Origin of the sequence: Sphingomonas montana, assembly GCF_001956315.1 — a bacterium.
GTDB lineage: Bacteria > Pseudomonadota > Alphaproteobacteria > Sphingomonadales > Sphingomonadaceae > Sphingomonas_R > Sphingomonas_R montana.
Genome location: NZ_MOLY01000037.1, coordinates 113,760 through 163,730 on the forward strand (window position 1 = coordinate 113,760; position 49,971 = coordinate 163,730).

The 49,971-nt window shown below is 68.0% G+C and carries 47 protein-coding genes (1 of these 47 cut by a window edge); 27 read left to right on the top strand and 20 right to left on the bottom strand.

Annotated features, from left to right (window positions below; all coding sequences use genetic code 11):
* Positions 1 to 268, top strand: the 3' end of a protein-coding gene (locus BKY59_RS17735; protein WP_076071444.1) for a hypothetical protein. It extends 638 nt beyond the left edge of the window; 268 of the gene's 906 nt are visible here — the last part of the coding sequence; the start codon falls outside the window, past its left edge; its stop codon occupies positions 266 to 268.
* Between the two features lie 350 nt (positions 269 to 618).
* On the opposite strand, the gene BKY59_RS10985 is transcribed toward BKY59_RS17735, so the two are convergent.
* Positions 619 to 1,203, bottom strand: a complete 585-nt coding sequence (locus BKY59_RS10985) for a hypothetical protein (protein WP_076071446.1) — start codon at positions 1,201 to 1,203, stop codon at positions 619 to 621.
* Positions 1,204 to 1,375: 172 nt separating this feature from the next.
* On the opposite strand from BKY59_RS10985, the gene serS reads away from it, so the two are divergent.
* The 9 genes from serS to BKY59_RS11030 all read left to right on the top strand — a co-directional run bounded on the left by serS (position 1,376) and on the right by BKY59_RS11030 (position 10,320).
* Positions 1,376 to 2,650, top strand: coding sequence for a serine--tRNA ligase (gene serS / locus BKY59_RS10990; protein ID WP_076071448.1), 1,275 nt, complete (start codon positions 1,376 to 1,378; stop codon positions 2,648 to 2,650).
* On the top strand, positions 2,650 to 3,411 hold the full coding sequence (gene surE, locus BKY59_RS10995) for a 5'/3'-nucleotidase SurE (RefSeq protein WP_076071450.1): 762 nt from the start codon (positions 2,650 to 2,652) through the stop codon (positions 3,409 to 3,411). Before serS ends, surE begins: the two co-directional genes overlap by 1 nt.
* Before the next feature lie 194 nt (positions 3,412 to 3,605).
* Positions 3,606 to 4,715 carry a M23 family metallopeptidase gene (locus BKY59_RS11000; RefSeq protein WP_076071451.1) on the top strand — a complete coding sequence of 370 codons (1,110 nt, stop codon included), beginning with the start codon at positions 3,606 to 3,608 and terminating at the stop codon, positions 4,713 to 4,715.
* 4 nt (positions 4,716 to 4,719) lie between these two features.
* A complete protein-coding gene (locus BKY59_RS11005) occupies positions 4,720 to 5,748 on the top strand; it encodes a potassium channel family protein (RefSeq protein ID WP_420822092.1) in 1,029 nt (342 codons plus the stop codon).
* A gap of 48 nt (positions 5,749 to 5,796) precedes the next feature.
* The gene (locus BKY59_RS11010; RefSeq protein ID WP_076071453.1) at positions 5,797 to 6,474 is read left to right on the top strand and encodes a hypothetical protein; all 678 of its coding nucleotides are present in this window, start codon (positions 5,797 to 5,799) and stop codon (positions 6,472 to 6,474) included.
* 23 nt (positions 6,475 to 6,497) lie between these two features.
* Positions 6,498 to 6,944 carry a DUF4952 domain-containing protein gene (locus BKY59_RS11015; protein WP_165374836.1) on the top strand — a complete coding sequence of 149 codons (447 nt, stop codon included), beginning with the start codon at positions 6,498 to 6,500 and terminating at the stop codon, positions 6,942 to 6,944.
* A 79-nt stretch (positions 6,945 to 7,023) separates the two neighbouring features.
* Positions 7,024 to 8,358 carry a 30S ribosomal protein S12 methylthiotransferase RimO gene (gene rimO, locus BKY59_RS11020; RefSeq protein ID WP_076071455.1) on the top strand — a complete coding sequence of 445 codons (1,335 nt, stop codon included), beginning with the start codon at positions 7,024 to 7,026 and terminating at the stop codon, positions 8,356 to 8,358.
* A gap of 248 nt (positions 8,359 to 8,606) precedes the next feature.
* Positions 8,607 to 9,317, top strand: coding sequence for an SDR family NAD(P)-dependent oxidoreductase (locus BKY59_RS11025; protein WP_076071456.1), 711 nt, complete (start codon positions 8,607 to 8,609; stop codon positions 9,315 to 9,317).
* Positions 9,307 to 10,320, top strand: coding sequence for a 50S ribosomal protein L11 methyltransferase (locus BKY59_RS11030; RefSeq protein WP_076071458.1), 1,014 nt, complete (start codon positions 9,307 to 9,309; stop codon positions 10,318 to 10,320). Before BKY59_RS11025 ends, BKY59_RS11030 begins: the two co-directional genes overlap by 11 nt.
* A gap of 79 nt (positions 10,321 to 10,399) precedes the next feature.
* Here BKY59_RS11030 and phhA read toward each other — a convergent pair whose 3' ends face one another.
* Complete coding sequence (gene phhA, locus BKY59_RS11035) at positions 10,400 to 11,251, bottom strand: phenylalanine 4-monooxygenase (RefSeq protein ID WP_076071460.1); 852 nt, start codon at positions 11,249 to 11,251, stop codon at positions 10,400 to 10,402.
* 150 nt (positions 11,252 to 11,401) lie between these two features.
* Positions 11,402 to 13,516, bottom strand: a complete 2,115-nt coding sequence (gene ligA / locus BKY59_RS11040) for an NAD-dependent DNA ligase LigA (RefSeq protein ID WP_076071461.1) — start codon at positions 13,514 to 13,516, stop codon at positions 11,402 to 11,404.
* Positions 13,517 to 13,648: 132 nt separating this feature from the next.
* Between ligA and BKY59_RS11045 the strand changes: the two genes are divergently transcribed.
* Both BKY59_RS11045 and BKY59_RS11050 read left to right on the top strand, forming a co-directional pair.
* A complete protein-coding gene (locus BKY59_RS11045) occupies positions 13,649 to 14,308 on the top strand; it encodes an RBBP9/YdeN family alpha/beta hydrolase (protein WP_076071463.1) in 660 nt (219 codons plus the stop codon).
* A gap of 76 nt (positions 14,309 to 14,384) precedes the next feature.
* A complete protein-coding gene (locus BKY59_RS11050) occupies positions 14,385 to 14,933 on the top strand; it encodes a glutathione peroxidase (RefSeq protein ID WP_076071464.1) in 549 nt (182 codons plus the stop codon).
* Positions 14,934 to 15,250: 317 nt separating this feature from the next.
* On the opposite strand, the gene leuB is transcribed toward BKY59_RS11050, so the two are convergent.
* Both leuB and recO read right to left on the bottom strand, forming a co-directional pair.
* Positions 15,251 to 16,294 carry a 3-isopropylmalate dehydrogenase gene (leuB, locus tag BKY59_RS11055; protein WP_076071550.1) on the bottom strand — a complete coding sequence of 348 codons (1,044 nt, stop codon included), beginning with the start codon at positions 16,292 to 16,294 and terminating at the stop codon, positions 15,251 to 15,253.
* Between the two features lie 42 nt (positions 16,295 to 16,336).
* Entirely contained in the window at positions 16,337 to 17,068 is a 732-nt protein-coding gene (gene recO / locus BKY59_RS11060) for a DNA repair protein RecO (protein WP_076071466.1), read from the bottom strand.
* Between the two features lie 142 nt (positions 17,069 to 17,210).
* On the opposite strand from recO, the gene BKY59_RS11065 reads away from it, so the two are divergent.
* Together BKY59_RS11065 and ubiB are read left to right on the top strand one after the other, a co-directional pair.
* Positions 17,211 to 17,939 carry a class I SAM-dependent methyltransferase gene (locus BKY59_RS11065; protein WP_076071467.1) on the top strand — a complete coding sequence of 243 codons (729 nt, stop codon included), beginning with the start codon at positions 17,211 to 17,213 and terminating at the stop codon, positions 17,937 to 17,939.
* Positions 17,940 to 18,012: 73 nt separating this feature from the next.
* Complete coding sequence (gene ubiB / locus BKY59_RS11070) at positions 18,013 to 19,545, top strand: 2-polyprenylphenol 6-hydroxylase (RefSeq protein ID WP_076071469.1); 1,533 nt, start codon at positions 18,013 to 18,015, stop codon at positions 19,543 to 19,545.
* Between the two features lie 272 nt (positions 19,546 to 19,817).
* On the opposite strand, the gene BKY59_RS11075 is transcribed toward ubiB, so the two are convergent.
* The 4 genes from BKY59_RS11075 to BKY59_RS11090 form a co-directional block, all read right to left on the bottom strand.
* A complete protein-coding gene (locus tag BKY59_RS11075) occupies positions 19,818 to 21,101 on the bottom strand; it encodes an MFS transporter (RefSeq protein WP_076071470.1) in 1,284 nt (427 codons plus the stop codon).
* A 25-nt stretch (positions 21,102 to 21,126) separates the two neighbouring features.
* A complete protein-coding gene (locus tag BKY59_RS11080; RefSeq protein WP_076071472.1) occupies positions 21,127 to 21,960 on the bottom strand; it encodes a 2-keto-4-pentenoate hydratase in 834 nt (277 codons plus the stop codon).
* Between the two features lie 70 nt (positions 21,961 to 22,030).
* A complete protein-coding gene (locus BKY59_RS11085; protein WP_076071473.1) occupies positions 22,031 to 23,479 on the bottom strand; it encodes a mannitol dehydrogenase family protein in 1,449 nt (482 codons plus the stop codon).
* Entirely contained in the window at positions 23,476 to 24,990 is a 1,515-nt protein-coding gene (locus BKY59_RS11090) for a UxaA family hydrolase (RefSeq protein WP_076071475.1), read from the bottom strand. The genes BKY59_RS11085 and BKY59_RS11090 overlap by 4 nt, the downstream gene beginning before the upstream one ends.
* 86 nt (positions 24,991 to 25,076) lie before the next feature.
* Between BKY59_RS11090 and BKY59_RS11095 the strand changes: the two genes are divergently transcribed.
* The 6 genes from BKY59_RS11095 to BKY59_RS11120 all read left to right on the top strand — a co-directional run bounded on the left by BKY59_RS11095 (position 25,077) and on the right by BKY59_RS11120 (position 32,134).
* The gene (locus tag BKY59_RS11095; RefSeq protein ID WP_076071476.1) at positions 25,077 to 26,141 is read left to right on the top strand and encodes a LacI family DNA-binding transcriptional regulator; all 1,065 of its coding nucleotides are present in this window, start codon (positions 25,077 to 25,079) and stop codon (positions 26,139 to 26,141) included.
* A gap of 49 nt (positions 26,142 to 26,190) precedes the next feature.
* Complete coding sequence (gene uxaC, locus BKY59_RS11100; RefSeq protein ID WP_076071478.1) at positions 26,191 to 27,654, top strand: glucuronate isomerase; 1,464 nt, start codon at positions 26,191 to 26,193, stop codon at positions 27,652 to 27,654.
* An 11-nt stretch (positions 27,655 to 27,665) separates the two neighbouring features.
* Complete coding sequence (kduI, locus tag BKY59_RS11105) at positions 27,666 to 28,505, top strand: 5-dehydro-4-deoxy-D-glucuronate isomerase (protein ID WP_076071480.1); 840 nt, start codon at positions 27,666 to 27,668, stop codon at positions 28,503 to 28,505.
* Between the two features lie 139 nt (positions 28,506 to 28,644).
* Positions 28,645 to 29,400, top strand: a complete 756-nt coding sequence (gene kduD, locus BKY59_RS11110; protein WP_076071482.1) for a 2-dehydro-3-deoxy-D-gluconate 5-dehydrogenase KduD — start codon at positions 28,645 to 28,647, stop codon at positions 29,398 to 29,400.
* Positions 29,397 to 30,422 carry a sugar kinase gene (locus tag BKY59_RS11115; RefSeq protein WP_076071483.1) on the top strand — a complete coding sequence of 342 codons (1,026 nt, stop codon included), beginning with the start codon at positions 29,397 to 29,399 and terminating at the stop codon, positions 30,420 to 30,422. The genes kduD and BKY59_RS11115 overlap by 4 nt, the downstream gene beginning before the upstream one ends.
* A 167-nt stretch (positions 30,423 to 30,589) precedes the next feature.
* Positions 30,590 to 32,134 (top strand): carboxylesterase/lipase family protein, encoded by a 1,545-nt coding sequence (locus BKY59_RS11120; RefSeq protein WP_076071485.1) that lies wholly within the window; start codon positions 30,590 to 30,592, stop codon positions 32,132 to 32,134.
* A gap of 90 nt (positions 32,135 to 32,224) precedes the next feature.
* Here BKY59_RS11120 and BKY59_RS11125 read toward each other — a convergent pair whose 3' ends face one another.
* The 3 genes from BKY59_RS11125 to BKY59_RS11135 all read right to left on the bottom strand — a co-directional run bounded on the left by BKY59_RS11125 (position 32,225) and on the right by BKY59_RS11135 (position 34,864).
* Positions 32,225 to 33,532, bottom strand: a complete 1,308-nt coding sequence (locus BKY59_RS11125; RefSeq protein ID WP_083672072.1) for a sensor histidine kinase — start codon at positions 33,530 to 33,532, stop codon at positions 32,225 to 32,227.
* A gap of 133 nt (positions 33,533 to 33,665) precedes the next feature.
* On the bottom strand, positions 33,666 to 34,331 hold the full coding sequence (locus BKY59_RS11130; protein ID WP_076071487.1) for a response regulator transcription factor: 666 nt from the start codon (positions 34,329 to 34,331) through the stop codon (positions 33,666 to 33,668).
* A gap of 230 nt (positions 34,332 to 34,561) precedes the next feature.
* Positions 34,562 to 34,864 carry a hypothetical protein gene (locus tag BKY59_RS11135; protein ID WP_240500069.1) on the bottom strand — a complete coding sequence of 101 codons (303 nt, stop codon included), beginning with the start codon at positions 34,862 to 34,864 and terminating at the stop codon, positions 34,562 to 34,564.
* Between the two features lie 85 nt (positions 34,865 to 34,949).
* On the opposite strand from BKY59_RS11135, the gene BKY59_RS11140 reads away from it, so the two are divergent.
* On the top strand, positions 34,950 to 36,731 hold the full coding sequence (locus BKY59_RS11140) for an ABC-F family ATP-binding cassette domain-containing protein (protein ID WP_076071490.1): 1,782 nt from the start codon (positions 34,950 to 34,952) through the stop codon (positions 36,729 to 36,731).
* 86 nt (positions 36,732 to 36,817) lie between these two features.
* Here the strand turns inward: BKY59_RS11140 and BKY59_RS11145 are convergent, their stop codons facing one another.
* Entirely contained in the window at positions 36,818 to 37,411 is a 594-nt protein-coding gene (locus tag BKY59_RS11145) for a glutathione S-transferase N-terminal domain-containing protein (protein WP_076071492.1), read from the bottom strand.
* Between the two features lie 255 nt (positions 37,412 to 37,666).
* Complete coding sequence (locus BKY59_RS11150) at positions 37,667 to 38,488, bottom strand: ATP-binding protein (protein WP_076071494.1); 822 nt, start codon at positions 38,486 to 38,488, stop codon at positions 37,667 to 37,669.
* A 126-nt stretch (positions 38,489 to 38,614) separates the two neighbouring features.
* On the opposite strand from BKY59_RS11150, the gene BKY59_RS11155 reads away from it, so the two are divergent.
* From BKY59_RS11155 to BKY59_RS11165, 3 genes are read left to right on the top strand one after another with little or no spacing between them, the layout of a single operon-like run.
* Positions 38,615 to 38,914, top strand: a complete 300-nt coding sequence (locus BKY59_RS11155; RefSeq protein ID WP_076071496.1) for an SCP2 sterol-binding domain-containing protein — start codon at positions 38,615 to 38,617, stop codon at positions 38,912 to 38,914.
* Positions 38,915 to 38,919: 5 nt separating this feature from the next.
* Positions 38,920 to 39,372 (top strand): PaaI family thioesterase, encoded by a 453-nt coding sequence (locus tag BKY59_RS11160; RefSeq protein ID WP_076071498.1) that lies wholly within the window; start codon positions 38,920 to 38,922, stop codon positions 39,370 to 39,372.
* Positions 39,369 to 39,755 (top strand): PaaI family thioesterase, encoded by a 387-nt coding sequence (locus BKY59_RS11165; protein WP_240500070.1) that lies wholly within the window; start codon positions 39,369 to 39,371, stop codon positions 39,753 to 39,755. Before BKY59_RS11160 ends, BKY59_RS11165 begins: the two co-directional genes overlap by 4 nt.
* A 112-nt stretch (positions 39,756 to 39,867) precedes the next feature.
* Here BKY59_RS11165 and BKY59_RS11170 read toward each other — a convergent pair whose 3' ends face one another.
* From BKY59_RS11170 to typA, 5 genes are all read right to left on the bottom strand, one after another.
* Entirely contained in the window at positions 39,868 to 41,001 is a 1,134-nt protein-coding gene (locus BKY59_RS11170; RefSeq protein ID WP_076071500.1) for an acyl-CoA dehydrogenase family protein, read from the bottom strand.
* Between the two features lie 37 nt (positions 41,002 to 41,038).
* Positions 41,039 to 42,196: an acyl-CoA dehydrogenase family protein gene (locus tag BKY59_RS11175; RefSeq protein WP_076071502.1), complete on the bottom strand. Its 1,158-nt coding sequence runs from the start codon at positions 42,194 to 42,196 to the stop codon at positions 41,039 to 41,041.
* 130 nt (positions 42,197 to 42,326) lie between these two features.
* On the bottom strand, positions 42,327 to 43,412 hold the full coding sequence (locus BKY59_RS17415; RefSeq protein WP_129586356.1) for a hypothetical protein: 1,086 nt from the start codon (positions 43,410 to 43,412) through the stop codon (positions 42,327 to 42,329).
* 15 nt (positions 43,413 to 43,427) lie between these two features.
* A complete protein-coding gene (locus BKY59_RS11185) occupies positions 43,428 to 43,961 on the bottom strand; it encodes a GNAT family N-acetyltransferase (protein WP_240500071.1) in 534 nt (177 codons plus the stop codon).
* 71 nt (positions 43,962 to 44,032) lie between these two features.
* The gene (typA, locus tag BKY59_RS11190) at positions 44,033 to 45,874 is read right to left on the bottom strand and encodes a translational GTPase TypA (protein ID WP_076071505.1); all 1,842 of its coding nucleotides are present in this window, start codon (positions 45,872 to 45,874) and stop codon (positions 44,033 to 44,035) included.
* Positions 45,875 to 46,293: 419 nt separating this feature from the next.
* Here typA and BKY59_RS11195 point away from each other — a divergent pair, with 419 nt between their 5' ends.
* From BKY59_RS11195 to BKY59_RS11205, 3 genes are all read left to right on the top strand, one after another.
* Positions 46,294 to 47,508: a toxic anion resistance protein gene (locus BKY59_RS11195; protein ID WP_076071507.1), complete on the top strand. Its 1,215-nt coding sequence runs from the start codon at positions 46,294 to 46,296 to the stop codon at positions 47,506 to 47,508.
* A gap of 1 nt (position 47,509) precedes the next feature.
* Positions 47,510 to 48,214 carry an HAD family hydrolase gene (locus tag BKY59_RS11200; protein ID WP_076071509.1) on the top strand — a complete coding sequence of 235 codons (705 nt, stop codon included), beginning with the start codon at positions 47,510 to 47,512 and terminating at the stop codon, positions 48,212 to 48,214.
* A gap of 75 nt (positions 48,215 to 48,289) precedes the next feature.
* A complete protein-coding gene (locus tag BKY59_RS11205) occupies positions 48,290 to 49,396 on the top strand; it encodes a GGDEF domain-containing protein (protein WP_076071510.1) in 1,107 nt (368 codons plus the stop codon).
* A gap of 219 nt (positions 49,397 to 49,615) precedes the next feature.
* Here BKY59_RS11205 and BKY59_RS11210 read toward each other — a convergent pair.
* The coding region (locus tag BKY59_RS11210; RefSeq protein ID WP_206362058.1) for an OST-HTH/LOTUS domain-containing protein at positions 49,616 to 49,971 on the bottom strand (356 nt) is incomplete at its 5' end.

Sequence of the window (49,971 nt, forward strand, 5' to 3'; positions counted from 1 at the left end):
CCAGACGAACAACCAGAACCAGTCGCAAAACCAGAACCAGAACCAGAACCAGAACCAGAACCAGAACCAGAACCAGAACCAGTCGAGCACGTCCTCGACCTCCAGTTCGACGTCGTCTTCCACGTCCACGTCGTCGGGCGGTACGCCGCTCACCACGCCCGGCGATCCGACCCCGGTGCCGGCACCGCCGATGGTCCTGCTGTTCGGGGCCGCCGCCGCCGCGCTGGTCGCCCGCCGTCAGATCGGAAAGCGCAAGGCCGCTGCCTGACCCCAGGCCCGACAACCATCCGACAGAAGCGGGCGTAAGGGCTGGGTTAGCGGGATCGCTACCGTGTGTGACACTGGTCCCCCACGCCCACGCAGTCGGTATCTAAACCCCAGGTTGCTCACATAAAGTCGGACATCGCGACGACGTCAGCTTCACAAGCTGACCGCCGATCCTCGCCGACTACACCGCAAAAAACCCCCCGGATTGCTCCGAAGGGTTTGTCGGTGAACGCGACTACCGTGGACTTTGCCACATCCGGCTAAATAGCTCGAACATCTTCAAGCACTCGATCGGCCCGCAAACGTTCCGGCTCCGACCCCAGACAGGTCGAAGCCGCGCAGCCTAACCGATCAATTGCCCGATGGCTTGGCGTCCGCGGCGGGCGTTGCCGCCGGTGCGGCCTTAGCGGCCGCCGTGTCGAGTTCGGCGGCGGTCATGCCGATGACCGGGCCGCTGGCCCCGGCCGCGAACGAACTGATCGGCAACTTCACTTTGTTCTTGGTCGTCGCGACCGTCGCGAACTCGCCGTCCACGGACTCGATCTTTCCGACCGTCCCGCCGGATGTGTCCATCACGGTCGTCCCCGCCGTGATCTGCGCGGCCAGCTTGGCCTGTCGTTCCGCGGTCGCACCCGATGCTGCGGCCTCGACCTGCGCCTTGGTCAGCCCGATCACCGGGCCGTTCGCACCGGCGGCAAAGGACGACAATGGCAGTCGCACCTCGACCGTGCCGGTCGACAGCACCGCCAGATCGCCTTCGACCGACTTGATGGTGCCGACGGTGCCGCCGGCAACATCGGTCACGGTTGCGCCCGCCTTCACGGATGTCGCGGCCGATGGCGCGGCGGTGGCGGGTGCCGTCGTCTGTGCGGTCGTCTGCGCCTGGGCGCCGCCTGCCAGCGTTGCGAGACCCGCGAGAATGATGATGGACTTCATGATTTCGTTCTCCCTCGCCTTCCAAACTGGCGATCATGGTCCCCGTTCCAAGCAAAATCGTTACGGACTCGGACAAGACGCGCCGTACCGACGACGAGCCGTGCATTGGCGTTGCGACCGGACGGGATCGGACAGGCTTGCCGGCGGCCCGCCCCCCCGGCATAGGCGGGCAATGCATGACATTCGCCTGATCCGGGACGATCCCGCCGCCTTCGACGCCGGTCTTGCCCGCCGCGGCCTGGAACCGCAGGCCGCCGCCCTTGCCGCGCTCGATACCGACCGCCGCCAGCTGCAGACCGCGCTGCAGGGCGCGCAGACCCGCCGGAACGAGGCGTCGAAGGCGATCGGCGCCGCCAAGGCCCAGCGCGACGACGTTACTGCCGCCGCGCTGATGGAAGAGGTCGCCACGCTGAAACGGCGCATGCCGGAAATGGAGGCGGAGGCCGCGGCGATCGGCGCCGACCTCGAAACCCGGCTCGCGGCCATCCCCAACCTGCCCGCCACCGACGTGCCGGACGGCGCGGACGAGGACGACAATGTCGAGATCAAGCGCTGGGGCACCCCCCGCGCGATCGAGAACCCGCGCGAACATCCCGATTTCGCCCCTGCGCTCGGGCTGGATTTCGAGGCGGCCGCCGCCATGTCCGGTGCCCGGTTCGCCGTGCTGCGCGGGCAGATGGCCCGGCTCAACCGCGCGCTCGGCCAGTATATGCTCGATCGCCAGACCGAGGCGAACGGCTATACCGAGGTCGCGCCGCCGCTGCTCGTCCGGTCGGATGCGCTGTTCGGCACCGGCCAGCTGCCGAAATTCTCGGACGACCTGTTCCGCACCACGGACGACCGCTGGCTGATTCCCACCGCGGAGGTCAGCCTGACCAATCTGGTGCGCGACCACATCCTGGACGAGGCCGCGCTGCCGCTGCGCTTCACCGCGCTCACGCCCTGCTTCCGGTCGGAGGCGGGCGCCGCCGGTCGTGATACGCGCGGGCTGATCCGTCAGCACCAGTTCGAAAAGGTCGAAATGGTGTCGGTCGTCGCCGCCGAACATGGCCCGGCCGAACTGGAACGCATGACCGCGGCCGCGGAATCGATCCTGGAGGGCCTGGACCTGCCTTATCGCCGCATGCTGCTCTGCGCCGGCGACATGGGGTTCGCCGCCACCCGCACCTATGATCTGGAGGTCTGGCTGCCCGGCCAGGACCGCTATCGCGAAATCTCCAGCTGTTCCTGGTGCGGCGATTTCCAGGCGCGCCGCATGGCCGCGCGCTACCGGCCGACGGCCGATGCGAAGGGCACGCGCTTCGTCCACACCCTCAACGGTTCGGGCCTCGCGGTCGGGCGGACGCTCGTCGCGGTACTGGAAAACTACCAGCAGCCGGACGGCTCGGTGATCGTGCCGGACGTGCTGCGCCCCTATGCGAAGCTGGACCGACTGGACCCCGCCTGATGCGCATCCTGCTGACCAACGACGACGGCATTGATGCGCGCGGGTTGAAGGTCCTGGAAGGCATAGCGCGCAAATTCTCCGACGATATCTTCGTCGTCGCCCCGTCGGAAGAACAGTCGGGCGCCGGCCATTCGCTCACCCTCTCGCGCCCGGTCCGTATCCGCAAGCATGGCGACCGGCGCTGGTCGGTCACCGGCACGCCGACGGACAGCGTGATGGTGGCGCTGCTCGAACTGTCGCCGGACGGCAAGCCCGACCTCATCCTCTCCGGCGTCAACCGCGGCGCGAACCTGGGTGAGGACGTGACCTATTCCGGCACCGTGTCCGCCGCGATGGAGGGGGCGCTGGCCGGCGTCCGCTCGATCGCGCTGAGCCAGGTCTATGCGCGGGAGGCGAAGGGCGACGCCATCCCGTTCGAGGCCGCGATCGAATGGGGCGAACGCGTGCTGCGCCCGCTGATCGACCGGCCGTTCGTGCCGGGCACGCTCGTCAACGTGAACTTCCCTGCGCTCCCCGCCGCGGCAGTCAAGGGCGTCCGCGTCGTGTCGCAGGGGATACGCGACTATGGCCGCGGCACGCTCGTCCGCGGCACCGATCCGCGCGGCTTCCCCTATTACTGGTTCGGCCTCGGCCCCACAGTCCACACCCCCGCGCACGCCACCGATCTGGAGGCGATCGAGGACGGCTATGTCGCGGTCACCCCGCTCCACCTCGATCTGACCCATGGCCCCTCGCTCGATGCGCTAAGGGCGCTGTACTGACGCGTGTCGCGGCTTCGCGGAACCCCGCCCCCGTCATCCTGACCAAAGTCAGGATCCATTATCACTCCGCCGGCAGATTATACCCAAACCGTAGTGATACTGGATCCCAGCGTCCGCTGGGATGACGTGCCCGGCGCGTTCGGCGAAGCCCCCCAGGCAGTTGCACCACATCCCACATCGGCTAGGACGGCCGCATGCGCCGTCTTGCACCCCTGCCGCTTGCTCTGGCGCTCGCCGCATGCATCCCGTCCGGCCGCGCCGACCCGCCGGGCTTTCTCGATCCGCCGCGCGACCCCATGCCTGCCGGAACGGACCGGACCGGCAACCCGGATACGGACGCCCCGATCCGCACCGACCCGCTCGGCGAGAAGGCCAGGACCCCGCCCCAGGTCGCCAAGCCGCCGCCCGCCTGGACCGCGCGCAAGGTCGTGCCCGACGCGGTCGATATCCCCGCCAGCCGCTACACCGTGGTAAGCGGTGATTCGCTCAGCCGCATCGCGGAACGCACCGGTGCGGGGGCCGATGCGATCGCCCGCGCCAACGCCCTGCCGCCGCCGTTCGTCGTGCAGGTCGGTCAGACGCTCGACATTCCCGGCGGCCGGTATCACCGCGTCCGCACGGGGGAGACGGGCATCGCCATCGCCCGCGCCTACGGCATCGCGTGGGGCCGCGTGATCGCGCTGAACGGTCTGGCCGCACCCTATGTGCTACGGCTCGACCAGCGGCTGCTGATCCCCAGCCGTACCGAAGTCCGCGCCATGACGCTGGAACAGCGCGCCGCCGCGTTCCGGCTGGATATCGACGATCTCATCACCGGCGCCGAACCCGCGCTCGCCGCCAATGCCCGGCCCGCCGCACCGGTGCGCACCGCGCGCACCGCCGTCCCGCCCAACGTGCCGGTCCGTTCGCCGGCGCGCTTCACGGGCCGGTTCGACTGGCCGCTCAGCGGGCCGATTCTCACCCGCTTCGGCCCGCAAGGTCAGGGCCGCATCAACGAAGGGATCAACATCGGGGCGCGGGCGGGCACGCCGATCCTGGCGTCGGCGGACGGTGTCATCGCCTATGTCGGGTCCGACATCGCGGTCTATGGCGGGCTCATCCTTATCAAGCATGGCGGCGGCTGGATCACCACCTACGGCCACGCCGAACAGTTGCTCGTCACCCGTGGCCAGGCGGTGAAACGCGGCCAGATCATCGCGCGCGCCGGCGAAACCGGGTCGGCGCGCGAACCGCAGCTGCATTTCGAGATCCGCCAGGGCCGCCGCCCGGTGAACCCGCTCGGCCAGCTTCCGGCCCGCCGGTGAACGGATGATCCCGCGCGCCACCCCCCGCCCGGCCGGACATCTGGCCATGCGGCAACGCCCGCAACTGCGTCCGTGGGTATCGCTGCTGCTCCGCGTCGCGCTGGCGCTCGTCCTGATCGGCATCGCGCTGGCGGGGCACTGGTTCGACCGAGACGGCCTGCGCGACAATGTCGACGGGAAGATCAGCTTCGTCGACGTGCTGTATTTCACCACGGTCACCGTGACGACGGTCGGGTTCGGCGATATCGTGCCGGTCACCGATCAGGCGCGGCTGTTCGATACGTTCATCGTCACGCCGATCCGGCTGTTCGTCTGGCTCATCTTCCTCGGCACGGCCTACGACTTCGTCCTGAAACGCACATGGGAGCGATACCGAATGCGGGGCATCCAGCGCACGCTGCACGATCATGTCGTCGTCGCGGGCTTCAATGATTCGGGGATGGAGGCGGTGCGCGAACTCATCGTCCGCGGGCTGGACCCCGCCCGGATCGTCGTGGTGGACGAAGACGCCGCCGCACTCGCCTGCGCGGTCGACATGGGCGCCACCACGCTGGAGGGCGACGCCACCCGCAACGCCGTGCTCGAAGCGGCGCGGATCGAACAGGCCGAATGCCTGATCGTCGCGGCGGGGCGGGACGATACCGCCATCCTGGTCGTCCTCACCGCCCGCCGCCTCGCGCCCGACGTACCGATCAGCGTCATCATCCGCGCGGACGACAATGAACCGCTGGCCCGTCAGGCCGGTGCGAACGTCGTCATCAACCCGGCCAGCTTCGCCGGCCTGCTGCTCGCCGGCTCCACCCGCGGTCCGCACATTGCCGACTATATGACCGACCTTGCCGCACATGACGGGCAGGTGGCACTCAAGGAACGCGCCGTCACCGCCGGCGAAGTCGGCCATCCGCTGACCGCCATCACCACCGGCATCGGCCTGCGCATCTACCGCGGTGGCCAGGCAATCTGTTTCGGCGACCCCGCCACCGCCGCGCTGCAGGCGGGCGATATCGTGGTGGAAGTGGTGAAGCGGGCCTGACGAACGGACGATATTGCCGGTCGGGCGGGCTTGCCTTAGGCTCACGGCATGGAGACCCGCTACACGCGCCGCGCCGACGACCTCGGCTGGCTTTCGGTCCGCCTCACCAAGGGCGGCGGGCGTGCCGCGCTGTGCGAATATACCGAAGTCGCCATAGTGCGCGAGGCCGCCGGCCGGACGTACTTTACCATCCGCGACGGCTACATCGCGGTCGGCCAGGAAGCGTCGTTGTCCACGGCGAACGCCGCGTCCTATCTATCGAAGGTCGGCCCCGGCGCTGCCGCCAAGCTCGTCGTCACCTATACCGGCGTTCCGGTCGAGGAGAATTCGGCGTTCAAGGGCAAGCTGACGCAGCAATGGGCACGGCTCGCCTTCAACGGGCAGACGGCGACCGTCACATTGAACAGCGTGTGGGACCAGGCTTTCACGCCGATCCCGCCGGGCACCCATGCGATCCTGACCCCGGACTATTCGCACGCGAAGACATCGACCGCCGGCTATGCGCAGGCGACCCCCGGCATGGTCGGCAACGATGTGTGGTTCCCGATCGGTCTGAACGCATCCGGCGTCAACAGCACCCGCTATGTCCATGTCGGTCATCTCTCCGATGGGTGTGTGACCGTGCATGAACTCGGCCGGTGGACCGCCCTGTACACCTACCTCATTTCGCACCGCGTGGCCGGCACGTCCGGCAAGCGCATCGGGTCGCTGGTGGTCCACAAATGACACGTTCATATCCTGTCCTGGCGGTGCTGGGTTTCCTGAGTTGCGCCGCATTCGCGCGGCCACCCGCCGATCCGGCGCCGCGGCGCACGCCGCCGGCAGAGGCGGCTCCGGCGGCTCGTAACGGTTGTGGCGATCTCCTGGCGGAAGCCGGGAAAAAACCGACCGGGCTCGTATTCGTGCGATGCACTGCGCGTCCCGATCTGCAGGGCAAGCCGTTGCGCGCTACATACCGGATTGCCGGGCGTCATGCCGCGGCGGCCGAGGATCGGCTGGTAAAGTCGGTCGGCCTGACCCGCCTCAAGCGCTCCTGTTGCCAGTGGGACGCGCCCGCCACCACGTTCGTCGACACGGCCGGACGCGAATATCAGGTGACGATGGTGTCCGACGAAACCGTGGTCACCGACCGTCGGCGCTGGAATGCCATCCGGTGGTTCGAAGTCATCGTGGAGCGTTTTACCGAGGAGATCTGAAGCCGCGCGCAACGCCGTCCGGCCGTTCCCAACCGCCCCCTCGCAAATCCCCGCTACATCGACTATCTGCCGCGCTCCCATGGCAACCATCCTCCCCTCCCCGCCGAAGATCGGCATGGTCTCGCTCGGCTGTCCGAAGAACCTCGTGGACAGCGAACGCATCCTCACCAAGCTGCGCGCCGACGGCTATGCCATGTCGCCCGACTATGCCGGCGCGGACGTCGTGCTGGTCAACACCTGCGGCTTTCTCGACTCCGCCAAGGAGGAGTCGCTCGATGCGATCGGTGAGGCGATGGCCGAAAACGGCCGCGTCATCGTCACCGGCTGCATGGGTCGCGAGGCGGAGACGATCCGTGCGCGCTTCCCGGGCATCCTGGCGATCACCGGCGCGCAGGCATATGAGCAGGTCGTCGGCGCGGTCTACGACGCCGCCCCCATGCCGCCGTCCGCCTTCCTCAACCTCGTGCCCGAACGCGACCTGAAGCTCACGCCGCGGCACTACAGCTATCTGAAGATCTCGGAAGGCTGCAACCACCGCTGCGCCTTCTGCATCATCCCCGCGATCCGCGGCGATCTGGTCAGCCGCCGCCCCGACGCGATCCTGCGCGAGGCGGAAAAGCTCGTCGCCGCCGGCACGCGCGAACTGCTCGTCATCAGCCAGGATACGTCGGCCTATGGCCTCGACCTGCGCCACGCCGAATGGCCGTGGAAGGGCGCCCCCGTCCGCGCGCACATGACCGATCTCGCCCGTGAACTCGGTAAGCTCGGCGCCTGGGTCCGGCTCCACTATGTCTACCCCTATCCGCATGTCGACCGTGTCATCCCGCTGATGGCGGACGGCCTCGTGCTCCCCTATCTCGACATCCCGTTCCAGCATGCCGCGCCCAACGTTCTGAAGGCGATGAAGCGCCCCGCCAACGAAGCCAAGGTCTTGGAGCGGCTGGCCAACTGGCGAAGCATCTGCCCCGATATCGCGGTCCGCTCCTCGTTCGTCGTGGGCTTCCCGGGGGAGACCGAGGCGGAGTTCCACTATCTGCTCGACTGGCTGACCGAGGCGCAGCTCGACCGCGTCGGCGCGTTCCGCTTCGAACCGGTCGCCGGGGCCGCCGCCAACGACCTGCCCGGCGCGGTGCCGGAAGAGGTCAAGGAGGAACGCTACGCCCGCATCATGGAACATACCGCGCTAATCTCCGCTGCGAAACTCCAGCGCAAGATCGGCCGCACGCTCGACGTCATCATCGACGCGGTCGATGCCGAGGACGGCGGCGCCACCGGCCGCTCCAAGGCCGACGCGCCCGAAATCGACGGCGAGGTCCACCTCCGCGATGCCGGCCACCTCGCCCAGGGCGACATCGTCCGCGTCGAAATCGAGGACGCCGACGACCATGACCTGTTCGGCGTGCCGCTGATCTAGCGATCTGCTGCTGAACCCCTCTCCGCCTTCGCGGGAGCGGGGTGGGTGAGGGCCTCCTACCATTTCTGCCCCCCCGGATCGGACAAGCCCTGCAAGCCTCGCCGTCATCCCCGGCTCGATCCGGGATCCCGCTTCTTTGAATACAGGTGGAGGCCGGACCGCGGATCAAGTCCGGAGTGACGACATGATAATGTCGGAGTAGCGGGACGGGGCTGGAACCACGCCGTCCCATCGCCTATCCCCCGGCCATGACCCTCAACATCCTCGCCACCGGCACCAGCCGCGGGATCGGTGCCGCCATCGTCGCCGCGTTCGCCGAAGACGATGTCCGCATCGTCGGCCACGCCACCACGCCCGGCCCCGATCGCATCGCCGCCGACCTCTCGACCGCCGCTGGCCCCACCGCGCTCTGGAACATGGCGCTCGATCGGCTCGACGGCCGGATCGACATACTCATCAACAATGCCGGCATCTTCGAGGCGGCACCCGTCGCGATGTCCGATGCCGATTGGTCCGACGCGTGGAACCGCACGATGCAGGTCAACCTGACCGCATCGGCCGAACTCTGCCGCCGCGCCGTGCTGCATTTCGGCACCCGTCCGGAGGGCGGCCGCATCGTCAACGTCGCCAGCCGCGCCGCCTATCGCGGGGACAGCCCCGCCCACTGGCATTATGCCGCGTCGAAGGCCGGCATGGTCGCCATGACCAAGTCGATCGCCCGCGGCCACGCGCGCGCCGGCGTGCTGGCCTTCGCCGTCTGCCCCGGCTTTACGATGACCGGCATGGCCGACGACTATCTCGCCAGCCGCGGCGGCGACGCACTGCTGGCCGACATCCCGCTCGGCCGCGTCGCCATGCCGGACGAGGTCGCGACCACCGTCCGCTTCCTCGCGCTCGAAGCGCCGCCGTCGATGACCGGCGCGGTGCTCGACATCAACGGAGCCAGCTATGTCCGCTGACCTGCCCGACTGGACCGCATCGCAGGCCTCGGAGAGCTGGAAGCTCGTCCTGCCCTGCACCAAGGCGGAGGCGGAAGCCGTCGCCGAGGATATCGGCGCGCTGGCGGACCTCGATCCGCCCCCCACGCTGATGACCAGCGAGCCGGACCCGGCGCGCGAGGACGACTGGCTGCTTGAAGCCTATTTCGAAGGCAAGCCGTCGCCGGACGCCATCGCCATGGTTCGCGCGCTGGTGCCGAGCGCCGACGGCGTCGACTATGAACTCGACCGGATCGAGGACGCCGACTGGGTCACGCTCAGCCAGGCGTTCCTCGAACCGATCCGCGCCGGCCGCTTCTTCGTCCACACCGCCGCCCATGCCGCGGCCGTACCGAACGAAGTCGTCGCCTTCCATATCGAGGCGGGCCGCGCATTCGGCACCGGCCATCATGAGACGACGACCGGCTGCCTCCACATGATCGATGGGCTCAAGACCCGCGGCCACCGCTTCCGCGCGATCGCCGACGTCGGCACCGGCACCGGCCTGCTCGCCTTCGCCGCGCGCGCCGTCTGGCCGCGCGCTGCGGTGATCGCATCGGATATCGACCCGATCTCGATCGACGTCACCGCCGAGAATGCCGCGCTGAACGCAATTCCCACCGGCACCGGACGCGGCCAGGTCGCGCTCGTCACCGCCCCCGGCCTCGCCGACGCGACGCTCGTCCGCCGCGCGCCCTATGATCTGCTGATCGCCAACATCCTCGCCGGCCCGCTCATCGCGCTCGCCCCGACGCTGTCCGCCGCGTTGCAGCCCGGCGGCTCGCTGATCCTCGCGGGCCTGCTCAACACGCAGGCCGACCGCGTCATCGCCGCTTACCGCCGGCAGGGCCTCCGCCTCGCCGAACGGATCGACACCGGCGACTGGCCGACGCTCCGCCTCGTCCGCCGGACGTCGGCCCGCGTGCGCACGCTGCCGGAACGCCGCGACACCGGCCTCGGCGACTGGAGCACCGACGGGGCCTAGCAACCGTCAGGTCCCCGGCGAAGGGTGGGGCGCAGGTGAAACCGTTTAACCCAGGCCCCGGCCTCCGCCGGGGAACCGATCAACCAGCCTTGCTCAACGCATATTCCTGCGTACCCCAGCCATAAACCACATCCTGCGACAGCACCTCGGCCGGCTCCAACTCCGCCTCGGCCGCAATCTCCGCATATAGCGGCACGAAATCCGTCTCCACGGCACTCTTCAACAACGCATCGAAGCTCGGGATTACGAAATAGCTCTGCTGATAATCGTCGATCCGATACTTCGTCCGCATCACGCGCTTCAGGTCGAACCCGATTCGGTTCGGGCTGTCGCTATCCAGCGCGAACCGGCTCTCCCCCGCGCTCGACACGATCCCCGACCCGTAGATCCGCAACTCGCCCTCTTCCCGCACCAGCCCGAACTCGACCGTGTACCAGTACAGCCGCGCCAGCTTGTCGAGCGCGCCGTGTGCCATCGCGCGCTGCCCGCCCTGCCCGTAGAGCTGGATGAAATCCGCGAACACCGGATCGGCCAGCATCGGCACATGCCCGAACACATCGTGGAACACGTCCGGTTCCTGCAGATAATCCAATTGGTCCGGCCGCCGGATGAAGTTCCCCGCCACGAACCGCCGGTTCGCCAGATGATCGAAGAACACCGCATCCGGCACCAGCCCTGGCACCGCCACGACCTGCCACCCGGTGGCCGCCATCAGCCGCTCGGACAGTTCGTCGAAATCAGGGATTCCCGGCTTGGACAGCTTCAGTACGTCCAGCCCTTTCAGGAACGCGGTACTCGCCCGCCCCGGCAACAGCTTCGACTGCCGCTCGAACAGCGTGTCCCAGGTGGCATGTTCCGCGACCGTATAATGCGACCAGTCCTGCGAAATGGTCCAGTCGGGCGATGGCGGGGCGGCGGCGATTGTATCCATTGTCACAACCTATCACGCCCTACGCGGAAGGCCAGCGCGGTCACAATCCCCCCCGTCATCCGGGACTTGATCCGGGATCCTGCTTTTACGTCGTCACCTCGAAAGGCAGCGGGACCCCGGATCAAGTCCGGGGCGACGTGAAGGGGTGCCTCACCCCGCCTCCGCCACGATCACTGCCCACCCGGCCTCGTCCACCGTCTCGATCCCCAGCTCCGACGCCTTCTTCGCCTTCGACCCGGCGTCCGCGCCCAGCACGACCAGGTCGGTCTTCTTCGACACGCTCGCCGCCACCTTCGCGCCCAGCGCCTCGGCCTGCGCCTTCGCCTCGTCGCGCGACAGCGTTTGCAGCTTGCCGGTGAACACCACCGTCTTGCCCGACACGCGCGACGCCCGCGTTTCGTGAACCACGTCGGTCGGCGCCACTTGCCGCAACAGGTCGAACACCACCGTCCGGTTATGCGTCTCGGCAAAGAACGCGATCAACGCGTCGGCTACCTCCGGTCCCACTCCGGCGGTATCGACCACCGCGACCAGCGCCTTTTCCCGCCTGATCGCGAACTTGCGTTCTGTCTCGCCGATCACCGGCGCCATCGAACGCCGCAACCGGACCGCCGCATGGATCATCGCCCCCAGCGCCCGCGCGGACCGATACCGCCGCGCCAGATCCGCCGCCGTCACCGCTCCGACATGACGGATGCCCAGCGCGAACAGGAAGCGATCGAGCGGCACCGTGCGCTTCGCCTCGATCGCCTCCAGCAGGTTGTCGACCGACAGGTCCGCCAGCCGGTCCCGCGCGACCAGCACGTCGCGCCGCTCCCGCAACCGGAAGATATCGGCCGGCGACTGCACCAACCCGTCGTGGAAGAACTGCTCGACCCGCACCAGCCCCAGCCCGCGAATGTCGAACGCATGGCGCGACGCGAAATGGATCAGCCGCTCGACGCGCTGCGCCGGGCAGATCAGCCCGCCGGTGCAGCGATAATCGACCTCCTCCGGCTCGCGCTCCGCCGCCGATCCGCACTCCGGACAGGTCAGCGGGAACGGCCATGCCGCCCGCTCCGGCCCGGCATACAGCCCCTCCACCACCTGCGGGATCACGTCGCCCGCGCGCTGGATCACCACCCGGTCGCCCGGTTGCACGCCCAGCCGTACGATCTCGTCGGCGTTGTGCAGCGTCGCGTTGGTCACCACCACGCCGCCGACCGTCACCGGCTCCAGCCGCGCGACCGGCGTCAGCTTGCCCGTCCGCCCGACCTGGATGTCGATCGCGTTCAGCGTCGTCTGCGCGCGTTCCGCGGGAAACTTGTGCGCGATCGCCCAGCGTGGCGCACGCGCCACCTGTCCCAGCCGCCGCTGCCAGTCGAGCAGGTCGACCTTGTAGACCACACCGTCGATATCATAGGGCAGGTCCGCCCGCTGCCGCTCGATCGCCGCATAATGATCGAGCGCCGCATCCGCCCCCGCCATCTCGCGCAGCATGTCGGACACCGGCAGGCCCCACGCGTGGATCGCCTGCATCACCGCGGCCTGGGTCTCGAACGGCAGGTCCGACACCTCGCCCCAGCCATGCGCCAGGAACCGCAGCGGCCGCACCCGCGTCACGCCCGCATCCAGCTGCCGCAGCGACCCCGCCGCCGCGTTACGCGGATTGGCGAACAGCTTGGCCCCCGCCTCCACCTGCCGCGCGTTCAACGCGGCGAAGTCGGCCTTCGCCATATAGACCTCGCCGCGCACCTCGAACACCGCCGGCACCTCGCCGACCAGCTGTTCCGGAATATCGCCGATCGTCCGCACGTTCCCGGTCACGTCCTCACCCACCGCCCCGTCCCCGCGGGTCAGCGCCTGCACCAGCCGCCCGTTCTCGTACCGCAGCGAACAGGAGAGCCCGTCGATCTTCGGCTCCGCGGTCAGCGCGACCGGCGCATCTGCATCCAGCGCCAAAAACCGCCGCACCCGCGCCACGAACTCGCGCGCCTCGTCGGCGGAAAACGCATTCTCCAGGCTCATCATCGCCTTGGCATGCGCCACCTTGCCCAGCCGCCCGCCGGGCGTCGCGCCCACCCGCAACGACGGACTGTCGCCGCGCACCAACTCCGGATGCGCCGCCTCCAGCGCGCGGTTGCGCCGGACCAACGCGTCATAGGTCGCGTCGTCGATCTCCGGCGTGTCCTGATCGTGATAGAGCCGGTCGTGCCGCGCAATCTCCGCGGCCAGTTCGGCCAGTTCGGTGGCAGGATCGGGGGCGGCGGTTTCGGCTGGCGTCATGGCTGCATCGCTACCGGATCGTGCCCCCCGCCCGCAAGCCGATCGGTCCGGACCGCTTTTCCCTCGCCCGGTCGCCGCCCCATTGTCTTCCTTACGGATAGAGATATGTTGGACCGTGCAAGGAGACGATGCATGGCACAGACCCTTTCGACGCTCGGCCGCCGTACCCCCACCATCCTGACCGTCCCCGGTCTCGGCGGCTCCGGCCCCGCGCACTGGCAGACCCTATGGGAACAGGGCCGCACCGACACGATCCGCGCCGATCTGGGCAGCCTGTCCGCCCCGCGTCGCAACGCCTGGGTCACCCGGCTCGATCAGTCGATCCGCACCGCCCGCGCGCCCGTCATCCTGGCGGCGCACAGCCTCGGCTGCCTGGCGGTCGCCTGGTGGGCGGCGCTGGCCGGCCAGACGTGGGGCTGGCCCGTCGCCGGCGCGCTGCTCGTCGCGCCACCCGATGTCGACCGGCACGACGTGCGTGAGGAACTGCGCGATTTCGGTCCCAGCCCGCGGCTTCTGTTGCCCTTCCCGTCGATCCTGGTCGCCAGCACGGACGATCCCTATGCGTGCATCCAGCGCAGTTTCGACATGGCCCGCGACTGGGGCAGCCACTTCGTCGATGCCGGCCCGCTCGGCCACCTCAATGCCGCCAGCGGCCTGGGCTGGTGGAGCGAGGGTCAGGCGTTGCTCGATCGTGTCGTCGGCGTCGCGGCCGATCCCGTCGCCCACGCCGGCGGCCCCGCCGACGTCATGGCCGCACTCGCCGCGGGGGAGAGACAGCCCCGCCGCCACTGATCGCACGCCACACCACTTGCCCGCTCCCGCTGCGCGCGATACCGCGTGGGCACCATAACCACAGGTGCCCACTTCCATGCCGACCGTGCTCAGCGAAATCCCGCTCAAGACCATCGACGGCGCGGATGCCACGCTCGCCGACTATGCGGGCCAGGTCCTGCTGATCGTCAACGTCGCCTCGCGCTGCGGCCTGACGAAGCAGTATGACGCACTCGAGGCGCTCTACGCCAAGTACAAGGATCAGGGGTTCGCCGTCCTCGGCTTCCCGTCGAACGATTTTGCGGGTCAGGAACCCGGCACCGACGCCGAAATCGCCGCCTTCTGCCGCAGCGCGGGTGCGACCTTCCCGATGTTCGCCAAGATTGCGGTCACCGGTCCGGACATTCACCCGCTCTACCGCGCGCTGACCGATGCCGAACCGGACGCGCAGGGCGGCACCGCCATGCGCGACAGGCTCGCCACCCACGGCCTGCCCCCCGCCGCCCCGTCCGCCATCCTCTGGAACTTCGAAAAATTCGTTCTCGGCCGCGACGGCCAGGTCGTCGCCCGCTTCACCCCCGACACGCTGCCGGACGCCGACGCGCTGGTGACGGTGGTCGAGCGAGAGCTTTTCGCGAGCGAGTAAACGTCAACTGGAGATTAATCCGAGCCGGATCCATCTTCGGTAAGGCGCGTCCGTTATGGACCGTAAAACGATTTTAAACGCGCCATGTTTCAAGCAGAACTTGGGTCCCGATCATGGGAAAGGACCCGTTAATGGCATACCGGCGCAATAAGAATAGCGATACCTGGCACTATTGCCGAAACTGCAGTCTTTGGCCAACGACTAATCACGTCGAGCAGGCGAGCAAGCCAACAACTGGAGAACTCTGCAATCAGTGTCGTGCCAAAGACAATGCGGGCACTTGCAATCGCTGAAGTTTGATAGCGGTGCTGGTTTCGCTAAAGTGCCGCCAGCACCGCATCGCCCATAGCATCCGTCGTCATCGTACCACCAAGGTCCGGCGACCGCGCACCGCCCGCCAGCGCCCTTGCCACCGCCGCCTCGATCCGGTCCGCGTCGTCCGCGCGGTTCAGCGAATGGCGCAGCATCATCGCGGCCGACAGGATCGTCGCCAGCGGGTTCGCCTTGCCTTGCCCCGCAATATCCGGCGCGGACCCGTGGATCGGTTCGTATAGCCCCTTGGCCTGTTCGTTGATCGATGCGGACGGCAGCATGCCGATCGATCCGGCACACATCGATGCCTGGTCCGACAGGATGTCGCCGAACAGATTGCCCGTGACGATCACGTCGAAGCGCCCCGGCGCGCGCACCAGCTGCATCGCAGCATTGTCGACATACATGTGCTCCAGCGCCACGTCCGGATATTCGGCCGACACCTCGGTCACCACGTCGCGCCACAGCTGCGACGTTTCCAGTACGTTCGCCTTGTCCACGGAACAGAGCCGCCCCTGCCGGCCGCGCGCGGTACGGAACCCGACATGCGCGATCCGCGCGACCTGATCCTCGTCATAGGACATGATGTCATAGCCTTCGCGCCGCCCGGTCGCGGTGGTGCGCATGCCCTTCTCGCCGAAATACACGTCGCCGTTCAGCTCGCGCACGATCACCATGTCGATCTCCCGCGCGACCTCGGGGCGCAGCGCGGACGCATCCGCCAGTTCCGGGAACAGCCGCGCCGGCCGCAGATTGGCGAACAGTCCCAACGCCTTGCGCAATCCCAGGATCGCCTGTTCGGGGCGCAGCGCGCGCTCCAGCGCGTCGCAGGTCGGATCCCCTACCGCGCCGAACAGCACCGCATCGGCCCGCGCCGCCAGCGCCAGCGTCTCCGGCGGCAGAGGATGGCCGACCGCATGATAGGCCGCCCCGCCGACCAGCCCGCTTTCGTACGACAGCACGTCGCCGCACACCGCATCCAGCACGCGTCGCGCCTGCGCGACCACTTCCGGCCCGATCCCGTCCCCGGCCAACAAAGCGATCAACATGGCGGTCCCGTCCTCATAGCAGCGTTCGCGCATCCCTCTGCGTCACCCGGCGGCGCGCTGCAACCGTGCGATCAACCGTTCGCGCGCCGCCAGCACCCGCGCGCGGCGCTCGGTCAGCAGGTCGCGCCCCAGGAAATGCCCGGTCAGCCGGAACCCGTCCTCGATCGCATCCCAGTCGGCGTCGCCGCCTGCGATCAGGAACGCCGGCAACCGCAGCAGCCGGTCGGCATAGGGATCGCCCGCCGCGCGCGACACGGCCGCACCGCTCTTGGGGCTGACATAGGCCAGATCCTCCCGCCGCCCCGTCGCGACGCAGGCCGACAAGTCCAGTCCGAACCCCAGTTCCGCCAGCAGCAGCAGTTCGTACCGCACCAACGCCGCTGCCCATACCCGAGCGGACGGTGCGCTCTCGATCGCCGTCAACGTCCCGTCCAGCGCGGCATGCACCCGCGGATAGGCCTGCGCCTCGGGCAGCGCGGTCGCGGCCAGGGCGGTCGCCCACTCGATCGCCGCCGCCGCCGCCGGTTCCGCCAGCAACGGCGCGCGGCTGGTCACCAGTTCCACGGTCAGCGCCGCCAGCTGCGTATCGGTGCGCGATCGATATTCCGCCCGCACCACATTTCCCGGCACCAGCACCGGCCGCAACCGCCGCGACCGCCCGCCACGCACATAACCCGGCTGCATCCCGTCCGCCGGCGTCAGCAACCGCGCGACCGTGCCCGTTTCCCCATGCTGGATCACGCCGCACACGATTGCTTCGGTGGTCAGATGCATGGCACGGGATATGGCACACCATGTCGTGCAATCAATCTAGGCCCCCTCTCCTTCGGGGGAGGGGCAAAGTTGACGCCCTCCACACACCCCCGGACGAAACGTCCCGCTATGCCACGCCGGCCGCCTCGGCTATGCGGGAGCGATGGAAACCGTATCCTTCGGCTATGCCGACATCGACCCCGCCGAGAAGACCGCCCGCGTCGGCGACATCTTCAAGAACGTGGCCGCGAAATATGACCTGATGAACGATGCCATGTCCGGCGGCATGCACCGTTTGTGGAAGGACCGCTTCGTCCGCCGGGTGAAGCCGCGGGTCGGCGAACGCATATTGGACATGGCCGGCGGCACCGGCGACGTCGGCTTCCGCCTGGCCGCGTCGGGCGCGCAGGTGACGGTGGCGGACATCAACCCCGCCATGCTGGCCGTCGGCATGGACCGCGCCGCCAAGCGCAGGATCGACGGCCTCGTCTGGACCGAAGCCAACGCCGAAACGCTCGTTTTTCCCGATCGCCACTTCGACGCCTACACCATCGCGTTCGGCATCCGGAACGTCACCGACATCCCGGCCGCCTTGCGTGAGGCGAACCGCGTCCTCGTCCGCGGCGGGCGCTTCTTCGTCCTGGAATTCTCGACCACGCTCTGGCCCGGCTTCGGCGAGGTGTACGACGCCTATTCGCACAAGCTCGTACCGCAACTTGGCAAGCTGCTCGCCAACGACGAGGCCAGCTACCGCTACCTGATCGAATCGATCCGCCGCTTCCCGGACATGCCGACGTTCAAGGCGATGATCGACGACGCCGGTTTCGTCCGCACCGCGGTCGAACCGATTATGGGCGGCCTCGTCGCGATCCACAGCGGCTGGAAGATCTGACGATGAATGTCGTCCGTACCCCCGCACCGGCGGGGGTCCACCACGCTCGAATCGATGCGGAGCCGCGCACCGCATGACCGCGCCCGCCGTTCATCTCTACCGCCTGCTCAAATGGGGCCGCACGCTCGCCCGCCACGGTGCGCTGAAGGGGATCGAGCGCGATCCGCTCACCCCACCCGCCGTCCGCCGTTTCGCGCGCGTATTGCGGGTCGGCGTCCGCGTTCCAAAAGTCCCGGCCTACGCCGACGCGCTGGAGGCGATCGGCCCCGCCGCGATCAAGCTTGGCCAGACGCTCGCCACGCGCCCCGATCTCGTCGGCGAGGATGCGGCACGCGACCTCACCCGTCTCCAGGATGCGCTTCCCCCGCTCCCCTTCGCGGTGATCGAGGCGCAGATCGTCGCCAGCTTCGGCAAGCCGACATCCGCGCTGTTCGCCTCGATCGATCCCGTCCCGGTAGGCGCGGCATCGATCGCGCAGGTCCACCGTGCGGTCACCACCGACGGCCGCACCGTCGCGGTGAAGGTGTTGCGTCCCGGCGTCGAGGCCGAATTCGCCCGCGCCATCGAAACCTACGAATGGGCCGCGGCCCAGGTCGAGGCGATGGGCGGCGAACTCGCCCGTCTCCGCCCGCGCCTGACGATCGCAACCTTCAAGCGCTGGACCGCGCGCGAGCTGGACCTGCGGCGCGAGGCCGCCTCCGCCTCCGAACTTGGCGAACGGATGGCCGCCGAACCCAATTTCAAGGTGCCGACGATCGATTGGCAGCGCACGTCGGGCAAGGTCATGACGCTGGAATGGATCGACGGCATCAAGCTGTCGAACCGTGCCGCGATCGTCGCGGCCGGCCACGATCCCGCCCGCCTCGCGCAGACCCTGCTCCGTGCCTTTCTGCGCCAGGCGATCGCGGAGGGCTTCTTCCACGCGGACATGCACCAGGGCAATCTGTTCGCCACGCATGACGGCGGGCTTGCGGTGATCGACTTCGGCATCATGGGCCGGATCGACCGCCGCGCGCGAATGTGGCTGGCCGAGATCCTCTACGGCCTCATCACCGGCAATTATCGCCGCGTGGCGGAAATCCACTTCGAGGCGCAATATGTCCCCGCGCATCACGATCTGGAGGAATTCGCTACCGCGCTCCGGGCGGTCGGCGAACCGATGCGCGGCCGGTCGGTCAAGGACATGTCGGTCGGCCAGATGCTCGACGGCCTGTTCGCCATCACCCGCGACTTCGACATGCAGACGCAGCCGCACCTGCTGCTCCTGCAAAAGACGATGGTCATGGTCGAAGGCGTCGCGACCGCGCTCGATCCGGATATCAACATGTGGGAGTCCGCCGGCCCGTTCGTGAAGGACTGGCTGCGTTCCGAACTCGGCCCCGAGGCGTTCGTCGCCAACCGGCTCACCGCGGACCTGAAGACACTCGCCGCGATCCCCGAACTCGTCCGCAGGATCGAAGCGCGCTTCCCGCCCGAAGGCGCCGCCCCGCCCCCGCCCCCGCTCCGCGCGGTCGAGGTCGTCCGCATCGGCGGCGGCTGGCGCTACGCGCTGGTGGCCCTCCTCGCCGGCGGCGCGGGCGCGGTACTGGTCGCCCTGCTGGGGTAGGGCTCAGCCGCCGATTTGCATTACGCAGGGCGGCATGGAGTCAATCACGCCCCGATCCGTTTGGGGTCGGGGTGACGCTCCCCTCCTTGCTGTCGACGCATCATGATGGACGGTTCCGTCCTCACCGGGAGTGGAGCGACGCGAAAGACCGTAGCGACGGGTCGCCCGACGCGCAGCGGGATCATGTTTTCCCTCGAAATACCGATACGCGTCCGCGCGCTTGACCGGGCATCCCGCCCGCGCCCCGGCGTCGGCCGGGGCGCGGGACAAGATCAGATCCGCACCGGCGCAAGCCGCGGGCTGAGCAGATGCACGGCCAGCAGGGCGAGGAAATAGGCCGATCCTGCCACGGCGAACAGCGCGGTATAACTGCCAAACGTGTCCAGGATGAACCCGGCATATTTCGCCATCAGCATGCCGCCGATCGCTCCCACCGTCCCGCCGATGCCGACAACCGATCCGACCGCGGCCCGCGGGAACAGGTCGGACGGCAGCGTGTAGAGATTGGCGGAAAACGCCTGATGCGCGGCGGTCGCGATGCCGATCACCAGCACGTTCAGCCACAGGCTGTCGATCGATTGCGAGAAGAAGATCGGCGTGACGGCGAAGGCGCAGGCCAGCATCGTCGTCTTGCGCGCGAAATTCACGCTCCGCCCGGCCTTCATCATCCGCGACGACGCCCAGCCGCCCACCACGCTGCCGAGGTCGGATAACAGGTAGATCACGACCAGCGGCGGCCCAAAACTCTTGAGGTCCAGGTCGTAGCGGTCACCCAGGAACCCCGGCAGCCAGAACAGGAAGAACCACCAGATCGGGTCGATGAAGAACTTGCCCAGCGCATAGGCCCAGGTTTCGCGCACGCGCAGCAACCGCTTCCACGGGATTGCGACGATCGGGTCGGCCGGGTCCTGCTGGATATAGGCCAGCTCCGTGGCAGACAGCCGCGGCTGCTCCTCCGGCCGGCGGTAGATGGCGAGCCAGGCGACCAGCCACACCAGGCTGACGACGCCGGTCACCACGAACGCGGTGCGCCAGCCGTAGGACAGGGTCAGCCACGGCACGACCAGCGGCGTGATGATCGCGCCGACATTGGCCCCGGCGTTGAACACACCGATCGCGAACGACCGTTCCTTGGCCGGAAACCATTCGGTCACCGCCTTGATGCCCGCCGGGAAATTGCCCGACTCGCCCAGACCCAGCCCGAACCGCGCCATCGCGAACTGGGTGACCGAATAGACGCCGCCATGCGCGATGTGGGCTGCGGTCCACACGATGAACGCCGCGGCATAACCCAGCCGCGCGCCGATCAGGTCGACGATGCGGCCGAAGCCGATATAGCCGATCGCATAGGCCATCTGGAAAAAGAAGATGACGTTGGCGAAATCGGTCTCGGACCATTTCAGGTCCGCAGCCAGCGTCGGCTTCAGCACGCCGATCATCTGCCGGTCGACATAGTTGATCGCGGTCGCTGCGAACAGCAACGCCACGATCACCCAGCGATACCGGCCCACGCGCGACGCGGCGCGTTCTATCGTTCCGTCTGTCTGGTCCAACATGCCTCTCCCAAAGCGCTTTTCTGTCTCAGGCCTGCGGCGTTTCCGCCCGGATCCGGCACCGGACGATACCCCCGTGGCAGGCGTTTTCGCCGTCCACGTCGAACCGAACCACCGCCGTCTGCCCGACCGCGATCGGATGGACCCCGCTGACCGCACCGGACGAAACCCATGTGCCCGGCGGAACCGCGATCCCGCGTGCCGCCAGCGTCTCCAGCAAGGCCTTCACCGATCCGCCCAGCCCGTCGGGAAAAGCGGACGCCTTGCCGCGGCCCACTTCCACCCCGTCGATCTCGGTGACGACGGTCCAGTCTTCCAGACCCGCCTCGCGGAATTCGGGGATGGCGGCCCCCACGATCATGCCGTTATTGTTGCCGAAATCGGACACCGTGACAGTCGGACCAAGCCGGTTGATCGCCTCCAGCGGCGAACTGGCGATCTCGATCCCGATATGCACGGTCGCGATCGCATCGGCCGCCTGCGCCAGCGTCCACGCGCGCTGCGCCGGGTCGATCGTGCCCAGCCGGATCAGGAATTCGCCCTCCACCGCGCCGAACCCGTCGGCGAAAATGCCCATGTCCGGCACGGTGTCCGCATCGTCGAGCGTCACGACCATGTTCGCGAAGATCGGCCCGACCAGCCGGGTCGTGCCGTGCTGCGCATCCAGCGGCGCGTTGATGCGCCCGACTTTCCACCCGACGATCGGCTCGTCGATCAGCGCGATCGCCGCATCCTGAATGGCATAGCCCTCCGCCAGCGTCGCCGGCACGGTGCCCGGATAGGCGTCCAGCCCGTCCGCGCCGCGACGCGCCGCGACGAACCGCGCGGCGGTCGCAGCTATCCCTTGGCCGGTTGCATCCATTGTCACCCTCTCCACCCTGCACTTCTCGGAACGGGCGTAACGGAAACCGGTGTCATAAACAATCGTCCGATTATTCGCTTAGTAACGCGTCGATCCCGGCCCCGTCGGCCAGTGTCGCAAATGCTCGCTGCAGCACCCCCCGCACCATCGGATCCCCGGCCAGCACCGCCGGAAACACCGGGTCGATCCCTAGCAGCGCGGCAACCGGATCACCCGCCGTCGCCGCCTCGCGCAGCCGGTCCGCCAGCGGATCGGTCACGGGCCGCCCCGCCGCCGCCGCATCGCTCAGGAAACGCATCCACGCCGCCACCGGCACCAGCAACCGGTCCACCGGTCGCCCCGCCTTGCGCGCCGCCTGCACCGAATCGAGCAGCCGGTACGGCAACTTCTGCGATCCGTCCCACGCGATCTGGCTCAGCAGATGGCGGATCGCCGGGTTGCGGAACCGCGCGAACACCGCATCGACATAATCATCAAGGTCGAACCCGGCCGGCGCGTCCAGCCCCGGCACCACGTCGCGCCGCACCATCGCCTCCACGAACCGCGCCAGCGCCGCGTCCGCCATCGCATCGCCTACCGTCTCGTGCCCGCGCAGCAACCCGACATAGGCCAGCGCCGAATGCGCGCCGTTCAGGATGCGCAGCTTGGCGCGTTCATATCCCGCCACGTCGCCCGTCACCGCCACGCCGACCGAGGCAAGGTCCGGGCCATCCGCGGGCAGCACATCCTCAACCACCCACTGCGCGAACGCCTCGCGCTGCACCGCGGCCCGGTCGTCCAGCCCGGTCGCATCGCCTACGCGATCCAGCAACGCCGCGTCGCTCGCCGGCGTGATCGAATCGACCATGCTCGACGCAAACCGCACCTCGCCCGCGATCCAGTCGCGCAAACCCGCATCGCGGCGTCCGGCCAGCGCCAGCACCGCCGCCCGCACGCGCGCGCCATTGTCCGGCATGTTGTCGCACGGCAGCACCGCGAACGGCGCGGTCCCCGCCGCCCGCCGCGCCGCCAGCCCCGCGACGATCCAGCCGATCAGGCTGCGCGGCGGGCCGGCAAAGCCCAGATCCTGCACGATGTCGGGATGGGCGAAATCCAGCGTCGCATCCCCGCCCAGGCAATATCCCTTCTCCGTCACGGTCGACGTCACCAGCCGGATCGCCGGGTCCGCCAGCCGCGCGGCCAGCGTATCCTCCTGCCCCGGCCCGATGCAGCCCGCCACCGCGCCGATCACCCGCATCGCCGGTTCGCGGTCCAGCACGGCCAGCGTGTAGAGCCCGTCCTGCTCGATCAGCCGGTCGGTCACTTGCCCCGACCGGAGCGACGCCTCGATGATGGCCCAGCGCGCATCCTGTTCCAGCAACCGGTCGATATAGTCGCCCTGATGCGCGCGGTGGAACGCGCCCGGCCCGAAATGCAGGACACCCGCACCGATCGCGGCCGGGTCGTAGGCAGGTCTCCCGATCTCCTCCGGAAGCGCGGCCAGCGTCGCGCGGGTCAGCCTCTCACGTGTCGGCTTCACAATGTCACACCCCGTTTCCAGATCGCGATCTCGCGTTCGTCGTTGCGTTCGGCCGCAGTCGGCCGGCCAGATGCCACCGCCATGATGCGATCCAGCAGCGCGTCGGTCGCGGTATCCAGCCCGTCGGCCAGCACCTGCCCCGCATCATGATCGATCCAGCGCGGCTTGGCCGCCGCCAGCGTGCCGTTCGACGCGATCTTGATGGTGGGCGCGGGAAAGCCCAGCGGCGTGCCCCGCCCGGTCGTGAACAGGATCACGGTCGCCCCCGTCGCGGTCAACGCGGTGCACGACACCGCATCGTTGCCCGGCGCCTCCAGCAGGCTCAGCCCCGTCGTCCGCACCCGGTCGCCATAGTGCAGGACATCCTCGACCACCGCGTGGCCGCCCTTCTGCACGGCCCCCAGCGATTTTTCCTCCAGCGTGGTGATCCCGCCGGCGATGTTGCCGGGCGACGGGTTCTCCGAAACCGGCTCGCCATGGTCCAGGAAGTAGCGCTTGAACCCGTTCACCATGGCGACGATCCCGTCGAACACCGCCGCGTTCCGCGCGCGTTCCATCAGCAGCGTCTCGGCCCCGAACACCTCGGGTATCTCGGTCAGGATCGCCGTACCGCCGGCCTCCGTCACCGCATCGGCGATCCGGCCGACCAGCGGGTTGGCGGTCACCCCGCTGAACGCATCCGATCCGCCGCATTTCAGGCCTACGACCAGCCGGTCGATCCCCACCGTCGTGCGCGTTGCCCGCCCCGCCACCGCCGCCAGGTCGGCGACCAGCGCCGCGCCGTCGGCGATCTCGTCGCTCGCCGATTGCGCGCGTACCACCCGCACCCGGTCCTGCAGGTCCGGGGGGATCATCGCCATCAACTGGTCCAGCTGGTTCGATTCGCATCCCAGCCCGACCAGCAGGACACCGCCCGCATTGGGATGGCACGCCAGCCCCGCCAGGATGGTCCGCGTCGCGGCCAGGTCGTCGCCCAGCTGCGAACAGCCATAGGGGTGAACGAACGCATGCACTCCGTCGATGCCCGGATGGTCGGCCGCATCGCCCAGCGCTGCGATCTTCTGCGCCGTGCGCGCCACGCAGCCGACGGTCGGCAACACCCAGATCTCGTTGCGCGTCCCCACCCGTCCGTCGGCGCGGACATACCCTTCGAAGGTGCGCGGCGATGGCGTGATGGCCGGGGCGGCGACGGGCGCGCCGGAGAAACGATACGCCTCCTCCCCCGCCAGCCGCGTCTTCACATTATGGACATGCACCCCCGCGCCACGCGCGATCGCCCGGGTCGCGCGTCCGATCGGAAAGCCATAGCGCATGACCGCCGCATCAGCCGCGATCGCCTTCACCGCCACCTTGTGCCCACGCGCGACCGGTTCCAGCACCGGCAGCATCGCGCCTTCGAACGGCACCAGGCCGGCGGGCACGTCCGCCATCGCCACGGCCACGTCGTCCTGCGGGTGGACCCGGATCAGGACGGGAATTTCGGATGCGGCGTGCGCGGGTATCGGCGTCATGGGGGGACCCTATCGGTTACCGGTGCCACCGTCCATCTGGCGCGATGCCTCGCACGGCGCTACGCTGGCCGGACTAGGAGACAGACGTGAACGCCGAAAAGAGCGACGAAACGACGGCGAAACCGACGATCAACGATATTGCGCGGCTGTCCGGCGTATCCAAGAAGACGGTCAGCCGGGTCATCAACCGCTCCCCCCTGCTGAACGAGGCGACGCGCCGCCGCGTTGATGCCGTCATCCAGGAAACCGGCTATATTCCCAATCCGCAGGCGCGCGCCCTCGCGCTGCGCCGCAACTTCCTGATCGCGCTGGTCCACGACAATCCGAATGCGCAGATGGTGCTGGGTATGCAGCAGGGCATCCTGGCGATGCTCGCCGACACCGAATATGAACTGATCGTCCGCCCGGTGAACCGCGGCGCACCGTCGATGGTCGCCGATGTGCGCGCCTTCCTCGAACGGCAACGGCCGCACGGGCTGGTCCTGCTGCCGCCGATTTCGGAAAAGGACGAACTCGCCGCGCTCTGTGCGTCGTTCGGCTGTCGCTATGTCCGGATGGGGTCCGCCGAACTGGATGGCCCCGCGCATCTGGTCGCGTCGAACGATCGCGACGCCGTGCGCGAAGCGGTCGCCTATCTGATCGGGCAGGGCCACCGCCGGATCGGCTTCGTCCAGGGGCCGTCCGGGTTCCGCTCCGCGCACGAACGCCGGCTGGGCTATGAGGAAGCGCTCGCCGCCGCCGGGCTCGACCCGGTCGCCGCCTGGACGCGGGAGGGCGACTACCGATTCGATTCCGGGCTGGCCGCCGGCCGCGCCATCCTGTCGCAGGACGGGCGACCCACCGCGATCTTCGCATCGAACGACGAAATGGCGGCCGGCGTCCTGCATGCCGCGCGCGAACGCGGGCTTGACGTGCCGGCTGACCTGTCGATCCTGGGGTTCGACGATACCGCCATCGCCGCGCATCTCTGGCCTCCGCTCACCACCATCCGCTGGCCGATCGCGGCCATGGCACGCGCGGCCGCCGTCAAGCTGCTGAGCAGCCCGGACCGGGTCGATGCCGATACCGCCGGCGATCCTGCGTCCGCCGGCGACATATCCTTTTTCCCGTCCACCCTCGTTCATCGTGCGTCGATCGCACCGCCGCGCTGACTTGCAACCCGACCTGACACCGGTTACCAAACCGACCGAGAGGATTACCATGACGCGCCCGCTGGCACTCCATCCCGATCGCCTGCTTCCGGCCGATCCGCGCACCCGCGATATCGCACGTGCGCTGTACGGCCAGGTCGCGGCGCTGCCGATCGTCAGCCCGCATGGCCATACCGATCCCGCGTGGTTCGCCGGCAATGCGCCCTGGGCCAACGCCACCGAACTCCTGCTCGCGCCCGATCATTATCTCTACCGTATGCTGTACAGCCAGGGTGTCGCGCTCGACGCGCTGGCCGTCCCGGCGCACGGCCGGGCACCCGCCACCGATCCGCGCGCCGCATGGCGGTTGTTTGCGGAACATCAGCGGCTGTTCCGCGGCACGCCGTCGCGCATCTGGCTCGATCATGTGTTCGCCGATGTGTTCGGGTTCGACGTCGCGCTCGATGCCGACACCGCGGATCTTTACTATGACGGCATCGCCGAAAAGCTTGCGACCCCCGCCTTCCGCCCCCGCGCGCTGTTCGATCGGTTCGGCATTGAACTGCTCGCCACGACGGAAGGCGCGCACGAAACGCTCGATCATCACGCCGCGATCCGCGCGTCGGGCTGGAACGGCCGCGTCGTCACCACCTACCGCCCCGATGCGGTCATCGATCCCGAACATGAGCAGTTCGCCGATGCGCTGCCACGGTTCGCGGCCCTCACCGGCTGCGATATCGCGACCTGGAACGGCTATCTGACGGCGCACCGCATCCGCCGTCGCGCATTCATCGCGATGGGTGCCACGGCCACGGACCATGGCCACCCCACCGCGGCCACCGCGAACCTGTCCCCCGCCGATGCGGAAACGCTGTTCGAACGGGTGATGGGCGGTCGCTGGGATGCGGCCGACGCCGAACTGTTCCGCGCGCAGATGCTGACCGAAATGGCGCGGATGAGCCTGGAGGACGGGCTCGTCATGCAGATCCATCCGGGCAGCGTGCGCAACCATAATGCCGGCCTGCATGCCAGCCACGGGCGCGACAAGGGGGCCGACATCCCCGGTCGCACCGACTATGTCCATGCGCTCAAACCGCTGCTGGATGCGTTCGGCACCGAACCGGGTCTGTCGATCATCCTCTTCACGCTGGACGAAACCAGCTATTCCCGCGAACTCGCGCCGCTGGCCGGCCATTATCCCTGTTTGAAACTGGGTCCGGCCTGGTGGTTCCATGATTCGCCCGAAGGCATGCGCCGGTTCCGCGAGGCGACGACCGAGACCGCCGGTTTTTACAACACGGTCGGGTTCAACGACGATACGCGCGCTTTCCTGTCCATCCCGGCGCGGCACGATGTCGCCCGGCGTATCGATTGCGGGTTTCTTGCGCGGCTCGTCGCGGAACATCGCCTGCATGAGGACGAAGCGGTCGAACTCGCGATCGATTTGTCCTACAACCTCGTGCGCGAGGCCTATCGGCTGGACGCCCCTCTTCGCGACGATCCGGCACCGCGCCGGGCCGCGCTTGCCGCCTGACGGAGATACCGATGTACGATCGCACTTACTACGCCACCCACCCCGACATGATGGAATGCGTGTCGAACGAGGAGCTGCGCGACCGCTATCTGGTCGGCGGACTGTTCCGTAGCGGCGAATGCGTCCTGAACTACACCCATGCCGACCGGTTCGTGATCGGCGGCGTCGAAGTCGGCACCGGCCCGGTCGCGCTGCCCGTCCAGTCCGAACCGAAATCGGCGGAGGGTCATCCCTTCCTGGAACGGCGCGAACTGGCGGTCGTCAACGTGTCGAACGTCGAAGGCACCGTGACCGTCGACGGCGAAAGCTTCACGCTTGGCAACAAGGACTGCCTCTACGTCACCATGGGTGCCGTCGACGTCCAGTTCTCCGGTGCCGGCGCGAAATTCTATCTGGCCTCCTGCCCCGCGCACAAGGCATTCCAGACCCGCAAGCTGTCGATCGCCGACGCGAACGCGCTGGAACGCGGCAGCCTGGAGGAATCGAACGAGCGCACCATCTTCCAGCTCGTCATCCCCGGCATCTGCGACAGTGCGCAGCTTGTCATGGGCCTGACCGTGCTCAAGCCGGGCAGCGTCTGGAACACGATGCCGCCGCATATTCATGAGCGTCGTTCGGAGATCTATTTCTACTTCGAACTGGATGGCCCGAACGACCGCGTCTTCCATTATATGGGCGAAGGCGAAGCGATGCGGCACATCGTGATCGGCAACGACGAAGCCGTCATCTCGCCGCCCTGGTCGGTCCACATGGGTTCGGGCACGAAGTCCTATGCGTTCATCTGGGCGATGGCCGGCGAGAACCAGGACTATACCGACATGAACGTCCTCGACATCTGCCAGCTGGCGTAACGCCGCGACGCTTGCCGCCCGTCGCTTCCTCCGGGAAGGGTGGGCGGCCGGCACCGCGCCCGCCACGCCCGGATCCACCGGCCAAGTCGTCCTTATCCGCCCTCTGACACGGCCAGGGGGTCGCAGCAGAGAGAACCCCATGACCAATCCCTTCGACCTGACCGGCAAGGTCGCGATCGTCACCGGCGCCAATACCGGCATCGGCCAGGCGATCGCCGTCGCCCTCGCCACCGCCGGCGCGGACATCGCCGCCGTCGGGCGCAGCGCGTGCGACGAAACGCTGGCGCTGGTCGAAGGGGTCGGACGCAAGGCGATCTTCCTGCGTGCCGATCTGGGCACCATCGCCCCCGTCGCCGGGCTGGTCGCCGATACCGTCGCGCAGCTCGGCCGGCTCGACATCCTCGTCAACAATGCCGGCATCATCCGCCGCAACGACGCGGTCGATTTCACGGAGGAGGATTGGGACGCGGTGATCGACACCAACCTCAAATCCACCTTCTTCCTCTGCCAGGCCGCCGGTCGCCACATGATCGCCGCCGGTTCGGGGCGGATCATCAACATCGCCTCGATGCTCAGCTTCCAGGGCGGCATCCGCGTGCCCAGCTACACCGCGTCCAAGTCCGGCGTCGCGGGCCTGACCAAACTGCTCGCCAACGAATGGGCGGCCAAGGGCGTCACCGTCAACGCGATCGCCCCCGGCTATGTCGCGACCAACAACACGGCCGCACTCCAGGCGGACGAGGCGCGCAACAAGTCGATCCTCGACCGGATCCCCGCCGGCCGCTGGGCCGATCCCGCCGACATGGGCGGTGCCGCGGTGTTCCTCGCCAGCCGGGCGGCCGACTATGTCAACGGCCACATCCTGGCGGTCGACGGCGGCTGGCTCGCGCGATGAGCCCGTCTCCGACCCGCGGCCGCATCGCCTGCTTCGGTGAGATCATGCTCCGCATGACCGCTCCCGGCCGCGAACTGCTGCTCCAAAGCGCGCGGCTCGACGTGTGCGTCGGCGGGGCGGAGGCGAACGTCGCGACCGGTCTCGCCTGTCTCGGCCATCATGCGCGAATGGTCGGCATCCTGCCTACCAACACACTGGGTGCCGCGGCGCTCGGCGAATTGCGGCGGCACGGTGTCGACGTGTCCACGCTCGGCTCCGCGCCCGGCCGGATGGGGCTATATTTCCTCACCCCCGGTGCCGGCCTGCGCGCATCCGATATCGTCTACGATCGCGCGTACAGCGCCTTCGCCCTGGCCGCGGCCGACGCGATCGACTGGACCGCCGCGCTCGCCGGCATGGACTGGCTCCATCTGTCCGGCATCACCCCCGCGCTCGGCCCCGTCCCCGCGCAGGCCGCGTTGCGCGCGGTCGCCGCGGCCAGGGCGGCCGGCGTGAGGATCAGCTTCGACGGCAACTACCGTGCCCGGCTGTGGGAGGCATGGGACAGCGACCCGCGCACCATCCTGACCGAACTCGTCGCGTCCGCCGACCTGTTCTTCGGCAATCACCGTGACATGGCGCTGCTGCTCGGCAAGCCGTTCGACGGCGCGGGCGAGGATCGCCGCCGCCATGCGGCAGAGGCGGCGTTCGGCGCCTTCCCCAACCTGCGCTGGATCGCGTCGACCGCCCGTCATGTCGACGACGCCGACCGCCACCGCCTGTCGGCGCGCATCGACACGCCCGAACGCGACTGGCAGACGCAGGAGATCGTCGTCGCCGGCATCGTTGACCGGATCGGCGGCGGCGATGCGTTCGCGGCCGGCATCCTCCACGGCCTGCTGTCGGGCCAGGACGAGGAGTCCGCCGTCGCCGCCGGCCTCGCGCTCGCCTGCCTCAAACATTCGCTGCCCGGCGACGCCAGCCTGTTCGGCCAGTCGGACATCGACGCCTTCCTCGAAGGCGGGCTGGACGTCCGCCGCTGATTTGGTTCGCCTCCGTCCAACCAAAGCGATGTCACGTCGGGTCACTTCCCCACCCGGTTTGGTTCGCGCCTGTCGAGAACCCTGCGCGGGGTCCCCGACAGGCGCGAACCAAACGGCGGAAGGCCTTTCGATCGTGAAGGGCGGCGCGTGACGGAGAAACCCAGGCCATGACCACCCGCCGCACGATCCTGACCGGCACCGCCGCCGCGACACTCGCCGCCCTGCTCCCGGCCGCCACCCGCGCAGCGGCGCGCGACACGCTCGTCCGCACTTCCGCCGGCGCGTGGCGCGGCACGGTCGAGGACGGTCTCCACGTCTTCCGCGGCGTCCGCTACGGACAGGATACCCGCACCACGCGGTTCCAGCCGCCGCGCGCGCCACTGCCCGCCCGCGCCATCGCCGACGCCACCCGCTTCGCCCTGTCCGCCCCACAGGCGAAGGCACCGAACGCGGTCAGCGAGGATTGCCTGTTCCTCAACATCTGGACGCCCGGCCCGGACGCGCGCGCGAAACGGCCGGTGCTGCTCTACATCCATGGCGGGGCCTATGCGAACGGCAGCGTCGTCGATCCGCAGAACGACGGCCGCCACCTCGCCGCCGGTGGCGACGCGGTCGTGGTCACGGTCAATCACCGGCTGAACGCGTTCGGCTATCTCTATCTCGCACGCCTGTCGGAACGCTTCGCCGACAGCGGCAATGCGGGCCAGCTCGACCTCATCCTCGCGCTGCGCTGGGTGCGCGACAACATCGCCGCATTCGGTGGCGACCCGGCTCAGGTCATGGTCTTCGGCCAGTCGGGCGGCGGGGCCAAGATCGCCACGTTGATGGGCACGCCCGCCGCCGCCGGCCTGTTCCGCGCGGCCGCCACCATGAGCGGGCAGCAGGTCACCGCCTCCGGTCCCCAGAATGCCACCCGCCGCGCCCGCGCCTATCTCGATCAGTTGAAGGTCAGCGACCCCGAAGCGCTGCTCGACCTGCCGATGGAACGGCTGCTCGACGCCTTGTCCGCGCACGATCCGATCCAGACCGGCGGCGTCTATTTCGGCCCCGTGCTGGACGATCGCGCGCTGCTGCGCCATCCCTTCTGGCCGGACGCCCATCCGCAATCGAATGGTATCCCGCTGATCCTGGGCAACACGCATGACGAAACGCGCGGCTTCTTCGATTCTGCGCGCGCACCGCTGCTCGGGCTCGACTGGTCGAACCTGGCCGATCGGATGGGGCCGGAACTACGCGTCGACATCCTGCCCGAAACCGTCGTCGCCGCCTATCGCGGCTGGATGCCCGCCGCCTCGCCCGCCGACATCTTCTTCGCGGCCACGACCGCCGGCCGGTCCTGGCGCGGCCAGATCGAGGAAGCGGAGGCCCGCGCCCGCGCCGGTGTCCCGGCCTGGGTGTACCAACTCGATTTTCCCGCCCCGCTCGCCCCGGCGAAGGGCGCGTTCCACACGCTCGACATCGCGCTTGTCTTCGGCACGCTGGACGCACCCGGTTCGCTTACCGGCACCGGCCCCGACGCCCGCCGGGTCAGCGCGGCGATGCAGGCCGCGTTCCTCGCCCATGCCCGCGGCCACTCGCCCGGCTGGCCCGCGTACACCCTCGACCGCCGCACCACGATGCTGTTCGACGCCCGCTCCCGCCCGGTCGAAGACCCCCGCCGCGACCAGCGCCTGCTGTTCGCGAAGGTCCCCTACATTCAGCCCGGCAGCTAGGCGTCCCGGTCAGCGCAAATCTGTCGTCATCCCAGACTTGATCCGGGATCCGGGGACGCAGGCGCGGTACTTGAAACTCGCGCCACCCCGTCACGCCACCGCAGGCAGCCGCAACCGCGCGAGCAGACCACCCAGATCCTCGCTCTCCTCCAGCGCGATCGTTCCTTCGTAAATCTCCACCACGTCACGCACGATCGCGAGGCCCAGCCCCGTACCCGGCTTGCCGGTGTCCAGCCGCGCGCCGCGTTCGAACAGCAAAGTGCGCTCCGCCTGCGGAATTCCCGCGCCGTCGTCCTCCACCATGATCTCCACGAACCCCGCCTCGCGCAGCACGGTGACGAATACCCGACCCTGCCCGTATTTCGCGGCATTCTCGATCAGGTTGCCTAGCATCTCCTCCAGGTCCTGATGCTCGACATGCGCCACCGCGGTCTTGTCACCGTCCAGGTCGATCGTGACGTGGCGGTACAGCCGGCTCACCGCGCGCTCCACGGCCTTCAGCGCGGTCCACACCTCGGCCCGGCTCTGCGCCGAACCGCGCCGGCCCACGGCCCGCGCGCGCGCCAGATGATGGTCCACCTGTCGACGCATCGTCGTCGCCTCGCGGATCACCGTTGCGGTCAGGTCTGGCGAATGGGCCGACGCTTCGTTCATGATGACGGTCAGCGGCGTCTTCAGCGCATGCGCCAGGTTCCCCGCGTGGCGTCGCGCCTCTTCCGCCTGCCGCTCGTTATGCGCCAGCAGGTCGTTCAGTTCCTCCACCATCGGTGCGATCTCGATCGGCAACCGGTCGTCCACCCGCGCGATCGCGCCCGTCCGCACCATCGCGATCGACCGGCGCACGCGGCGCAGCGGCCACAGGCCGAACGTCGCCTGCAACGCCGCCATCACGATCAGGCCCAGCCCCAGGATCACGAAAGCCTTGACGATCGTCTTGCGCAGCACCGCGATCTGTTCGTCCAGCCCGCTCCGGGTCTGCGCCACCTGGAACCGCCAGAGCGCGCGCGATCCGGGCAGGGTCACGTTGCGCTCCAGGATGCGCAGCGTGTCGTCCCGAAACTCCTTGCTGTCATAGGCGTGGATCGCCTGCAGGTCGGTGTGCTGCGGTATCGCCAGCTGCCGGTCCCAGAGCGAGCGCGACACGAACGGCTCCAGCTTCGGGGCCGACACCTGCCAGTACAGCCCGCTATTGGGTTCCAGGAACCGCTGGTCGCCCAGCGGACGGTTGAACTTCACCTCTCCCATCGAATCAATTTCCGACGATGCGATCATCGCCTGCATCACATATTCCAGCTGCGCATCGAAGGTCCGCGTGATGGCGGACCCCAGCAACCGGTCGAGCGCAACGCCGCCCCCCAGCAACAGGACGACGATCCACACCGCCGCGATGCCGATCATCCGGCGGGTCAGCGATCCCGTCGCGCGGTGCGTATCGACGATATGGTCGTCGACCCGGAACTGCCGCCCGAACAGCGCGGCGATCCCGTTCGCGGCCGTCCGCCACCAGGGGTCGCGCACCGCCGGCACGGCGTCAGCCATCCGTATCTTCCAGGCTGTAGCCGAGGCCGCGGATCGTGGTGATGACGTCCGGCCCCAGCTTCTTGCGGATCCGCGTCACGAACACCTCGATCGTGTTCGAATCGCGGTCGAAATCCTGATCGTAGATATGCTCGATCAATTCCGTCCGGCTCACCACCTTGCCCTTGTGGTGCAGCAGGTAACTCAGCAGCTTATACTCCTGCGCGGTCATCTTCACCGGTTCGCCGGCCAGCGTCACCTTGCCGCTGCGCGTGTCCAGCCGTACGTCGCCCGCGGTCAGCTCGGACGATGCGTTACCCGATGCCCGGCGGATCAGCGCGCGCAACCGGGCGATCAGCTCCTCCGTCTGGAACGGCTTGGCCAGATAATCGTCCGCTCCCGCATCCAGCCCGGCGACCTTGTCGGACCAGCTGTCGCGCGCGGTCAGCACCAGCACGGGGAAATCCTTTCCCTCCTTGCGCCAGCGGTCCAGCACCGTCAGCCCGTCGACCCCCGGCAGGCCGAGGTCGAGCACCACCGCGTCATAGCTCTCGCTCGCGCCCAGGAAATGCCCGTCCTCGCCGTCCGTCGCCAGGTCGATCGCATAGCCGGCCCCCTCCAGCGTCGCGCGCAACTGCCGCCCCAGATTGGGTTCGTCCTCGACGATCAATACACGCATGTTCAGGGCTCCATCGCTTCAAGGGACTGCTCCACACCAAAGCGGGGGGAAGATCAAGTTTCGTGGCACCGCCGAAACCGGGTCATATCAATGCCGCGACCGTCATCCCAGCGGCCGCTGGGATCCATTATCACTTCGGTCGCCGGCAACCGAGAGCGTAGCGATAATGGATCCTGACTTCCGTCAGGATGACGAGATACGGCGGCAGTCTGTCATCGGGGCTCCGTAAATCACTCGCCCGACCGCCCGATGACCGCCCCGGTCCGCCCGTCCACATCCAGCCACAGCACGGCCCCGCCGCGCATGAATTTCAACCGGTATGTCGCGGTCTGCGCATCAAATTCCGGCCCGAGATACCGCGCACCCATCATCCGCGGGATCACCCGGTCCTCGATCTCGCGCAGCGACTTGATCTTGCCGGACCGACGCGCCTCCGCCGCGGCATTCTGGTCCCGCGAGCGCTCCGCTCGCGCCGCGGCCGGAACCGCGGCGATCTGGCTCGCCGCCAGCGCACACAGGATTAACGTCTTCATATTCATGGCGACGTGGCATAGGGCGGCGGCATTGAACAGGCCGTGAATATCGCGCGGCCTCCATATTCTCGGTGATTGTTGCACGATGTCCGCACCCATTCTCGCCTATGAAGATCTCGGCCTGGTCCAGGGCCATGGCTGGCTGTTCCGCAACCTCGACATCTATGTCGGCCCGCGCGACCGGCTGGCGCTCATCGGCCGCAACGGCGCGGGCAAAACCACGCTGCTGAAACTGCTCGGCAACCGCATCGATTGCGACGAGGGGCGTCGCACCATCGTGCCGGGCAGCCGTGTCATCCTGCTGGAACAGGAACCTGCCATGACCGGGTTTGCCACGCTCCGCGACTACGCCATGTCCGCAGCACCCGGCGAGGCGGAGCCCGCCGTCCACGAAGTCGAATCGATCGCCGACCAGATCGGCATCGACCTCGACCGCGAAGCCGCCACCGCATCGGGGGGCGAGCGCCGCCGCGCCGCCATCGCCCGCGCGCTCGCCATGGACCCGGACGTCCTGCTCCTCGACGAGCCGACCAACCATCTCGATATCGCCGCGATCGACTGGCTCGAACAATGGCTGAACCGCTTCAACGGTGCGTTCGTCGCGATCAGCCATGACCGAACCTTCCTCACCCGCCTGACGAAACAGACGCTCTGGCTCGACCGCGGCGGCATCCGCCGTGCGGAAATCGGGTTCGGCGGGTTCGAGGCGTGGACCGAACGCGTCCATGACGAGGAACAGCGCAACGCCGAGCGCCTCGATGCGAAGCTAAAGATCGAAGAGCATTGGATGCTGCGCGGCGTCACCGCGCGTCGCCGCCGCAACCAGGGCCGCCTCACCAAGCTGGTCGAGATGCGCGCCACCCGCAAGGCAATGCTCGGGCCGCAGGGCACCGCCCGGCTCAGCATCGGCACCGACGACGTCCGCACCAAGACGGTCATCGACGCCGAGCATGTGACGAAGGCCTATAACGGCCGCACGATCATCAAGGATTTCAGCTTCCGCGTCACCCGCGGCGACCGCATCGGTCTGGTCGGCGCGAATGGTGCCGGCAAGTCGACGCTGCTGAAATTGCTGACCGGCGAGGTCGAACCCGACGAGGGCCGCGTGAAGCTCGCGAAAACGCTCGACGCCGTCGTGATCGATCAGCAGCGCAGCCTGATGGCGCCCGACAAGCGGGTCCGCGACGTGCTCGCCGACGGCGGCGACTGGATCGACGTGCAGGGCGTCCGCAAGCACATCCACGGTTACCTGAAGGAATTCCTGTTCGACCCGTCGATGACGGAGGCGCGCGTCGCGACGCTCTCCGGCGGCGAACGCTCGCGCCTGCTGCTCGCGCGCGAATTCGCCCGGCGCTCCAACCTCCTCGTGCTGGACGAGCCGACCAACGATCTCGACCTCGAAACGCTCGACCTGTTGCAGGAGGTGATCGCCGACTATGACGGCACCGTCCTGATCGTCAGCCACGACCGCGACTTCCTCGACCGCACCGTCACGGTCACGCTCGGCCTGGACGGCAGCGGCCATGTCGACATCGTCGCGGGCGGCTACGAGGACTGGGAACGCCAGCGCGCGCCCAAGCGCGAACCGAAGAAGGCGAGCACCAAGTCCGCCCCCGAGGCCCCGAAGATCGCGAAAAAACTCACCTACAAGGACCAGCGCGACCTCGACCTGCTTCCCAAGGAGATTGAAAAGCTCGAAGCCACCATCAAGCGCGACGAGGCCCTCCTCGCCGACCCCGCCCTCTACGTCCGCGACCCCAAGAAATTCGATACGCTGATGGCCTCGATCGCCGCCACCCGCACCAAGAAGGAAGCCGCCGAGCAACGCTGGCTCGAACTGGCGGAACAGTCCGAAAGCCTGGGCTGAGCCGTCCTGCCTTTCGAACTCGTCATCCCGGACTTGATCCGGGATGACGACCATGCCGACAGGTAGCTGTCGTCCTCGGACCGGTCTTACGCCAGCCCTTCCTCGCGCATCGCCTGCTGCACGGAGGCCCGCGCACCCAGCCGGGTGAAATGCGCCATGGTCTGCGGCGGCAGGTCCATCCCCACCTTGTTCACCGCCCAGTTCATCGTCACGAACAGATAACAGTCCGCCACCGTAAAGTCCGGCCCGGCCAGATAGGCGTCGCGGGTCAGCATCTCCTCCACCAGCGCGAACCGCTTGGTCAGCATCGCGCGCGCCTCGTCGCGCTCCAGCTCGCTCGCCGCCGGGTTGAAGTACGGCTTGAAGTTCTTGTGCAGCTCGCCCGAGACATAGGCGGTCGCCTCGATCACGCGATACCGACCGATCCCGTCCGCCGGCATCAGCGTTCCGGACGTGTCCGCAATCCAGTTCAGGATCGCCAAGTTCTCGGTCAGCACGGTCCCGTCGTCCAGCGCGATCGCCGGCACATATCCCTTTGGATTGACCGCCAGATAATCCGCTCCGTCCTCGGTCGTCTTGGCCTTCAGGTCGACGCGGACCAGTTCATACGCGATCCCCGCCTCGATCAGCGCGATATGATCGGCCATCGCGCATGTCGCGGGGGCATAATAAAGCTTCATCGAAACCTCCTGAATTACGGGCGCCACGCCCCGGATCGCCACGATAACGCCGCAATCCCGAACCCGCCGCATCGAAGTTTCGACCCGCACCCTGCGGTCAGGAAAACCCCAACCTCATCCCCGTCATCCTGACGAAGGTCGGGATCCATTACCACTCCGCTAGCAGCCAACCCGCAGCGTAACGATAATGGATTCCAGCGTCCGCCGGGATGACGACTTCGAACGCGCACGTTGCCGCCGCGCGCGATCAAACTCTCAAACCCGGCGCCCGGCCCGCCCCGCCAGTTCCACGACATATTGCCAGGCCACGCGCCCCGATCGCCCGCCCCGCGTAGTGGCCCAGCCGACGGCATCCATCGGATCGAACGGCAATCCCAGCCGCGCCGCATAGCCCGCAACCATCGCCAGATATGCGCCCTGGTCCGCGACATGAAACCCCAGGCTCAGTCCGAACCGGTCGGCCAGCGCCAGCCGGTCGTCCACCACGTCGCGCGTGTTGATGGCGGCGTCCTGTTCCGCCATGTCGCGCGGCACGATGTGGCGGCGGTTGGCGGTGACATATACGCGCACATTGCCCGGCCGCGCCTCCGCCCCGCCCTCCAGCAACGACCGGAGCAGGCGCGGCGCACCTGCGTCGTTGTCGAACCCCAGATCGTCCACGAACAGGATGAACGCGCGCCCGACGGGGGCCAGCCGGTCGAACAAAGCCGGCAGCGTCGCGATCCGGTCGCCCGCCACCTCGACCAGCGCGATGTCCAGCCCGTCCGCCTGCAGAGCCCCGACGCTGGCCTTCACCACCGCGGACTTGCCCGACCCGCGCGCACCCCACAGCAGCGCGTCGTGCGCAGCATGGCCCTGCGCCAGCCGCCGGCCATTCTCGACCAGCACCGCCTTCTGGGCATCGATCCCGACCAGCGCTTCAAGCGGCAGCGGCGCGAATGCCCGCGCCGCGACCAGCGCCCCGTCGCGCCAGATGTAGGCCGGGTGCGTCGCGGCGTCCGCCGATACCGGAACCGGCGGCGCGATCCGTTCCAGCGCCGCCGCGATCCGCTCCATCGCGCGCATGTCGTCATCCATTCAGCTTCACCTTCCTGTCTCAACCCGCCGCCTACAGCAGCAGCCGGTTTGTACCAGCCCGCACCACGATGCTTGACGTTCGCGTCAAGCAGGCTATCGCGGTCCCGTTATTCCAAGGAGCCGAATATGACCAAGTCCGACATGGCCGCCAAGTTCGCGCAGGCAGACGCATTCGTCGCCGGCAAGAAGGTGAAGATCGATTTCGGTCCGGAGGGCGTCATCCTGCTCGACGGCGTCGCCCGCGAAGTGACCGAGGCGGACGGCGACGCCGATTCCACCGTCAAGGTGTCGTGGGAAGATTGGCAGGCGCTGGCCGGCGGCACGCTCAACCCGATGACCGCGTTCATGTCCGGCAAGTTGAAGGTCGAAGGCGACATGTCCGTCGCGATGCAGCTGCAGAGCGTGCTCGGCAAGATCGGCGGCTGATCCCGGTGGCGGACCGCGTCGGGCCGGTCGCGGATGCGACGTTCGATCCGGCGCGGTTCGCCCGCTTGCTGTCCGGGCTGGGCCACAATGCCTGGCTCGGGCTGGGCTATGTCGCGCACGGGCCGGACTGGGTCGACCTGCGGCTGCCCTATGCCGATACGCTGATCGGCGATCCCGATACCGGCGTGCTGGCGTCCGGGCCGATCGTGGCGTTGATGGACATGGCGACCAGCATGGCGGTGTGGACGCGCGTCGCCGCCTTCATGCCGCTGGCCACGCTCGATCTGCGGGTCGATTATCTGCGCGCCGCTGTGTCCGGCCGCGCCGTCATCGGCCACGGCGAATGTTACCGCCTGACCCGTCGGATCGGTTTCGTCCGCGGCCAGGCGCATGACGGCGATCCCGACGATCCGGTCGCGCATGTCGCCGGCACATTCATGTTCACCGACGCGGCATGATGCAGCTGCCGCCCTATGCGCGCACGCTCGGCATCTTGATCCACGAGGATGACGACCCGGACGTCGCGCCGCACCTCCGCCTGCCGCCTGCCGATCATCTGATGGGCCGCCCGGGGTTCCTCCACGGCGGCGCGCTCTCCGGCCTGCTCGAAATGGCCGGTATCCTGGCCGCGCGGCAGGCGTTCGGCGACGCGTACGTCGCGATCAAGCCGATCGGCATGACCGTCGATTTCCTGCGCGGTGCCCGCTTCGTCCCCACCTTCGCCCGCGGCCTGCTGGTCCGCAACGGCGCGCGCATCACCGCCGTCGCGGTCCACGCCTGGCAGGACGACGAGACCCGCCCCGTCGCCACCGCGCGGATGAACCTGTCGCTGGCACGGTGAGGCGCGAGCGTTCTACGCAGTGTCACCACACCCCTTCGACGTCGCGGTATTGAAGAGGTAGCGTCGAGCCTACGACCCAGAGGCGGGGCCAGCTTGTCCAGGCCCCCCTACCTCAAAACCCGTTCATCACCGCCAGCCGGTCCGCCTGGAAAGCCGCATCACCGAACCATTCCTGCAACACGCGGTCGCGCTTCATGTACAGGCCGATGTCATATTCGTCGGTCATGCCGATCCCGCCGTGCATCTGCACGCCTTCCTGCACCGCCAGCGTCGCCGCCTGCCCGGCCTTCGCCTTGGCCACCGCCACCCATTTGGGTGCATCGGCATGTTCCGCGTCCAGCATCTGCTGCGCCTTCAGCGTCGCGGCGCGCGCAATCTCCAGCTCGGAATACAGATGCGCCGCGCGGAACTGCAACGCCTGGAACGTCCCGATCTCGCGCCCGAACTGCCGCCTCGTCTTCAGATAATCGACCGTCAGGTCCAGCGCTGCACCGCCCACGCCGACCAGTTCGGCCGCCGCCCCCGCCCGCCCGGCATCCAGCATCCGCGACAGCAGACCCCAGCCGCCGTCGACCTCGCCGATCACCGCATCGGCATCCACCGCCACCCCGTCGAACGCCAGTCGTGCCGCCATACCGCTATCGGCCAGCCGCACGCTCTCGACATCCAGCCCCTCGCTCGCCCGCGGCACCGCGAACAGCGTGATGCCGGCTTCCTCGCCCGCCGCGCCCGCCGTCCGCGCGGCCACGATCAGCAGGTCCGCCGTCCCGCCCTGCACCACGAACGTCTTGCTACCCGTCAGCCGGAACCCGTTGCCCGACCGCTCGGCCCGCAACGCGATGGCCGCGGGCCGGTGCTTGGCTCCCTCGTCCACGGCGATCCCGATCGTCGCGCTGCCGGTCACCACATCGGGCAACCACCGCCCGCGCACCGCGTCGTCGGCCGCCGCCAGCACCGTCACGCCCGCCACCGCGGTCGCCAGGAAGGGCGACGGCGTCAGGTTACGCCCGATCGCCTCCAGCACGATCCCCGCCTCGACATGGCCCAGTCCGGATCCGCCCGCCGTCTCCGGCACCAGCACGCCCGCCAGCCCCATCTCCCCGAACCGTGCCCACAGCTCGCGCGACCAGCCCGCCGCGTCATGCCCGTCGCGCAAGCGCCGCAGGTGGCGCGGCCCTTCCTCGCCCAGCATCGGTCCGACCATGTCCTTCAACATGATCTGGTCGTCGGTCAGATATAACGGCATGCAGCTCTCCGGAATTAGGTCGCAAGCGGCGTGGGCGTCAGCCCGGCAGCGCCAGGATGCGCTTGGCGACGATCCCCAGCTGGATCTCGCTCGTGCCCCCCTCGATCGAATTGCCCTTGCTGCGCAGCCAGGTCCGCGCCGCCGCACCCGTGTTCGACCGCGCGCTGTCCCATTCCAGCGCGTCCGATCCACCCGCCGCCATCGCCAGTTCGGACCGCTGCTTGTTCAGTTCGGTCCCGGCATATTTCATCATCGATGGCTGGGCCGGGTGCGCCTGCCCCGCCTTCAACTCGTCGATGAACCGTTCGGACATCGCCTGGAACGCATAGGCATCGACGTCGAACGCCGCCACCAGCGCCCGCAACCCCGGATCGCCGATATCGGTCAGCGTCCGCCCCAACGACGGATCCCCCGCCGCCAGGCCCATGCCCGAAATCATCTCGCGCTCATGACCGAGCAGATATTTTGCGACGTCCCAGCCGCGGTTTACCGCGCCGACCACCTGATCCTTCGGCACGCGCACATCGTCGAAGAACGTCTCGCAGAAGGGCGAACTGCCCGAAATCAGCAGGATCGGCTTCGTCGTGACGCCGGGCGATGCCATGTCGAACAGCAGGAAGGTGATCCCCTTCTGCTTCTCCGTCGCATCGGTCCGCACCAGACAGAAGATCCAGTCCGCCTTGTCGGCATAGCTGGTCCACACCTTTTGGCCGTTCACCAGCCAGTGATCGCCCCTGTCGTCCGCGCGCGTCTGCAACGAAGCGAGGTCGGAGCCCGCCCCTGGCTCGGAATAGCCCTGGCACCACCGGATTTCGCCGCGCGCAATCTGTGGCAGGTAATGCAGCTTCTGCGCCTCGCTGCCATATTCCAGCAACGCGGGCCCCAACATCGAAATCCCGAACGAATAGAGCGGACTGCGCGCCCCAATCGCCTTCATCTCCGCCCGCAGGATCTTGGTCTCCGCCGGCGTCAGCCCACCACCGCCATAGGCCACCGGCCAGTCGGGCACGGTCCAGCCCTTGGCGGCCATCCGATCCAGCCAGACCTTCTGCTCCGGACAGGAAAAGGTCGGGTTCCGCCCACCCCAGCACAGATCCTCATCCCCACGGACGGGCGCCCGCATCTCCGCGGGGCAATTCGCCTCCAGCCAATCGCGCACTTCCGCGCGGAACACATCCTCATCCACAACGGCCATCACGGCTCTCCTCTTTATCAAAGGATGCCCGCACCTGACGTTAACGTAAAGGCAAAACTGTCAGCATTGCAACTAAGGCGGCACCGACTACCGCGACGGGGTCCAGCCTACCAGCGACGCTACCGCCAACCTAGTCCTTCGCGAGTATATCCGCTTGCGGCGTAACATCCAATATCGTCAGCTTTCCTCTGGTCAGCTCGGCGGCCGCCAGAAACCTCCCCGACCCCATCGAGAACGTCGTTTTCGCCAACAAAACGCCGTCATCCGTAAGGCAGAGCAATTCACCGTAATCGAACGTCGTAACTGTCGAGGTGTAGTTGACGCATTTCTCGTTCAGAACATTCCTGGGCGCGTCGGGCGTCGCCACTTTCAGTACTCCGAACATCGGACGCGGTATTGAACCTTCTGTTCGCGACACATCGAGCCGCCGCAGTCGGCCGCTTGCGTCCTCCGAAACCGAGATACGAAGCGCCGGACTTGCATAGGTCCGGTTGCGCCCTCGATGGCCCGTTTCGATTGTCGACCAGTATTCACCTACCCGGCGTACGTCGAGCGTGGGAACAGGCCGACCGTTCGAACTACTCGGACCGACCAACCTGACGTGGTGGTTACGGCCGGCGGGCGCACGGGCCGGCCATCGTCCCCACGCATCCAAGTTGAACAGATCGCGCGGCGGTGCCGCGGCGTCGGATCGCACGGCCGTTCGCGAGAAAGACAGGGTCCGTGCCGAACTCAAGACGATGCCCGACGATCCTACGACACGCTGCCACAGCATGATACCGTCGTGCGTCAAGCAATTTTGTTCTACAATGCCGTCCCACCGGAATTCCCAGACCTTGCAAGTTTCTCCCAAGGCGACATCCGAAGCGTTGGTCAGCACGAAGACCCCTTCGCTCGATTCCTGAATTCCGCTAATGTTCATCGACGCGTAAGCACCGTCCGGCTGTTGGCTGAACTGCACCGACTTGCTGGAACGCAGGTCCGCGATAGCTATCCTGACCCGGCCGTCCTCGACCGTCGTCTCACGCTGCCAGTGACCCGACCGGACGATCGTAGTTTTCTCATCAACCTTCGGCCCCCACCCGCGATCCACCGACAGAACTGCGACATGATCCATTGCGACTGGGACGGTAAAGCGGGTCCATGACGGTTTGCTGAGCGGCGCCGCTGGTTGAGTGACGGCGGCCACTGCCGCAAGAATGACGGGGATCAGCATACCGGCAAGTGTCCGTCATCCTGCGTCCGCAGGCAAGCCGACCGCCACCCGCACCATCAGGTCATCCTCGTCCGCATGGCTCCCCACCATGAACACATACCGCCCCACCCGCTCAAACCCGTTGCGTTCGTAGAAGCGTCGCGCGCGGTGGTTGTCGATATAGACCGACAGAATCACTGCAGCCGCCCCGCGGACCGCCGCGGTCGCGAACACGCGGTCTAGCAAGGCCTGCCCCGCCCCGCTGCCCTGCGCGTCGGTCAGCAGGTATAGCTGCCGCAGTTCCAGCGCCGGCCCCTCGACCTCCACCGGTAGTGACGGCGGTCCGACCTTCGCATAGCCAACGATCCGCCCGGCATGTTCGGCGATGTGAAACACCAGATCCGGATCCGCCAGTTCCGCGGCCCAGCGCTCCGCCCCGAACTGCCCCAGGAACGCCGCCAGATCCTCTGCCGCATAAAGATGCCCGAACGTCGCGACGAAGCTCGCCTCGAACAGCGCCGCCACCGCCGGCGCATCCGCCGGCCCACCCAACCGATAGTCCATCACCATCACCCCAAAACAGAAGGGGCCGCCGTCCCGCATGGAACGACGACCCCCTTTCGAGAACCAGACCTGAAGGATCAGGCCGCCTTGGACCGCGACGCGCGCTTGCGCTCGTTCGGGTCGAGGTGGCGCTTGCGCAGCCGGATCGACTTCGGCGTCACTTCGACCATCTCGTCGTCGTCGATGTACGCGATCGCCTGCTCAAGCGTCGCGCGCTTGGGCGGGCTGAGGCGCACCTGGTCGTCCTTGCCGCCGCTTGCGCGGAAGTTGGTCAGCGCCTTGGTCTTCATCGGGTTGACCTCGAGGTCGTCCGTCTTGGCGTTCTCGCCGACGATCATGCCCTCGTACAGCTGCTCGCCGTGGCCGATGAACAGGATGCCGCGCTCCTCGAGCGGACCCAGCGCATAGTTGTTCGCTTCGCCCGTGCCGTTGGAGATCAGCACGCCGTTCTTCCGGCCCTCGATCGTGCCCTTGTGCGGCCCGTACTTCTCGAACAGCCGGTTCATGATGCCCGTGCCGCGCGTGTCGGACAGGAATTCACCATGATAACCGATCATGCCGCGCGACGGTGCGGAGAAGGTGATGCGCGTCTTGCCGCCGGTCGATGGCCGCATGTCGGTCATCTCCGCCTTGCGCAGGTTCATCTTCTCTACGACCGTGCCCGAATGCTCGTCGTCCACGTCGATGATGACGGTCTCGTACGGCTCGGTTTTGTTGCCATGCTCGTCCTCGCCAAACAGCACGCGCGGGCGCGAAATGCCCAGCTCGAACCCTTCGCGGCGCATCGTCTCGATCAGCACGCCCAGCTGCAACTCGCCGCGGCCCGCGACTTCGAAGCTGTCCTTGTCGGATGCCTCAACGACCTTGACCGCCACGTTGCTCTCGGCTTCGCGCATCAGGCGGTCACGGATCATCCGCGACGTCACCTTGGTGCCCTCACGCCCTGCCATCGGCGAATCGTTGACGGCGAAACGCATCGACAGCGTGGGCGGATCGATCGGCTGCGCGTGCAGCGGCTCCGTCACCGTGATGTCGGCGATCGTGTCGGCCACGGTCGCGATCGACAGGCCGGCCAGCGAGATGATGTCGCCTGCCTTCGCCTCGTCGACCGGCACGCGCTCCAGCCCGCGATACGACATGATCTTGGACGCGCGGCCCGTCTCGACGATCTTGCCATCGTTGTTCAGCGCGTGGATCGGCTGGTTGATCTTGATCGTGCCGGAATTGACGCGCCCCGTCAGCACGCGGCCGAGGAAGTTGTCGCGGTCGAGCAGGGTGACGAGGAACGTGAACGGCACGTCCTCCACTTCCACCTTGGGGGCGGGCACATGCTTCACGATCGTCTCGAACATCGGGATCAGCGTACCTTCGCGCGCGTCCATGTCGGTCGATGCATAGCCGTTGCGGCCGGATGCATAGAGCACCGGGAAATCGAGCTGCTCGTCATTGGCGTCGAGCGAGACGAACAGGTCGAACACCTCGTCCAGCACTTCCTGGATGCGCGCGTCGGAACGGTCGACCTTGTTCACGACCACGATCGGCTTCAGGCCCAGCGCCAGCGCCTTGCCCGTCACGAACTTGGTCTGCGGCATCGCGCCTTCGGAACTGTCGACCAGCAGGACGACGCCGTCGACCATGCTCAGGATGCGCTCCACTTCGCCGCCGAAATCGGCGTGGCCGGGCGTGTCGACGATGTTGATGCGGATGCTCTCGCTGGCGCCCGGCGGGGTCCAGTCGACCGAGGTCGGCTTGGCCAGGATCGTGATGCCACGCTCCTTTTCCAGGTCGTTGCTGTCCATCGCGCGCTCTTCGATGCGCTGGTTGTCGCGGAAAGTGCCGGACTGGCGGAACAGCTGGTCGACCAGCGTGGTCTTGCCATGATCGACGTGCGCGATGATGGCCACGTTGCGGAGGCTCATGGATAATCCTGATAACGAGAAATGATCGGGGCGGCGCATAGCCGAAAACCGCCGCAGCGCAAAGGTGTGTTGTTCCACACTCTTTCACGACGCGCGCCCTGACCCAGGCATCGCCCCCGTCATCCCGGCGGACGCCGGGATCCATTATCACTCCGCCCGCCCGTATCGCTGCGGCCGCAGCGGACATGCTCCCGACGCCACCCGCGCGCACCGGAACCGGACGCACCTTCCCCGCCGCAACCACACCCCGCGCCCCCGACCGGAGCGATAGTGGATTCCGGCCTCCGCCGGAGTGACGGGCTTGTCGGTCGGCACCACCCCCACCCCCAAAACCCGTATTACCCAAGCATCACACTTGATCCGTCCCGCATACCCGTCCATCCTGCCTTCCACAGACGCGCAACCAGGACAGGCACGACATGGCGACGGCAGGCTCCCCCGATGCGACCGGCGGCGCGCAGGACGATCTGGTGCTGCAACCCCCGCCCCCCGTCCGCGCGGTCACCGCGGAACGCGCCGCGGGCCTGGTCCCGCTCGACGACACGCAACGCGGCCAGCTGAACGAAAAGGTCGAGGGCTTCGTCACCAAGCTCGTCGCGGCCGACGCGAACAGCCCCGAGTTCGGCGCGCAGGTCGACGCCATCACCAACATGGGCCGGCGCGAGATCGCGGAGGCCGCCGGCCAGTCCAACCGCTTCCTCGATCGTCCGGTCCGCGCGATGGACGAGGAAGGGTCGGTCGGCACCGACCTGGCCGAGCTGCGCCGCACGATCGAGGACCTCGATCCCGGCCGCCACGCGCTCGCCCCGCGCAAGCTGTTCGGCATCCTGCCGTTCGGCAACAGCATGAAGAACTATTTCGACGGCTATAAGAGCGCACAGACCCACATCGCCGCGATCCTCGCCCGGCTCGCCTCGGGCAAGGACGAACTGCTGCGCGACAACGCCGCGATCGATGTCGAACGGCAGACGCTGTGGGCCGCGATGGGCCGGCTGGAACAGATGATCCACATCTCCCGCGCGCTCGACGCCCGGCTGGAGGACACCGCCGCCGACCTGGAGATCAGCGACCCCGCCAAGGCCAAGGCGATCAGGGAAACCGCACTGTTCTATGTCCGCCAGCGCAGCACGGACCTGCTGACGCAGATGGCGGTCACCGTGCAGGGCTATCTCGCGCTCGATCTGGTGAAGAAGAACAATGTCGAGCTGGTGAAGGGCGTCGACCGCGCATCGACCACCACGGTCGCGGCGCTGCGCACCGCCGTCACCGTGGCGCAGGCGCTGACCGCGCAGAAACTGGTGCTGGGGCAGATCACGGCGCTCAACACCACCACCGCCAACATCATCGACAGCACGGGCGAGCTACTCCGCACGCAGACCGGGCAGATCCACGCGCAGGCCGCCGCCTCCACCATCCCGCTCGAAACGCTCAAGCGCGCGTTCCAGAACATCTACACCACGATGGACACGATCGACGCGTTCAAGGTGCAGGCGCTGGCCTCGATGAAGCAGACCGTCGACGTGCTGACCGACGAGGTCGACAAGTCCCGCGGCTACATCGCGCGGGCGGAGGGTGCCCAGTCCGCAATCTCGGGGCCTGCCGCGACCGCCGATCCGTTCCGCCTGGACCGCTGAGATGCACGACAGCGACCGCGTGATGGAGAATGCCGACGCCGTCCTGCGCCGCGTGAGCGAGGGCAACCGTGCCCGCGTCGCCCGCCGCCGGGCGCGCCGCCGCCGCCGGAACAGCCAGACGGCCAAGCGACTGTTCATGGTCACCATCGCGGTCACGCTCGTCACGGTCGTTGCGGGGCTGATCGCGCCGATCGGCATGACCGGCGCGATCCTGTTCGGGATCGCGATGGCGATCGCCTGGACGCTGGTCATGCTCGCGTCGGCCGAGCCGGAGGCGCGCGCCGCCGATCTGGCCGCGCCCGACATCGCACGCCTGCCCGCCCGCACCGAAAGCTGGCTGGAACAGCAACGCCCCGCGCTGCCCGCCCCCGCCATCACCCTGGTCGACGCGATCGGGCTGAAGCTCGAAACACTTAGCCCCCAGCTCGCCACGCTCGACCCCGCCACCCCCGCCGCGGCCGACCTGCGCAAACTGATCGGCGAGGAATTGCCCGAACTCATTACCGGCTACCGCCGCGTGCCCCCCGCCCTGCGCGATGGTGCGGCCCGCTCCGGCCTGCATCCGGATCGCCAGCTGCTCGACGGGCTGGCGGTGGTGGACGAGGAACTGGCGCGCATGGCCGAACGCATCGCGGACGGCGACCTCCACCGGCTGGCCACGCAGGGTCGCTTCCTCGAACTGAAATATCGCGGCGACGCCAGCTGAACCGACAATCTCTCGTTGGCGCGACGTGAGACGATCCTTCAGGGTTTGTTGACGACGATCTGCTAGTCCGCGCCGATGTCCGGCCGTCTCCTCATCGATCCCGAACCCGACCCGGTCTATATCGAACTCGTAACCGGGCTGTTCGACATTGCGGGGCCGACCTGGATCGTCAGCCTCATGTATACGGCGCTCGGCACCTACCTCAGCTTGACGCTGGGCGATCCGATCACGGCCGCGCTGACCCTGGGTGGGGTCCTTACGCTCATTCCGCGGCTGCTGCTGCTGCGCGCCTTCCGCCGCACGCGCCACCGGAACGGCGGGATGATCCCGGACGCGGCCACCGCTGCGACCTGGGAACTGCGCTACAGCCTGGGTTTGATCCTGTTCTCCGCCTTCGTCAGCGCGCTGGGCCTGCGGATGTTCGCGATCGGTGATCCGGCGCTGCAGATGCTGACCGTGGCGATGATGTTCGGTTTTTCGTCCGGCCTGATCTCTCGCGTATCGGTGCGTCCGCTCGTCTGCATGCTGGCGCTGGCGGTCACCACGGTCCCGGTCATCGTCGCTGCCTGGCTGCATCCGGAGGCCCATCACACCGTCTTGTCGCTTGGCATCCTGCTGTTCCTGCTCGCCGCGTTCGGCACCGTCCGCTACGGCTATGACGCGGCACGCCGCCACATCACGATCGCGCAGGAAATGGCGACGGTCGCCCGCAACGACCCGCTGACCGGCCTGCTGAACCGCTTCGGCCTGCGCCAGGCGTTCGGCAAGATCCGGCCCACCAGCGGCGCGCCGATGCTGGCGGTGCACTATTGCGACCTGGACGGGTTCAAGCCCGTCAACGACAAATATGGCCACCCCGCCGGCGATGCGGTCCTGGCCGAGGTTGCCGCCCGCATCCGCACCCGCTTGCGCCCGACCGATCTTGCGGCCCGCGTCGGCGGGGACGAATTCGTCGTCATCCAGGTGCCCGTCCGCCATGGGGACGAGGTCGCGACCTTCGCGGCACATCTGCAGGCCTGCTTCGTCGAGGCTTACGGCGTGGTGCCGTCGGGCGTCCGGGTCGGCGCATCGATCGGCTCCACGCTCGGCACCGCCCCCCGCCCCGATCTCGATGTCCTGCTGGCCGAGGCAGACCGCGCGCTCTACGCCGCGAAACAGGCCCGCCGCGATCCCGGCAGCTGACGGGTAGGACCGTTGGACCGCTGCGTGGATTGCGGCATTCGCCACCCGTCCATCCCGAGCGCAGTCGAGGGCTCCGTCGAGCGCAGCCGAGACGTCGACAGCGTCACTGGATTACGCTCGGGGAACACTTCTCGACTACGCCCGCCCCCCGAATGCAAGATCAGCCAGGTCCGGGCATATCGCCAGCCAGACCCACAAACCGGACCGATGAAAAACCCCTTACCGGCTGCGGCGCACCGGCGTCGTGCTCAGCCGTTCGACATATAACCGGTCGCCTCCGGTCGCGACCTTTTCGCGCAGGATGTCGTAACCCGGCTCGTTCTCGACCAGGTCGGACAGCTTGCGCATGCCATAGTTGCGCGGGTCGAAGTCGGGCATCAGCTTCTGGATCTGCGCGCCGACCACCGCCAGGTGTACGCGCTTGTCGTCGCCGATCACCGCGTCGAACGCCTCGTCCAGCGCCGGGCGGAAGTCGGCGGGTGACGCCAGCGTCGCCGTCGGTGCCGGCGTCGGCGCTGCGACCGGCGCGGCCGGCGCACGCGCCACGTCGGTCCGCGCCACCTCCGCCCGCGGGG

Coding starts and splice junctions, on each gene's coding strand:
- BKY59_RS10985 (WP_076071446.1), bottom strand. CDS start 1,203: ATGAAGTCCATCATCATTCTCGCGGGTCTCGCAACGCTGGCAGGCGGC.
- serS (WP_076071448.1), top strand. CDS start 1,376: ATGCATGACATTCGCCTGATCCGGGACGATCCCGCCGCCTTCGACGCC.
- surE (WP_076071450.1), top strand. CDS start 2,650: ATGCGCATCCTGCTGACCAACGACGACGGCATTGATGCGCGCGGGTTG.
- BKY59_RS11000 (WP_076071451.1), top strand. CDS start 3,606: ATGCGCCGTCTTGCACCCCTGCCGCTTGCTCTGGCGCTCGCCGCATGC.
- BKY59_RS11005 (WP_420822092.1), top strand. CDS start 4,720: ATGATCCCGCGCGCCACCCCCCGCCCGGCCGGACATCTGGCCATGCGG.
- BKY59_RS11010 (WP_076071453.1), top strand. CDS start 5,797: ATGGAGACCCGCTACACGCGCCGCGCCGACGACCTCGGCTGGCTTTCG.
- rimO (WP_076071455.1), top strand. CDS start 7,024: ATGGCAACCATCCTCCCCTCCCCGCCGAAGATCGGCATGGTCTCGCTC.
- BKY59_RS11025 (WP_076071456.1), top strand. CDS start 8,607: ATGACCCTCAACATCCTCGCCACCGGCACCAGCCGCGGGATCGGTGCC.
- BKY59_RS11030 (WP_076071458.1), top strand. CDS start 9,307: ATGTCCGCTGACCTGCCCGACTGGACCGCATCGCAGGCCTCGGAGAGC.
- phhA (WP_076071460.1), bottom strand. CDS start 11,251: ATGGATACAATCGCCGCCGCCCCGCCATCGCCCGACTGGACCATTTCG.
- ligA (WP_076071461.1), bottom strand. CDS start 13,516: ATGACGCCAGCCGAAACCGCCGCCCCCGATCCTGCCACCGAACTGGCC.
- BKY59_RS11045 (WP_076071463.1), top strand. CDS start 13,649: ATGGCACAGACCCTTTCGACGCTCGGCCGCCGTACCCCCACCATCCTG.
- BKY59_RS11050 (WP_076071464.1), top strand. CDS start 14,385: ATGCCGACCGTGCTCAGCGAAATCCCGCTCAAGACCATCGACGGCGCG.
- leuB (WP_076071550.1), bottom strand. CDS start 16,294: ATGTTGATCGCTTTGTTGGCCGGGGACGGGATCGGGCCGGAAGTGGTC.
- recO (WP_076071466.1), bottom strand. CDS start 17,068: ATGCATCTGACCACCGAAGCAATCGTGTGCGGCGTGATCCAGCATGGG.
- BKY59_RS11065 (WP_076071467.1), top strand. CDS start 17,211: ATGGAAACCGTATCCTTCGGCTATGCCGACATCGACCCCGCCGAGAAG.
- ubiB (WP_076071469.1), top strand. CDS start 18,013: ATGACCGCGCCCGCCGTTCATCTCTACCGCCTGCTCAAATGGGGCCGC.
- BKY59_RS11075 (WP_076071470.1), bottom strand. CDS start 21,101: ATGTTGGACCAGACAGACGGAACGATAGAACGCGCCGCGTCGCGCGTG.
- BKY59_RS11080 (WP_076071472.1), bottom strand. CDS start 21,960: ATGGATGCAACCGGCCAAGGGATAGCTGCGACCGCCGCGCGGTTCGTC.
- BKY59_RS11090 (WP_076071475.1), bottom strand. CDS start 24,990: ATGACGCCGATACCCGCGCACGCCGCATCCGAAATTCCCGTCCTGATC.
- uxaC (WP_076071478.1), top strand. CDS start 26,191: ATGACGCGCCCGCTGGCACTCCATCCCGATCGCCTGCTTCCGGCCGAT.
- kduI (WP_076071480.1), top strand. CDS start 27,666: ATGTACGATCGCACTTACTACGCCACCCACCCCGACATGATGGAATGC.
- kduD (WP_076071482.1), top strand. CDS start 28,645: ATGACCAATCCCTTCGACCTGACCGGCAAGGTCGCGATCGTCACCGGC.
- BKY59_RS11115 (WP_076071483.1), top strand. CDS start 29,397: ATGAGCCCGTCTCCGACCCGCGGCCGCATCGCCTGCTTCGGTGAGATC.
- BKY59_RS11120 (WP_076071485.1), top strand. CDS start 30,590: ATGACCACCCGCCGCACGATCCTGACCGGCACCGCCGCCGCGACACTC.
- BKY59_RS11125 (WP_083672072.1), bottom strand. CDS start 33,532: ATGATCGGCATCGCGGCGGTGTGGATCGTCGTCCTGTTGCTGGGGGGC.
- BKY59_RS11130 (WP_076071487.1), bottom strand. CDS start 34,331: ATGCGTGTATTGATCGTCGAGGACGAACCCAATCTGGGGCGGCAGTTG.
- BKY59_RS11135 (WP_240500069.1), bottom strand. CDS start 34,864: ATGAAGACGTTAATCCTGTGTGCGCTGGCGGCGAGCCAGATCGCCGCG.
- BKY59_RS11140 (WP_076071490.1), top strand. CDS start 34,950: ATGTCCGCACCCATTCTCGCCTATGAAGATCTCGGCCTGGTCCAGGGC.
- BKY59_RS11145 (WP_076071492.1), bottom strand. CDS start 37,411: ATGAAGCTTTATTATGCCCCCGCGACATGCGCGATGGCCGATCATATC.
- BKY59_RS11150 (WP_076071494.1), bottom strand. CDS start 38,488: ATGGATGACGACATGCGCGCGATGGAGCGGATCGCGGCGGCGCTGGAA.
- BKY59_RS11155 (WP_076071496.1), top strand. CDS start 38,615: ATGACCAAGTCCGACATGGCCGCCAAGTTCGCGCAGGCAGACGCATTC.
- BKY59_RS11165 (WP_240500070.1), top strand. CDS start 39,369: ATGATGCAGCTGCCGCCCTATGCGCGCACGCTCGGCATCTTGATCCAC.
- BKY59_RS11170 (WP_076071500.1), bottom strand. CDS start 41,001: ATGCCGTTATATCTGACCGACGACCAGATCATGTTGAAGGACATGGTC.
- BKY59_RS11175 (WP_076071502.1), bottom strand. CDS start 42,196: ATGGCCGTTGTGGATGAGGATGTGTTCCGCGCGGAAGTGCGCGATTGG.
- BKY59_RS17415 (WP_129586356.1), bottom strand. CDS start 43,412: ATGCTGATCCCCGTCATTCTTGCGGCAGTGGCCGCCGTCACTCAACCA.
- BKY59_RS11185 (WP_240500071.1), bottom strand. CDS start 43,961: ATGGTGATGGACTATCGGTTGGGTGGGCCGGCGGATGCGCCGGCGGTG.
- typA (WP_076071505.1), bottom strand. CDS start 45,874: ATGAGCCTCCGCAACGTGGCCATCATCGCGCACGTCGATCATGGCAAG.
- BKY59_RS11195 (WP_076071507.1), top strand. CDS start 46,294: ATGGCGACGGCAGGCTCCCCCGATGCGACCGGCGGCGCGCAGGACGAT.
- BKY59_RS11200 (WP_076071509.1), top strand. CDS start 47,510: ATGCACGACAGCGACCGCGTGATGGAGAATGCCGACGCCGTCCTGCGC.
- BKY59_RS11205 (WP_076071510.1), top strand. CDS start 48,290: ATGTCCGGCCGTCTCCTCATCGATCCCGAACCCGACCCGGTCTATATC.